Raw genomic sequence first — 57,671 nt, 5'->3', positions numbered from 1 at the left:
GCTACATTACACAATGGCGTGGCTGCTTTGTTGATGGCAAATATGGTGATGTTGTTGTATAAAACCCGAAAAACTGAATAAGATTAATTACGCATGAGTCAATTCAAACAATATTTAGAACTAACCAAACCCAAAGTGGTGTTGTTGATTTTATTCACCGCTTTGGTGGGCATGTTCTTATCCATGCGTAATTTTCCCACCTCGGAATGGATCTTGATTTTCTGGGGCATGGTAGGCATTGGCCTGTCTTCTGGAGCCGCCGCCGCGATCAATCACTGGGCAGACCAAAAAGCCGATGCCATTATGCTACGTACCCAGCACCGCCCACTGCCCAGCGGTGAGTTGAGTGCCACCAAGGTGCTTTTGTTTGCCGGTCTCTTGACGCTGATAGGTATGGGTGTTTTGGTTTATTTTGTCAATGTGTTGACCGCAGTACTGACCTTCTTATCATTGATTGGTTATGCTTTTATCTATACTTTTTATTTAAAACGTGCCACGCCACAGAACATTGTGATTGGTGGTGCAGCAGGTGCAACACCGCCGGTTTTGGGCTGGACTACCATGACTGGTCATGTCACGGCAGATGCTTTGATTTTATTTGGTATCATTTTTGCTTGGACCCCGCCGCATTTCTGGGCATTGGCGATTTATCGCAAAGAAGACTATGCCAAAGCAGACATCCCAATGTTACCCGTAACCCATGGTGTTGAGTTCACCCAACTTCACATCATTCTCTACACCATCATATTAATCATTGTCACCATCTTTCCTTTTTTGACCGGTATGAGTGGTCTGATATACTTCATCGCCGCCTTGTTGTTAGGTGGTAAGTTCTTGTGGATGACTTTGCAGTTAAAGAAAACCCAATCGCCCTTGTTGGCTTGGGAAACTTTTAAATACTCCATCTGGTACTTGATGTTGCTGTTTGCTTTCTTGCTTATTGATCACTATGTGCACTGGGGTGATGTGATGCCGCGCATGTTTGTTGATCCTATTATTTGAGTACCGTTCAATTGAGTGTACTAGTCGATTCACACATCCATCTTGATGACCAACGCTTCGATTTTGATCGCCAGGAATTAATCAAAATGGCACAGTTATCGGGTGTCGGTCGTTTCATTGTGCCAGCCGTGAGCGTCAATCGTTTTCCAGCCGTGTTGAAAGTGGCTGAAGATCACCCAACTGTCTCTTACACCTTGGGCTTACATCCCTATTACATCGATGAACATACCGCCACTGGTTTGGAATTTCTGGCAAAATCATTACAAGGTTCTGGTGCGGTGGGCGTGGGTGAATGTGGTTTGGATTATTATTTAAAAAACTTAGACCGTGACAAACAACAGAAAGTTTTTGAGGCACAAGTGATTTTGGCCAAGCATTTTGATTTACCTTTGGTTTTACATGTCAGGGGAGCGGTTGATGACGTCTTTAAAACTTTGAAAAAGCACGATTACTTCAAAGCCGTGATGCACAGTTTCAATGGCTCGGTTGAACAGGCCCAACAAATCACTGAAAAGGGCATATATTTGGGCTTTGGTCCAGCCGTCTGTAACCCCAAAGCCAACAAACTCCAACAATTGATAAAATCAGTGCCGGTTGAATTAATGATGTTGGAAACAGATGCACCCGACCAGCCTTTTTATGACCGTGCTGGTAAACGCAATTTACCGATTGATCTTTTACGCGTCAACTTGGAAATAGCAGCCATCAAAGGCGTTGAGCCAGATTTTTTGGCGGCACAAACCACTGCCAACGCCAACCATTTATTCAAGCTATGAAGGACCGATTTGGTGGCATAGAACGATTATTCGGTGATACTCAGTTTGCCCAATTACAACAATCTCATGTCGCCATAGTCGGTGTGGGTGGCGTGGGCTGTTGGGCAGCTGAAATGTTGGCCCGCAGCGGGGTGGGACAAATTACCTTGATAGATGCCGATGAACTCTGTGTGACTAACATCAATCGCCAAATTCATGCCTTAGACAGCACAGTGGGTAAATCAAAAGTACAAGTCATGGCAAAGCGCATCAATGACATCAACCCGGAGTGTCAGGTTAACTGTCATGAGGCTTTTTTTATGGCCGGACAGGCTGATGAGATGTTAATTGAATATGATTTTTTAATTGATGCCATTGACTCAATCAAGCACAAAGTGCTGTTGTTAGCGCAATGTGTGCAAAGAAACATACCCATTATCACCTGCGGTGGTGCTGGTGGTAAAACTAATCCAGCTCGCATTCAGACGGCTGATTTGGCTAAAACCAGCGGAGATCGCTTACTTAAGAAAGTTCGCTATGAATTGCGTAAACACCATGGTTTTAAGAACAAAAAGAAATTCAACATCCAAGCGGTCTTCTCAGACCAGCAAATGATTTTGCCTTTTTGTGATGTCGACGAGCAACAGTCCTTTAAACTGGATTGTGATTCCGGCTATGGCACCAGTCCGATGGTAATCAGCAGTTTTGGTGTTAGGGCGGCTGATGTGGTGATTAAGAAACTAATCAGTTAATAAGTTGTCGAATTTTTAGTCTTAAATTTAGTTTTAAAGATTAGAATCATGAAAATCACTACTTTGTTTGCTTTGCTACTTTTGACATATTTATCAAATGCACAAGAATTGTCTTTAGATAAGCTTTTATGCACGGCTGATGCAAGAAATGGTTTGGCAATTCAACAAATTGACAGTCAAGGTAATCCAGTTCCTTTTGATTGTGAAAATATCCATGTTTTAATACTGGGAAAAGATTATAGAAACGAGAAACTACCTGGTAGATATAAACATTGCCCAAATGAGATTTATCAAAGTTTTGATAGGAATGATTTGATCAGTTTGCCTGTTTCGGTTATGTCTGGAAATCCGGGCATTTACCAAGTAACAGTGAGGCGATTTGATGAAATCAGCGTTTTTAAGGATATACTTGTTGAGATTAAAGAGCCAAGTTGTCATGCAGTTGGACCAACCCTAGAGGTTCAATTTGATATGACCAAACGGGCAAAAAAATAGCCACTTGATTGTTTAACCAAGTGGCCATTCCACACCCTTAAAATATATTATTTATTTACTCAGGAATTCTCAATACTTGACCCGGGTAAATTTTATCTGGATCGGATAACATCGGTTTGTTGGCCTCAAATATTTTTGGGTATTCCATGGCATTGCCATAAAATTCCTTGGCTATCTTACCCAAAGTATCACCTGATTGAACGGTATAAGTTCTGGATTCCCAGGCTTCTTCGCCGGCTTTGTCAGCCTCAGCAGCGGCCACTTCGGCTTCGGCTTTTTCAGCTTCGGCTGCATCAGCAGGTGGCGTACCTAAAATCAAGTTGTCTTGAACCCGAGAAACACCGGCGATGTTTCCTGCTGTTAAAACGGCTTTTTCTTTTTGTTCTTGATTCGGTACGTAACCTGATAAAGTCACAACCCCCGCAGCGAACTTGGTTTTTAAATTGGCCACATCCACACCGCTGTTTTCAATGTGTTTAATCACAGGTAAAGTGACTTGTGGCTCTGGATCGTCCTTGCCAAATACTTTGGATCCTGCATCAGCTAAAAAATCAAAAAATCCCATATTTATATCCTCTTATGTTTGTTTTAATGTATAAAGCTTATCAACGAATTTCAATAAAATCAAACCGATGTCAGTGGTTTTAACATTCTGTTACATGAAAATAATTGTCACTCATCGCACAATACATAAACTTATGTTTGATATCGTTGTTGATCTGCCATTGAATCCGATGATTTCTTTGGTTTTATACCATTCAAATTATAAAATGATGATAATCTAATCATCGTGTGAAACTTTTTATAGGGGATTTATGAAAAAATTACTGTGTCTTTCTGTGTTGTTCTCTGCCGGTGTATCTGCCGGTGGTCCAGTTTGTTCACCCAATGCCAGTACCTCATTCCAAGATGTTGAAAACCAAGCATTCACCATCACATATGACGCATTGGGTCAAAACAGCCTCTATCGTCAATGTACCAACATGTCGAACCAAGTGTTGATTGATGTATTGGATACAGGCTCTTGCGGTGCATTACAAAACCCGATTGATGGTCTGGGACTGAGTCCAGTGGATAACTTTTTGTATGGCATGATGCCAACAGATGCCTTAGGTATTGGTGCTCACATCCAGTTCGATGTTTTTCCATTCCCATCACCTGGTGAACCAGGCGACATGATGAAGGCCGATCCTGTGGATGTGTACCGCATAGGCAATGATGGTGGTTATGAAAGAATAGGTCAAATTGACACGGCACCTGAAGACGCGGTGCTACCGGCACAAACCGAGCAGGTGATTCCCACTGTCCACACAGCTGCTTCATTCGATGCCACTGGGAATTTGTATTTATTGGGTTACAAAACCAATTATTCATCCAGTGCTGATGTGATGGCAGGTACGGGGGAAGTACTCTATCAAACGCCTCGCATCATGATTGGGCAGGTAGGAGCAGCTGCTTTGACAGCGGCTGCTGGTGGTGTGATTCCAGCGGTTTGGTCGGAAGCCGATACAACCACCGATGCGGTTTGTGCTGCCGTGATGAATCAATTCCGTGACCGTACCAATACTTTTTCGGAATGTGTGGTTGCCGATTATATTGCCCTTGGTGATCAAAACATGGCCTTAGAAAGTTGTTTGGCCTCGACTGCAGTATTAGACTATGGCATTCAAGATTTTGCTGTCAGTCCAACCAACGGTAACTACTATGCATTGGACTCAACTTCATTCGATACCACCGATGTCCTGATTGAGGTGGACAGCACCACCATGCAAGCCAGCTGTACCAATTTTGCTGATGCAGGCAGTAGCACCGGTGTTTTGACCAGTTTGATGTTCAGTGAACAAAATAAATTGGTGGCGGTATTTGCCGATGAAAATACCGGTCGATGGATAGATGTTAACACCGGGGTAATTACGACTTTAACTGATAATATTGACGCGTTTCCTTTTGGTGATGGCAGCAGTCTGCCTTTTGCACTGCCTCGCCGTGGAATCAATGCTTTGGCTGGTATCAATGATTTGATTTTTAGAAATGGCTTTGAAGATGAGTTTATTTTTGCCAATGGTTTTGAGGGCACCCCTCAACCACCTTTGTGTCCATCATTCTGATCATAATCGACACAGCAATAAAAAAGCCGGTCTCAGTACCGGTTTTTTTGATCTTGTCATAAATTTGCCACATTTCAGCAGAAAACAACATATTTAGACCACGCCTTTGTCATGGGGGCTTGATTTAATGGTCTCAAGTTAAATATTTGAGGACCACCATGAGCGTCAAAGAAGTACCCAATACAAATCCAAAAAGAAATTCGATACGCTGCCAACTTGAACAATTGGCCAACAAAAACAATGGTAAAACCACGCAACAGTCGAAGCAAAAAAAGTACCATAAGCTGGGTCTAAACTGGAAAGATGTGGTGATTTTTTCATTGGCCATGTTTTACACCACCTTATACCAAGTCAACGCCTACGCACAATCACCTCAGGAAGCGCAGTCGGTCAATTTCGATGACATCACCAGCGGCATGATGATGCAGTTCAATCAAAACACCGGTGAATACCATTCACTGCAACTGGTACAGACTGAATATGATGTGGATGTCTTTGGTTTACTGGCAACCATTAAACTCAAACAAACCTTCCTTAATGATAAAGATGACTGGATCACTGAGGGCGTCTATGCTTTTCCAATGGCAGATAAATCAGCTGTTTATGAATTAAAAATGACACTGGGTGAACGGGTGATTGAGGGCGAGATACATGAAAAAAAGCAGGCTGAATATATTTATGAACAAGCCAAAGCCGATGGTTTAACTGCCACCATGGTCAAGCAGTACCGCCCCAATATTTTTACCGCTGATATTGCCAACATCGGCCCCAAAGAAGCCATCAGTGTTGAAATCACTTACCAAATGAGTCTGAAGTATGAGCAGAACTTTTATGAACTCAGGCTGCCTATGGCCATCAAGCAGCGCTATGTTCCCGATAGCTACAATGCAGCATTACCCCAAACTTACGGTGTGCAGGATGCGATGTATCGTAGCATTGATGTGAATTTAGATGCTGGGTTTGAACTGGATGAAGTGCGTTCCTTAAATCACAATGTGGCCATCAAGCAGAATTTCAGCACACACCAAATTAACCTCAAAGATCAACAACTGTATGACCGCAATGATTTTGTGTTGCGCTGGCATCCGAGCCTTGAACAAACCCCTACTGCCGCATATTTTTCTGAACAGAAAGGAGGTTTTGAGTACTCACTGTTGATGGTGATGCCACCCAAGCAAGTTGAGAAAACCACCCAACCCAGAAACATGACCTACATCATGGACACCTCAGGTTCCATGCATGGTATGGCTTTAGATCAGGCCAAGGATGCCTTGTTATTTGCATTGTCTGAACTGGATGCTGAGACTTATTTTAATGTCATTGATTTTGATTCAACCGCCAAAGCTTTATTTTCAAGTGCAATGCCAGCAACGCCAGATAACATCGCCAAGGCATTGGATTTTGTTGATGGTTTTTCATCAGACGGTGGTACCAATATGGCACCGGCCTTACAGATTGCGATGCAGCGGGAGAACATCATTTCGGGTTACCTCAATCAAATCATCTTCATGACAGATGGATCTGTGGGCAACGAAGCACAAATATTTGATCAAATAGCGCAAGACATCGGTGATGCCCGTTTGTTTACCGTCGCCATTGGACCCGCGCCGAATAATTACTTCATGAGTAAAGCAGCCATGTTTGGACGTGGTACTTACACCCACATCGCTGCTTTGAATCAAGTCAATGAATCAATGAGTCAGCTGTTTGCGCAGTTACAGCACCCAGCTTTGACTGACGTAAAAGTGACCTGGAACACTGCAGATGTGGTGCAAAGCCCCAGTGTTATCTCAGATTTATACATGGGCCAGCCTTTAATCATTACCAGTAAAACCCCAGTCAATAAAAGTTTGGGAGCGCCGAGCTTCGTGGTCAGTGGTTTGTCGTCAGGTGACAGCCTAAAAAGCACTTGGTCTGAACAAATCACCCTCAATGACGACGATCGAACCACTGGCATTTCCAGATTGTGGGCGCGTAACAAAGTGGAAGAAATGACGGATGATTTGATGTTGGGTGGTGATTATGAATCACTCAAAGACGCTATCATTGATTTGGCTTTGAAACACCATTTAATCACAGAGTTCACAGCCATGGTGGCGGTGGATAGAAATCCAGATGCCAGCCGCATGGCCGAAGCAAGGGCTGCACAGCAAGCACCCTTCCCAGTCGGCTCTTTGGGCTGGCGCTGGAACCTGTTGGTTGGCATGTTGATGATCACGGCTGCACTGCTTGCGCGCCGTTTTAGTTGAATCAAGTTATATAAGACTGAACGCAAACATACAGGAGCAAATAATGATTTCTAACTCTCAATCACTGGCTTTCGGAGCCAAAGCCACCAAACACACATCAAGGAGTCGGATGTGGCTTAAATTCATTATTGCTGTTGTATTAACCGTGGGCAGCTGGCAAGTAGGTTCCTCCGTCTACTTGCTGGCGAAAGCCCAACTGGCACAATACTTGATTGCGGATGCTTGGCAAGCCACATTAAAGGACGGTGCTCAACATAAACCTTGGGATTGGGCCGACACCCACCCTGTCGCCAAGCTTTCATTCCCAAATTTGGATAAAACCAGTTATGTACTTGAAGGAGCAACGGGTCGTAACATGGCCTTCGGGCCCGCTCGCACATTAACCGGTGGCATGCCAGGTGATCAACTCTCCACCATCATCAGTGCTCATAACGATTCACATTTTAGTTTTTTAAAAGAAGTTGAGTTGGAGGAATTAATCCATGTTGAGACCACTTTGGGCAATTTCGTTTACCGCGTGACGGATTTAAAGGTCGTCGATTCATCCAAAGAGCAAGTACTCATCAAACAAAAAGATGAATTGGTGCTCACCACCTGTTACCCATTCGACGCGTTACAGACCGGTGGTAATCTGCGATATCAGATAACAGCCATTAGGTTATAATTATTAGACAGCGGTTAAAGTATGATGATGAATCCATCCAAAAACAAGCCAACAAACTCACTCATTAACACTTTGTTGTGGGTGGCTGTAATCTCAGCACTTTTGCTTTTGATCCCAGCTACTGCTATGCAATTCACCACTGAAGTCAACTGGCAATTGAATGATTTCATTGCCATGGGCGTGTTGTTATTTGTTGTTGGAAGTGCAGCTGTGTTGTTATGGCAAACACTCAAGCCTGCTCACAGGCTGCCCTCTGTGTTGGTTTTGATTGTTCTATTCATCTATATTTGGGCAGAACTGGCTGTGGGCTTGCTGCTTGATCTCGGCAGTTAGGCCTTACTCACATGGAATCGGTAACGTACGGGTATTGATGCGATAAATATTCGGTTCGCCTGAGGGTCCTTTTGCTTCAATTCTGTCACTGGCAAAGTACAGCCATTGATTGTCACTGCTTAAGTAAGGTGTGCCATCTCCAGCAGCAGAATTAGCGGCTGTCAGTGGTTCTGCCTCACTCCATTGGCCGTTGGTTTGACAGGCATAATACAAATCGGTATCGCGGCCGGTTTGACTGCGACCTTCAATCACTGCAGTGCGACCATCTGCCGACAACGTCAAATACCCCACAAAAGTAGCTTGCGATGGATCGGGAAAATCAATTTGTGCCGTGGGTTTTTCACCTGGTCTGCCTCGGTAATGGGAACCGGCGCGATTGGGTTGTCTGAAACTATAAAACAGCACCTCGCCAGAACGCGTCATTATGGGTCCAAACTCATCTCGACCAGCCACTGACTCACTTGGCTCATTGGCTGATAAAACAGCCAGTGGTTCAGGTTTGCCCCAACCTTGCTGTAGTCTTTTTACTTGCCATAAATTAATTGAATTTTTTGGTAGTCCGACAACAGGTCTTTTTGAGTCAAATAACAAAGTGCCACCGTCAGGTGAGAAGGAAGCACCACCATCTCGGTACGTACCGGAAAAGGGTAATACCTTGGGATCAGTCCATGCACCATCAATTAATTTAGATGTATATAGGGTGTAGTTAAACTGTCCCGGCGTACGTCGCATGAAAACCAGTTCGTTGCGAGTGGCATCAAATGTTGGCGAGTGTTCGCCTTGAGAAGTAGAAATCAAATCTGCTGCCACCAACTCTGCGCCAGCTAAGGCCGTTGCAGCAGAAACTAACAGCAAAACCAGGCACACTGACTTGAAGTATGACGTTCTTTGGGTGAGGTTATTTGTCGTTTCAATCATTTGTGCCTGTGGTCTCAATTGTTTGTATTAGTTCATATTCATTGTGCTGTATTGGCGGTGGATTGAACGTGATGATTCACCTCAATAGTGTTGAACTAATAATGTGCTTTTAATCAGCAAATGGTTTTGCTTGTCGCTTGAATTCCAACAAAATTTTAACAAAAGATATATATTTATTGACAACTACTAAGTACTTAGTACTATAATAAATGTACATACGATAAGTTTAGTATGTAAAACAAAACATAATAATAAAAACAGGAGAAACCTATGACAAAAAATAAACTTTCACACAACATAGCCATGGTACTTGCAGGCTGTGGTTTGTTATTTCATGTTCAAGCCCAGAATCCAAACACTGAAAATGAGCCGGAGGATGTAGATGAACAAACCACCATGAAAGTGATTGGTTCACGAATCAGTACGGCTGATTTAGAGGGGGTCTCTCCGGTGGTCACTATCAGCCGTGAGGAGCTGGAGCTCTCTGGTCATAACACCATTCAGGATTACGTCAGAACCTTAACCATTTCCTCAGCCAACATCGGTGATGACAACAATAACTCGTTTGCCAACGGTACCAGCAGCATCAATTTCAGAGGCTTAGGTCTGAATGCCACTTTGGTACTGATCAACGGCAGACGTGTGGCTGGTTATGGCCAAGCCCAGAACATCACCCAGTCTTTTGTTGATTTGAACTCCATCCCAATGGCCGCAATCGAACGCATTGAATTGTTAAAAGACGGTGCATCAGCCTTGTATGGTGCAGATGCTGTGGCTGGTGTCATGAATGTGGTTTTGCGCCAAGATTATGAAGGTGCTGAATATACAGTAGGTTATCAAACGGATACCGAAGGCGATTCTCCACAAAAAAGTTTCAATGCCATTTTTGGCGGTGGTAACAACAAAACCAGATTCACCACCACATTTAATTATTTAGATCGAGAGGCGTTGTTTTATCGCGACCGTGATTTTTCTGCAACTGCCGATCAACGTGCCCAAGGTGGTGTTGATCAACGCAGTTTATTTGGTTCACCACCGACTTTGATTTCGTTTGAAAATTTCACTGTTGATGCCGCGGATAATTGTACCTCCGTCATCAATGCTTTGGGTGGTACCGCATGTTCATTCAACTACAATGATTTCATTAACTTTTATCCTGACAGTGAACGTTTTGCAACATCATTGTTCCTCACTCATGATGTCAATGACAGCGTCCAACTGTATGTGGATGCTGCTTATAACAACAACCGTTCGGTAAACATCGCAGCGCCAGCCCCATGGACCAGTGTTTATAACGTCGCTGGGTCGAGTACAGTGAGTATTTTATCGCCAGAACAACAGGCCACACGTTCACTGTTGCCATTTTCGAATTTATTGGTTTATTTTCCAGCTGAAAACCCATACAACACCAGTGGTGAGGATTTGGGTTTGCTCTATCGTCCGGTTGATTTCGGGCCCAGAACCGGTGAAATCAATTCACAAGGTTACCGCTTCAATGTCGGTGCCAAAGGTTATTTATTCGACACCAGTTGGGATTATGATGTGGGTTTTGGTTATACCCGCAGCAACGTCTTGGTGGAAAACCGCAATGGCATCAATGGGGTTGCTTTACAACAATTGTTCTTGGGTCTTGCTGACCCCAGTGGCAGTGGTGAAGTGCTTTACTACAACCCTTTTGAGCCCAATGATGAGAATATTCTGAGTATTGCCAGAGTCACTTATGAAAATCGCAACGTGAGTTGGGAAAAAAGTGCAGTAGCCAATTTTTCAGGCCCTTTGTTTGAACTGCCAGCTGGCGATGTGAGCATGGCGGTTGGGGTTGAATTCCGCGAACAGTATTTCGCCAATGAATCCGATCCATTGCGCAACTCAGGTGGGTTGGTAGGTACAGGACGCGCCAATGACACTTTTGGCGACAGGGACATCACCTCTTTGTATGCCGAGGCCTTGATTCCCTTGCATGAAACTTTGGACCTGCAACTGGCAGCACGCTATGAAGATTATTCTGATTTCGGAACCACCACCAAGCCTAAGGTAGGTATCAAGTGGCAACCAATACCTGAACTGGCTTTGAGGGCTTCTTTTGGAGAATCATTCAGAGCACCTTCTTTGCCTGAGTTATTTGGTGGCGTAGTCAGTAGTTTTCCTTCTTTGGTTGATCCTGTGAGGTGCCCTGACCCAACGGGTGCTCAAGCAGGGATTAATGGTAATGCAGTGGATTTGACCCCAGCTGATTGTGGTAACGGGCAAACCCGAGTAGACAACTCAGGTAATCCCTTGTTGAACCCTGAAGAGTCTGAGTCCTACAATGTGGGTGTGGTATGGGAACCCAGATTTTTTAAGAATTTCGTGGTTTCTTTGGATTACTTTAATTTTGATCATGAAAACATCATCGTTCAGCTGCCTTTAAATACCCTCTTGGCATTAGATGATCCTAACCAAGTGATCAGACCCGGAGGTCTTGGCACGCCTATCGCTCGAGTAAACAGGTCTTTCAATAACGGCGCTTTTCAAACCGTCAATGGTTTTGATTTAAGTATGGCTTATAAATTTGAGTTAGGCCCTGGCGAGATGGGTTTTAAAAACACCAGTACTTATTATGACCAGTTTGATTTTGCGCCATTGGTATTGGATGCCAACAACAATCCAATAGTGGGTGCACCCATTGATGGCACCGGCAATGTGGTGCTGGGTGACTTTCCACAATTAAGAAATAACTTCTCAATGTCATATGCATGGGGAGCTCACAGTTTGAATGCAACGGCCAATTACCGCTCGGGTTTACGCACCACTCAGGTTAACAGTTTGACGGGTACAGCAGATACGCCTTCACACACCACTTTTGATTTGGCTTACACCCTGTTAATTGGTAATAATAAAAAACTGCAGTTGGGTTGCATTAACTGCACCGATAAAGACCCAGTTTTTGATCCAAACACCAATGAGGAAGCGGGGTATTTTAAAAGCACAGATGATCCGCGTGGTGCGGTGGTTTATGCCAGATTCACCCACAGTTTTTAATAACCGCGGCTGCAAAAATATTCAAAATAAGTAGCCGTAAATAACTCCTGTTGTTGAAATTGCATCTGTATAAACGGGGGATTGGTGTCAAAACACCACCAAATGGGGCCGGGATGGCCCTTTTTGGTGGTGTTTTGCTTGTTTCACAGGCCTAAACAGCTAAAATACCTTGCACATAAAGTTCGAAGTGAAAGTAATGAAATACGACCAAGTTTTTGATGTGATTGTTGTGGGTGGAGGGCATGCCGGTACCGAAGCCGCGCTTGCTGCTGCGCGCATGGGTGCCAAAACCCTGTTATTAACCCATAACATTGAAACCATTGGTCAAATGAGTTGTAATCCAGCCATTGGTGGCATTGGTAAAGGCCATTTGGTCAAAGAAATAGATGCTTTGGGTGGGGTTATGGCTGAGGCCACTGACCATGCCGGTATCCAATGGCGTACATTGAATTCACGCAAAGGTGCTGCCGTTCGAGCCACCCGCGCCCAATGCGATCGTGCCTTGTACCGTGCTTACATCCGATCAGTGGTGGAAAACCAAGAAAACCTATACATGTTCCAACAAGGTGTGGAAGATTTGATCATTGAAAATGATCAAGTCAAAGGCTGCGTCACTCAAATGGGCTTGGTTTATATGGCCCAAACCGTGGTGCTCACAGTGGGTACCTTTTTGGCCGGCAAAATACACATTGGTATGTCGAATTATTCAGGTGGTCGTGCGGGTGATCCACCGGCAACAGTGTTGGCGCAAAAATTACGAGCTTTGCCTTTTGAAGTGGCGCGTTTGAAAACCGGCACACCACCACGGATCGATGGTAAAACAGTTGATTTTTCAGTGATGGAAGAACAACCAGGTGATACCCCGAGGCCAGTTTTTTCGTACATGGGGTCACACGACCAACACCCAGAACAAGTCAGTTGCTACATCACCCACACCAACTTAAAAACCCATGATCATATCAGATCTGGCTTAGACCGTTCGCCGATGTATTCTGGTGAAATTGAAGGTAAAGGCCCACGGTATTGTCCATCGATTGAGGACAAAATCATGCGTTTTGCCGATAAAGATTCACACCAAATATTTGTTGAGCCGGAAGGCTTGGGCACCCATGAGTTGTACCCCAATGGTATATCTACATCGCTGCCTTTTGATGTCCAAATTAAACTGGTCAGATCGATCAAAGGCTTTGAGAATGCGCACATCACACGTCCGGGTTATGCCATAGAATATGATTTCTTCGATCCTCGAGGTTTGCAATCTTCTCTGGAAACCAAATACGTTGATGGCCTGTTTTTTGCTGGACAAATCAACGGCACAACCGGCTATGAAGAGGCTGGCGCGCAAGGTTTGATTGCGGGCATGAATGCCGCTCGGAAAGTGGCTGGCAAAGCCGCTTGGACACCAGCCAGGAATGAGGCTTATATGGGTGTTTTGATTGATGATCTAATTACCCAAGGCACCAACGAACCCTACCGCATGTTCACTTCTCGTGCTGAGTACCGTTTGATGTTGCGAGAAGACAATGCGGATTTTCGCTTGACCGAAAAAGGCCGCGATTTGGGTTTGGTCAATGATCAACGTTGGCAATCTTTTGCTGAAAAGCGCAAACATGTTGAGGGATCCTTGGAACACCTCAAAGCCGTCTGGATGGGGCCCAATAATTCTTTGGGTAAAAAGTTCATGACCCAAACAGGTATCGATTTGAGTAAAGAGACCACAGCCTATGATTTATTGCGACGACCTGAAGTGAATATCAGTATGCTGATGGATTTGGATGAAATTAAACTGCCATCAACGGCTGAAAAAGTGCTGGAACAGGTTGAGATACAAACCCAATACGCAGGTTATTTAGAACGTCAACAACAAGAAATTGACAAGGCCAGAAATCACGCCAATAAGCCCTTGCCTGTTGATTTTGACTACAGCGGCATCAACGGCTTAAGTGGTGAGCTTACCGAGAAACTCAATCAAATCAAACCCGAAACCATTGGCCAAGCCAGTCGCATTCAGGGCATGACACCAGCGGCAGTGTCCTTGTTGCTGGTTTATTTGAAGAAGGTGGGTTGAGCTTAGCTCGAAATTTTCCTGCAATCGCCATCCTCGGGCATGAACTGAGGAACCATTTTTTTGATTTGAACTAAAACGTCTGAAAATGAATTTGGAAAAGTTAATAAATAATTCTGGGAGTACATTTTTTTAAATCAGCTTGCGAACCTTTTAACAAATCAAAAGTAAACCAGAGAATTCAGATTGAAGGGACATCAATATAAAATGATTCAGGTGGTTTGAATAAACGCATACCTTGATTTCTGCGCTCGCTTCAGGCTCAGCTGAGGTGATGTAATTTTTAGTTGTTGATTAGAAATATACTCTTGGTATCATTCAGGTTGCCGTTGGCTGGTTCAGAATGACAGTCGCTGCTGTTTCATATAGAATGAAAGCATTGAAAACGCACAATATATCATGACCGAGCTCGTAACTTATAGCATCAATAACGGCATCGCTACCATCACCATGGATGATGGCAAGTCGAATGTCGCTTCGCCAGACTTTTTAGATCAGTTGAATGCTGCCTTGGATGCGGCTGAGAAAGCCAATGCCATCGTTATTTTAACTGGCCGAGCCGAAGTGTTTTGTGCGGGATTTGATTTGCGGGTGTTGCGCACTGGGGTTAACAATGCTTTCAAAATGTTGATGGGTGGTTTTTGGTTGGTGCATCGCATGATGTCCTATCCACGACCGGTGATTATCGCCTGTAACGGCCATGCCATAGCCCTTGGGGTTTTCATTCTACTCACGGGTGATTATCGTGTGGGTGCTGAGGGTGATTACAAGTTGGTGGCCAATGAGGTTCAAAATGGCTTGACCATGCCGCATTGTGCACTGGCCTTGTGTCAACATCGGGTCAACCCATCACACCTGAGTCGTGCCATGCTGTTGTCTGAAGTATTCACACCACAAGCGGCGATTGAAGCCGGTTTTCTGGATTTAACAGTCAGCCATGATCAGGTCATGCCCACGGCACAAAAACTGGCTGAAAAGTATGCTCAGTTAGATGATACTGCGCATCAAGAAAGTAAGTTGCGTATGCGTCGAAGCTTTTTGCGTCAGTTAAAACGTGCCATTAAGGCCGATCGCCGTGGTTTTGTGCTGCAGGGCGTTAAACGAATGTTTGCCAGTAAAAAATAAAGAGTCGGTTCATTTTTGCAGATTCATTGCGCTTGAATTCACTGCATATCGGCTATAATTGAGCCATAACCTATTAATATAAAGCTATGTTCCTGTTATTTGTTTATGTCTTTTTGGCGTTGTTGTTCTCTTTCTTATGCTCAATTGCTGAAGCGGTGTTGCTGAGCATCACGCCTTCTTATATTGAAAAACTAAAGAAAACCAATCCGCAAAAAGCCGCTCGAGTTAAACGTTTACGTTTTGAAAATGTTGATCGTTCATTGGCTGCCATTCTGACATTGAATACCATTGCACACACGGTGGGTGCAATTGTTGCTGGTGCCAAAGCAACTCATGTTTTTGGTGATGCTTGGATTGGTGTGTTTTCTGGTGTTATAACCATCTTGATCTTGGTGTTCTCTGAAATCATTCCAAAAACCATCGGTGCGGTGTACTGGAAATCTTTGACTGGTTCAGTTGTGACTTTTGTCGATTGGTTGATAAAAGGTTTGTATCCACTGATCTTATTGTCTGAAATGATTACCAAGATGATTTCTAAAGGCAAAAGCCATCATATGTTTAATCGTGATGAGTTCATCGCCATGGCAGGCTTGGGACAGCGCTCAGGTATGATTGATGAGCAGGAATCTCGCATCATCAATAACTTATTCAAATTGAGTTCGGTGAAGGCCAAAGACATCATGACCCCCCGCAGTGTGGTGACCTCATTACCGCAGGATTTACCGGTAGAAGGGGCGCTAGAACTGTTAAAAACAGCCCGTTTTTCGCGCATACCCGTTTACCAAGACAGCATGGATGACAGCGATGGGTTTGTGCTTAAGTCTGATGTGTTGTTGGCACATGCCAATGGCGATGATGTGACATTGAAGGAACTCAAACGTGAAATCAGTGTGGTTATCGAAGAATTGAATTTGACTCAGTTGATGGAGTCCTTGATGGATGATGCCCAGCACATTGCATTGGTGGTCACCGAATATGGCGACATCAGTGGATTGGTGACTTTGGAAGATGTGATTGAAACCTTGATAGGTTTGGAAATTGTAGACGAATTGGATCAAGTCCAAGACATGCAAGCCTATGCCCGCAAACAATGGCTCAAACGTGCCGCCAGTCGTGGCATGGTGGTTGATGAAAATTTACAATCTGATAAGTGACTAAGAAAATTGCTTGCTGATCTGTAATAAGCCTTGTTGACAGCTCTGCCAGTAACTGGAGCCAAATAAATTATAATGATTCAGTTGGTGGTATAAATTAAAAATGGTTCTTTTCACTGCATAATTTTTGCTCTTGGGCTTGGTCGCGAAGTAGGCATCATAAAAAGCGGGCGCGAGGCCACCAAATAACTCTGTCATCGCCAAGTCAGCATCGGCATCGCCACAATACACCGCAGGATCAATCAACCACACATTAGAATAATCAAATAACACGTTTCCAGCCCACAAATCACCGTGTAATAAGCTCGGATAGTCGCAATTTTCATTGAGAAATTGAGCCAGTTGGGCAGAGGTAGAATTGTATTCGTGCAAAAAAACCGTTCTTTTTGAACTTGATTGGATGCGTTGGATTTGAAATAACAAACGGTGCTGACAGAAAAACTGACCCCAGTTATCACAGATTTCGTTAGGTTGTGGACTCAAGCCGATGTAGTTGTCTTCATTATGGCCATGGTGTGGCTGTTGAATTAGGTGCAGTTGTGCCAGCGCCTGACCCAATTGATACCACTGCGACGGGGCTGCTGTAGATTGTTGGATTTTTTGTAACGTCAATGCTTGTTCATTGACTTGCAAAACCTGCGGTATTTTCAGCTTGATGTTGTGTTTTTTTAGCTCGTTTTTGAGCAATGCCAAACCATTAGCTTCCTTTATTAAGGCATCGTCAAATGTTGTGTTGTTGTGTTTGGTGAATGTCATGTTTTAATTGGCTTGTCCATTCATTAGGCATCATACGCTGTTGGCTTTCACTGGGGTTTTAATATTTTAACAAAGCAAAACGAGATTCAGTGGGGTTTCTGTTCTTGAGGTCGTTAGTATTTACGCCTGCGGAAGCTTAAAATGATTTAACGGCTTGATTAAATCATATTCATAACCATTTAATTACTTATCCACCGAAATAAACCACAATATACTATGCGCGATTACATTAATTTCTATATAGATGGCCAATGGGTCACACCTCAAGATCGAGAAAAACTTGAGGTAATCAACCCGGCAACTGAACAAGTGGCTGGTCAAATATCAATGGGTACAGCTGCCGATGTTGATGCGGCTGTGGCCGCGGCCAAACAGGCATTCATCAGTTTCTCGCAATTCACGCAACAAGAACGTTTGGAATTATTAGAGGCCATTTGCGCCGCCTACAAAAGTAAATCCGCAGACATCGCGGCGGCCATCACTGAAGAAATGGGCGCACCAAAGTGGCTCAGTGAGTCCAACCAAGCCGCATCGGGTTACATGCATTTTAAGTCAGCCATGCAAGTACTGAAAGACTACGAGTTTGAGTTCAAACAAGACAGCACCACGATTCGCAAAGAACCAGTTGGAGTATGTGGTTTTATCACACCATGGAATTGGCCAGTGAATCAAATTGGTTGTAAGTTGGCACCGGCTTTAGCAACTGGTTGTACTGTGGTCTGGAAGCCATCTGAAGTGGCGCCACTTTCAGCCTATCTTTTGATGCAGGTATTGCATGAGGCGGGTGTGCCGCCTGGGGTGGTCAATATGATCAATGGTGATGGTCCTGCAGTGGGCTCAGCCATCTCCGCACACCCAGACATACAAATGGTCTCATTCACCGGTTCGACCCGGGCAGGTACAGCAGTGGCTCAAGATGCTGCGCCCACAATAAAACGTGTGACACAAGAATTAGGCGGCAAGTCACCAAACATTATATTAGCCGATTTGTCTGCGGAGGCATTCGCTAAGGCTGTGAGTGGTGGGGTCAAAACCATGTGTGTGAATTCTGGTCAAAATTGTAACGCACCCTCGCGCATGTTGGTGCCTGAAGAGCGCCTGGCTGAAGCAGAGGAGGTCATTAAAAATACTTTAAGTAAAGTATCGGTTGGTGCGCCCAACGATGAAGGTGTTTTTGCCGGTCCGGTTGTTTCAGAGGTCCAGTGGCAAAAAATCCAAGACCTGATCCAAGCGGGTATTGATGAGGGCGCTGAATTGTTAGTTGGTGGTGTAGGCAAACCTGAAGGACTAGAGCAAGGCTATTACGTTAAGCCAACGGTCTTCTCGCGAGTTAATAATGACATGAAAATAGCCAGAGAAGAGATTTTTGGACCGGTGTTGTGCTTGTTGAGTTACCAAGATGAGGCTGAAGCCATCGCCATCGCCAATGACACTGATTATGGTTTGTCTGGCTATGTTTCAGGTGCAGACGCACAACATGTTAATGCTGTTGCTAAACAAATCAGAGCTGGCATGATACACATCAACGGCGCCCAAATGGACCGCACTGCACCTTTTGGAGGTTACAAACATTCTGGCAATGGTCGCGAAAGGGGGCCGCAGGGTTTTGATGAGTTCTTAGAAACCAAAGCCATGTTGGGTATGCAATGAAATTAGCCCAAATAATCCTCAGCAACATGCCGAATAAGGCCAATCCTTTGAGTTGGATACCGTTTATTTTGGTTTTGATCATCATCATTCCGATTTTGATCATCTTACTGTTGCTGTTGCCTGTTATTTTAATCATCAACATGTTGAAGTTAAAATTTTTCCCGAATAAGAATCCAAAGACATTCATCACGCCATTTGGCTTTGCTGCCTATTCACAAGTTAACAGGACCGTAATGAATTACCCTTGGCACGACATAGAAAAAGTCGAAGTGTGGTCTGAGCAAGGTGAGGAGGTCCCAGTGGTGGTGATGAAATCAGGTGAAACAGTTAAACTCAAAGACGTTTCAATTGAGCAAATCAAAGCACTTTGTCAACAACACCAAGTGACCTTTTATCCAGAGGTGGTTATTGTTCAAGACGTTTGATTCGACATGCAAAGGGTTTGCCGCAGAAATTTTGAAATTCAGACAAGTAAATTTCATCGTTTTTTCATATTTTTTTCAGGATAAAAAACATCGCATGGGACACAATTGATGACTTTTTAGGTAATCAAAAATGTCTGAAAATAAAGAGGTGATACATGTTGTTGCTGGAGAGAAAGTTGAAATTTACTGTCGCAGGTTCAGTGGTTTGCCCTTAACGATTGAGTTTGGCGCATCAGCCAAAAACTGCAACAAATCCTACGGTCACATTGAAATCGAAAGTTTTGGGTTGATGTTGAACCAACCCAACAGAACCATAGCACTTGATGCATACAATTCAATCAAGGTGGGTTTTTGGGACACCTTCTTCAGGGTGCTTGTCAAAGCCGAATGTGACCTTGAAGTGACCCTTCCCCAACCACAAAGAGCCGCGGGTATGAATAAATTTATGGTTTTGGCTTTTTCTGTGGTTGTTTTCTCAGCGATCATTTTTGTCATGATTTGACGGTGGCCGATTTATGTGAATTAAGAGTCAATGCGGCCTGAGCGCCCAAAGTCGACTGACAACTTGTTACAGTTGGATATGATTTGTGGTTGAATAGAAACAGTTGGGCTTGATTTATGTCCAATAATGTACCTTTTTTAATCAAACCTTTGAAAACACTTGGCAGCTTTTGCATCTGAAGTTAGCATGATACCTAACTACTCATTGACCCACATAAAGAAATGATACTTGTTCGCACCATGCCGTTATTAATGCTTGTTTTTGTCTTGATGGGCTCAACCAATATGGCGTTTGGATCAGACCAAGGCAGTGTTTCATTTGAACGTGAACAATGCACCGCATTAGAGGATGATAAGCCTGCTGATGCCATAGCTTTGGCACAACAACAACTGGAATCACTGGATCAGCGTATCAAGCCAATAGATTATGCCCATTTTCTCGGTTGTATGGGTTGGGCTTACGCCGCCACTGATTCAATTCAAGCTGCCAAAAAGACAGCGTTCGATTTATTCACCCTGATCAGTCAACAACCAAAATCAACAGAAAGCATCAAATTAACCAGACGAGCGGGTGCCATCTATCACCGCATCGGTGAAAGAATCAGTGCGGTAGAAATCTACCAAGAAGCCATGAATCAAGCCACCGCCCTCGATATCGTTCCAGAACAAATTCCTTTGTTGATTAATTTAGGGGTGTTGAACTCAGAGATAGAAAATCATGAAACAGCGATTGATAATTATTACACCGCGCTGGATTTGATGGAAGCGAATGATGACTTCAGATACCAACCGCCGGTTTTATTTAATTTAGCCAACACCTTACGTGGTCAGAATCGTCACAGTGAAGCTTTGAAGATATACAGCATGACCGAAGCTTTGATCACTGAACAATGGCCAAAAAGTCGGGCGGCTCAAATTTATTTCGGCATTGGTGCATCATATCAGGAAGTTGAAAATTATGAAAAAGCCATCGAATACGTAGATAAAGCGATTGAGTTAATTGAGCCTGAAACCGATGAATCGGTGTTCAACTATGTGATTCAAATCACTGAAGCCAATTTAGATTTAAGTGTCAATCCGGATGCGAATTACATTGATTTGGCCGACCAAGCATACGCTTTTTTCAATCAAGCTGAAAACAGCAAAGCGCTGTTGGGTGTCAATCATCCACTGGGTTCATTGGCCATGTTGTACGAAAGGTTAAATCAGCCAGAGAAAGCTCTGGCCGTTTATAAGAAACACCGTACACTGTTGAATGAATTTCAAAAAACATTCAATAAAGATTACATGGCGCAAATGCAGAATCAACTCAGCGACAGTCAAAAACGTGAACAGTTGGCTCTGCAAAACAGTGCGCAAATAAAAAACCAACTGGCCATCGAAGCGAGCGAAAATCAACGCCTCATTACAATACTGGTGGTTTCATTTATCATGCTGTTGCTGGTGTTGTTCGTACTCTGGCAGTACATCACCAATCGCAAACTCAAGCAAATGGCAATGACCGATACTTTAACCCAGCTCGGTAACCGCCGTGCTTTGCAAGGGTGGCATATTGAACATAAATTACCAGCGCCTCCGGCGAAACGTTATCTATGGCTGATTGATTTGGATAATTTCAAAACCGTCAATGATGATTATGACCATGATGTTGGTGATACCGCTTTGATAAAAATTGCTGCCTGTTTGGAACAATTTCTGACTCCTGAACGTTATGTCTGTCGCTGGGGCGGCGAGGAGTTTCTGTTGTTAACTGATGACATACCGCCGGAAAAAATAAACCAGTATGCACAATTATTGCTCAATGCCATTGCCAATGTTGAAATCAGTACTGGCATGAATACTTTCTCTTTAACCGCATCAATTGGGATCAGTGAAATTATTGACCTACAAAGACCCACATGGCGCCGTGCGCTTTACAGTGCTGATAAGGCGCTTTACACCGCAAAAGACCGCGGTCGCAATTGTGTGGTTATGGCAACATCACAAAGCTGATGTTACACTGCAAGTTTTTGCTGACTTGCATAGATGTCTGATTACCCTCACCGAGAAATCTCCCAGGCAGAGTTGATTATTTTATTGGCTTTGATGACTTCATTGGGTGCTTTGACCATTGACTTGCAGTTACCTGCCATGCCCATGATAGCCAGTGATTTTGGTTTGGCCCCTGGGAATGAACAACAATGGATGATCACTGCCTACATGTTAGGGTTTGCTGTGGCGCAATTGTTTTACGGGCCTGTGTCAGACAGTGTTGGACGAAAACCGGTGTTGTTGTTCGGCTTGGCCGTTTATATCATCGCCTCGGTGGCTTGTTTGTTGGCTGACTCATTCAGTCTGTTTTTGGCTGCACGAGCCGTGCAAGGGGTTGGAGCAGCGGCGGCCAGAATCATGGTCAATGCCATCACTCGGGATCATTTTGCTGGCAATGAGATGGCAAGAGTGACTTCATTGGTGATGATGATTTTCATCATGGTGCCTGTATTTGCCCCCAGTTTAGGTGCGCTGTTATTGCATTTTGGTCCTTGGCAATTCATTATCTATACCTACCTTGGCTTTGGTTTGTTATTAGCGGTTTGGGTGATGGTTAGATTGCCAGAATCATTGGCCAGCGGTCAACGCAGACCATTCAGGATCAATCACATATGGGCCAGCTTTAAAGCGGTTTTGGCCGAGCCTGTTTCCATGGTATTTGCGGTCATCAGTGGACTGGTCTTCAGTGGCTTCATGGCTTATCTGAATGGTTCGGAACAAATATTCAGTCAAATGTATGATGCCAAAGATAAGTTCCCCCAAATATTTGGTGGCATTGCTCTGTTTTTTGGCTTGGCGGCATTTATCAATGCCAAAATAGTGATGCGTTTTGGCGTCTATCAGGTGACTTTTTGGGCCATGTCATTGTTGTTGCTAGGCAACATAATGGGTTTGATACTGGCCGGATATTTTGCTGGGTTACCACCGTTCTTTGCGCTGGTCATATACCTGGGGTTCATTAATGTTTGTATTGGGCTTATTTATGGCAACTTAATTGCCATAGCGATGTTACCCCTTGGTAATCATGCAGGCATGGGCGCTTCAGTCATTGGCGTCGTATCGGCATTGATAGCGGCGATTTTAGGTATAGTGATTTCGCAGCAAATCAGTACCACATTGTATGCCATCGTTCTGGGCTTTTTAGGTTCGTCTTTTTGTGCTTTTTTATTGTTATACATTTGGCGCAAAAGGGTAATCGAAGCCATCAACTGATTTTTTTGGTTTTTTTTAAACCACACTCCACCTATAAATTTGTCAGCCAGGTGCTTCATTGAACATGGCCTTAACCATTGATTTTTTACTCATGGTCAGCATTTTAATGGCTTCTTTTTCAGCCAATGGATGACTTAAGTAAAAGCCTTGGAAACCATCAACTTTCAGTTCTTCAAGCTGGTTAAATTGGGTTTGATTTTCAATCCCTTCGATCACCACTTTTTTATTCAGGTCATGACACAGTGGAATCAAAGCCTGGAGAATTTTGTGATTGAGGTGATGGTTACTCTGATCAGAAACAAAAGTGCGGTCAAATTTAATCACATCAGCTGGAAACGAGCGCAAGTAATTTAATGATGAGTAACCAGTACCAAAATCATCAATAGCTATCTCCATACCTAATTCACGCAACTCATTCAATGTGTTGGTACCAATGGCTATGTTTTGCATCAAAGTGTTTTCGGTGATTTCAACGGTGATGTGCTGTGGTGTTAATTGGTGGCGCAGGGAACATTGCTTGATGTGTTCAGTGATGCTGCCATCCTGAATGGTTTCTGCCGAAAGGTTGATGTTTATTTTCGCCGCATCGGTATTTACTTTGCGCCAAGCTTTGGCTTGTTTGAAAGCTTCGTCAACAACCCAATAATCCAACTGAATCATCATTCTCATTTGTTGTAACATGGATAAAAACGCCCCAGGTAACAACAGGCCTCTGCTGGGGTGTTGCCACCTGATCAGTGCTTCGAAACACATGATTCGATTCTTGCTTGACCAAATCGGTTGATAATACAGTTCAAACTGATTATTTTTAAAAGCGCTCCTTAAATCATTCTCAAAATTGATGTTGCTGTTTTGCGGAGACTTCATTTCTGAATTGAATGCCAAAGATTGCTTGCCGCCTCTTTGTTTGGCAAACATCAAGGCCAAGTTGGCTTGGTTGAATGCCTGCTCATGATCAGAGGTGTTACTAAGTTCAGTGACGCCTGCACTCACTTCTAAGTGAAAGGTTTGACCGCTTAATTTAAAAGGACGAGAAAGTTTTTGTCGTATTTTTTCTGCCTTTTTAATTTCGTTTTTTTCATTTCCATTCATCATCAGTACGAACACATCACCATAAATACGACCGTAAAATGGTTTCCCTCGGCACAACATATCAATTCTTTTGGCCAAAGCGATCAACAGTTGATCGCCTTTTTTAAATCCTTCACCATCATTGAACCTGGCCATTTTGTCAACACCAAAAAGTACCAGTGTCATGGGTTCATTCGATTGTGCTACCAGCGACCATTGTTGCAAAAATTGTTGTAATGCTGGTTGATTAGGTAAGCCGGTCAGCGCATCAGACAGATTCAGGTGTTTCAGTTGGTCTGCAGTTTTTTTGCTTTTGATTCGTTCAACTTCCAATAACCAAACAACTAAGCCAACGCCAATGATGGGGTATAAGATTAATTCGAATAAGCCGTGGTAGGGAATCAGGTATAGCAGTAAATCACTGCCATTGAAAAAATAGTTTTCAAAAGTCAGCCAACCCAGAAAAGTCATTTCAAAACCATACACAAAAAAGCCAATGGTGACAATCTTCTTGCCTATGATGGGATTGGGGTCGTTACGCAAGATGTAAATTGCGGTACCCAGACATGCCAAACCTGCGGTGAAATAGCGCAAGCCAATCCTGGTCAAATACCGCAAATCTGCACCGGAGGCATCCCAGTTTTTGAACACAGTGATACAAAATGCGATGAACAAACAGATCATCAGAATTCTGATAAAAGTGAATTTGTTGATGGAGGTGCCTTTTACCAGTGAAATGGTGCCAATGACTAAAAATGCAATTTGCATATAGCCCGCTGTGGTGATTACAAACAAGTTAATCAATCGCCAAGGAGATGAGGGCCCAAAGTCGTTGTCAACCAGCCACAATCCCAAACTTGAACCCAATAGGAAGATGGCTAAACTGAAGAAGCTGTAAGACCAATAAAACAGGTATTTTCGGTGATAAATATGGGCGTAATGCAGTAACAACCAGCCAATCAGCACTGCACTGAATGATTGAAACAGTAGGGTTGCGGTCATTGAATGTTGGCCTGGGTCAGTTGAAGCATGAGTAGATGATATTTAAACGCAGTCAATGCAGATATGTCAACACGGGTTTTTAAATGGCGCAATATATATTCAACCATTGATTAATCTGTTTTTAAGGCATGCATGTGAACGGGTAAATCAACATCAAATGCGGCGGCAGCACAAGCTGCGGTTTTCAAAGGGAAACGACCTTGGCGAAGCATGGACTGCGCGCCTTTTTTTCCACGTATTTCATCCAATGCAGCAAAATGAGTTTGTTGAAAAACTGCTGGTACACCTGCCTGGTTATTGTATGAGGTGGCAATGATGTGATTGGGATTTTTCACCGCCAGCTGGATTAACTTGTGGTAATGACTTTGGGGGATTTTGGGTTGATCACACAGTGCCACCAATACGGCATCAGCTTGATCTTTAGCTTGTTGCATACCCAGTCTCAATGATGAAGCCATACCTTGCTGCCAATTTTCGTTCAACAGCGGCGTTGCTTGTTTTAAAGCTTTGGCAATGTATTCATGTTGGCTGCCTAATACCACAAATAGACCATCAACCATTGGCCACAGGGTCCGCTCAATCCTTTGTAACAAAGTCTGGTTCTCATACATCACCAGTTGTTTCGGTTGGCCCAGCCGGCTGGAGTTGCCAGCAGCAAGGATGAGGCCGTTGATCCTCATGGCTTTAAAAAATATTGTTGTAGTTGCGCAATGATTGAAACAGCAATCTGCTCAGGCATGTGACCACCAATGTCCAAGCCAACCGGTGCCTTGAGGCGATGATTGATTTCATGCAGCGATAAGTTGGCTGCTTTCAATACTTTATCTCTCCGCTGTTGTGGTCCCAGCAAGCCAATCCAAGGCACCTCAGATGCAGCAAAATAATGCATGTATTTGGCATCAAAATCCAAGTTATGGGTCATGATGATGGCGGCATCAAATCTGAGTGGTTTGAGGCTTGTGGTTAATTCCGCTAACGGCACTACAAGGGTGGCGGCCTCATTGAGTGGTGCCAACTGTAGACGCGCCGGACGGTGATCAAGCACCGTGACGTGCCAGAAAAGTTGTTTGGCCATCATGACCAGAGGATAGACGTCAATGCCAGCACCACAAATGACAATGCGCGGTGCTGGTAAGTAATTAAGTGCCTTGGTATGCTGGAGATGTTGGTGAATGTTCGGGTGAGATTCGATCAAACCATCGTTCTGCTTGATGCTGAAGGCCCCGATGGGAAAATGTGCGCTTTTGATGCTGTTGATGGTCAGTGACAGCGGTCTGTCTTGCTCATTTAATGGATTCAAGGCACTGAATGGTAAATAGTCATCTTTGAGTAACTGTAAAACGATTTTCAAATGACCATCACAACCCGCACCCAGGCCGAAAATGGAATCATCGCTCATGTCATAATCAAGTAGCACCGCATTACCATTTGCAAACACGCCCTTGCTGTGCATCGCCACATCAGCTTCCAAACAGCCGCCGCTGATTAAACCATGGGTGCTGCCATCGGCCTCAATTAACATCATGGCACCTGCTTTTTTATAGCTTGAACCGGAGGTGTTGACCAGCGTGGCCAAAACCAATGGTTTTCCAGTCTGTTTTACTCTCGTAAAAATGGGCCACAAGGGTGTGATTTGTTCAAGCATAATGATTCCAACAGAATCAGATGATTATAAAGCGAGATACGATTTCATCGCAATTGATCTGACTGATTGATTAACCCTCAAAGTGACGGTTATTCATCCTTTATCAGGCCTGGCATAGGGGAATGAATCCAAGTGACTCAGTTTATAATAACTGTTGAGTCCGGAAAGGCCGGCGGTTTGGGCTTGTTCTAGATTGATATAACCCTCATCTGACACCAGCTCGTCGGCCAGCGACATCAATTTAATCTCACCAATGACCAATTGCGTACCGTTGCGTTCAATGGGTATGATTTCAGCCAACTGCATACCGATTTTAATCGCAGCTTGTTTGACAAAAGGGGCACTGAAGTCATTGATGTGGTGTGCATCGAAACCACAGCGTTCAAATTCTGAAATGTCTTTCTTGTATTTGGCGGAGGTTTGGTGGGCCTGTTCAACCATGTCCGTGGGTACGTGGTTGATGGTATAAAAATCGGTCTCTAGGATGTTCTCTAGCGTGTGTCTGGGAACCTCGCCAGCTGGTCTGGTGATGAACCCAAGTAAGGCCGGGTTGCTGCCCAAATGCACCACTGAGCTGAAAATGGCCAGGTTTTTATTGCCTTGCTGATCTTGTGTGCCAATCAGGTTCGCTGGTTTGACACCAGTGATTGAATTAACCATATTCAGGCGCACGATGCGGTCCATGTCTTTCAAGTCTTGTTGGGTAATCAGCATAACGACAGTTTGAAACAGAAAATAATATGCTAACCACTGTGGTGTCGTTATGTTGTGGAATTAAGGGTTGAATCTGTATATGCGGTGAAAACACCCTATTCGGATATAAAATCTCAGGAAATTTGGGGTTAAATTTCCTGAGATTTTGAACTGACAGTTTTTGCAGGTTTGATAATTCTCTTCATATGTACAAATAATCCAAAAAGCCGCTGATCAAGACGTGGACTTTGGCCGCGGCTTTGGGGGCGTATTCCAGGGTTTGTTCGTGGCTCAGGCGCACGTCTTCCATGCCAGCGCCGTAGTTGGTGATGATGGAAAGGGCGGCGACTTTCATGTCGTGGTACCGGGCCAATATGGTTTCAGGTACGGTGGACATGCCCACCGCATCGGCGCCCATCATGCGGATGGCGCGAATTTCAGCCGGGGTTTCAAACTGCGGTCCGACCATCCAGGCATAAACCCCTTGGGCCAGATGGATGTTATTTTTTTCAGCCACTTGACGCAGTTGGTAGCGGTATTGGGCATCGTAGGCTTTGCTCATGCTGACAAAGCGGTTGTTGTCGGCCACTCCAAACAGCGGTGACTGGCCAGTGAAATTGATGTAGTCTTTTATCATCATCACCGAACCAGGTGCGGCGTTGAGCAGAGAACCGGCGGCATTGGTCAGAATCAGGGTTTCAACACCCAGTCCTTTGAGGGTCGCAATCACCGGTGCCATGGCACTGGCATCACCTTGTTCGTAAAAGTGAATGCGACCATTGAGGATAATCAGCGGATGACCATTCATTAGCGTCAGCAACACTGAACCGGAATGGCCTGCCACACCGGTTTCAGGAAAGCCGGGGATGTCGCTGTATGAAATTTCAGCCAAAACCTCAGCTTGTTCAGTGACTGTGCCCAAACCTGAACCCAAAATCATGGCCACTTTGGCTGTAAAAGGCTTGGGCAATAAACTTTGAATGCCTTTGATGAAATCAACGGATTTTTGTACCGTGCTTGGCTCGTTCATATTATTCGCCATAAGGAGTCCAAATGTTTTTGACTTGAGTGGCTTGGCGCAGGAAGTTTTGGCCTTGGCCTTGTTTCATCCAGTCCCTGACAGTGGTTTCGGTCCAAGTGCGTTTCAGATTGGTGGCCGATTCGTGTTCAACGGTTTCAGCCAGATCGCCAAAGTGCCACACCGCATCAACATTCATGTGACCGGCCAAAGGTTTGACCAGTTCAGCTTGCTCGCCACTGATTATGTTGACGGTGCCAGCTGGTACGTCTGAAGTGTTCAAAACTTGGTAAAAATCCAAGGCCGGTAATGGATAGGTTTCCGAGGCCGTCATCACCACGCGATTACCCATGGCCATGGCCGGCGCCAGCAATGAAATGAAACTGAGTAAGGGCGCGTCATCTGGACATTGGATACCAATGACACCAATCGGTTCATGCATGGCCATGGCCACGCCGCGCATCGGCACACCATGGACTTGGCCATCGTATTTATCACACCAAGCGGCATAATAATTGATGCGCTGGATGCTGCTCTCTACTTCAAGTTCTGCCTGTTTCTTGCTGTGTCCAAAAGCCTGTAATCGCGCGCTGAACTCTGCGGCGCGGTAGGACAAGTTCTCAGCCATGAAGTACATCACCTGCTGCCTTTGGTAGGCATTCATTTGCGACCAAGCCTTACTGCTCGCAGCGGCCTCAACGGCATTTCTGATGTCTTTGCGGTTTCCCAGACCCACATGGGTGATGATGTCACCGCGATGATCATGCACCGGATAAGTGTAGCCACCATCCGGACGGGTTTGTTTGCCACCTATGTACATTTTAGGGGTTTTATCCATACCCTCAACGGGTGTGAGCTTGGCTTTTGTTTTCGCCTTAGTGGTCATTTTTTTGCTGTTGGCTGTTTTGTCTTGTAAGTATTCATACAAGCCTTCTTTACCGCCTTCACGACCAAAGCCGGATTCTTTGACGCCACCAAAGCCAGCGGCAGCATCGAATTGATTGGTGCAATTGATCCACACCACACCAGCTTGTACCAATGGTGCCAAGTGCATCGCCATGTTGATGTTTTCACTCCAAATACTGGCAGCCAAGCCATAGCGACTGTTGTTTGCCAGAGCCACTGCCTCATCAGGTGTGCGGAAGGTCATTGATACCAGTACAGGGCCAAAGATTTCATCTTGGACCACCTGATCAGAAGGTGATACGTCAGTTAATAAGGTGGGCGGATAAAAGCAGCCGTTTTTCGGTAGTTTTGCATCAGACTGATTCAAGCAAGCGCCGGCATCAACGCCAGCTTGCACTAAGGTAGCGATTTTTTGTTGTTGTCTGGGGTCGATGATGGCGCCCATATCAATAGACTTATCCAACGGGTCCCCGATGCGTAATTTGTGCATGCGAGCTATGAGCTTTTTATGAAAGCGATCAGCCACGGCTTCCTGCACCAAGAGGCGAGAACCGGCACAACAAACCTGCCCTTGGTTGAACCAAATGGCATCGACCACACCTTCTACCGCGGCATCCAAATCGGCATCATTACAGACAATAAAGGCTGATTTACCACCCAGTTCCAGAGACAGTTTTTTACCGCTGCCGGCGGTGGCTTGTCTGATCCAGCGGCCCACAGCAGTGGAACCAGTGAAAGCAATTTTCTTAATACCTGGGTGTTCAACAATCAACTGACCGGTTTTACCGTCACCAGTGACCACATTGACCACGCCTTTTGGCAGGCCTGCTTGTTGGCAAATTTCCGCAAACAACAACGCCGTTAGTGAGGTGAATTCAGCCGGTTTGATCACCACGGTGTTGCCAGTGGCTATGGCTGGGGCAATTTTCCAGGCCAACATCAACAGCGGGAAATTCCATGGAATCACTTGTCCCACCACTCCAATAGCTTGGTGATCTGGCATTTCAGTATCCAGCAGTTGGGCCCAGCCCGCATGGTGGTAAAAATGACGCACTGCCAAAGGCACATCAATATCGCGGGACTCACGGATGGGTTTGCCGTTATCCAGCGTCTCTAACACCGCAAACAAGCGTGCGTTTTTTTGCAGTAAACGCGCGATGGCATACAAGTACTGCGCGCGCTCATGGCCAGAGGTGGCTTGCCATTTGGATTGCGCCTCAGCCGCCGCTTGCACCGCTTTATCCACAGTTTTTTTGTCGGCTTGGGCGACTTTGGCCAGCGCCTTGCCGGTGGCCGGGTTGTTGCTGTCAAAATGACCACCTTTGCGACTTGGGCCTTTGACCCATTCACCACCGATAAAATGGCCGAACTTGTTGTTGTGCTGAGCCAGCCAATCAAGAGCTGTATCAGGTGATTCAGGTGCTTTGCCGTAGTCCATGTTATTGAATATGTCTTTGATGTTCATGATAGTTAACCCATTGCGTGGCGATGAGCCGCTGAATAATGTCCACTGACCTGGTGTTCTAATTGGCGTTCAATGTCACCCAGTAAACTGGATGCACCAAAACGAAACAAGTCGGGTTGAAGCCAATCATTGCCTAATTCTTCTTTCATCATAGATAAATACACCAGGGCTTCTTTGGCTTTACTGATGCCGCCAGCCGGTTTGTAGCCGATTTGATAGCCAGTGCGTTCATGGTATTCGCGTATTTGTCTGATCATGGTGAGTGAAACGGGCAGGGTGGCGTTGACTGATTCTTTACCGGTGGAGGTCTTGATGAAATCAGCGCCGGCCATCATGCACACCATGGAGGCCTTGGCTACATTTCGCAGGGTGCTGATTTCACCGGTGGCTAAAATGGTTTTCATGTGCGCCTCACCACAAGCTTCGCGGTAGGCTTTGACTTCGTCATAAAGGGCTTGCCAGTTCTCCGCAAAGACATGTTTGCGGGTGATGACGATGTCTATTTCGTCGGCACCTGCTTTGACTGACTCCTTGATTTCTTGCACCTTCAAGTGCAAGGGAGATAAGCCGGCAGGGAAACCAGTTGATACCGCGGCCAAATGTATGCCTGTGCCCGCCAGTTCTTTAGCAGCTGTTGCTAACATGTCATGATAGACACAAATTGCACCCGTGGTGATGTGCATGTCAGCGATGCCCAATGCATCAATCAAATCATGGCGCAATGGATGCTTGCCTTTGGCACACAATCGTTTCACCCGCTGTTCGGTGTCATCACCAGCCAGGGTGGTCAGATCAATCAAGGTGATGGCTTTGAGTAACCAAGCCACCTGGTTTTGTTTTTTGACACTGCGTCGCGTACCTAAGGTTGCCGCGCGCCGTTCAATGGCACTTTTATTGAGCTGAATCGATTCAATCCAATCTAAATTCAGCGCCATGCCTGGATTTCTTTTGATAGTCATGTTGGGTATTTTAACCTAATTTATGCAGTTCAATGAATTAAGGGTTTTTGCTGAGTGATTTGATCAGTGTCTGTTGTTCAGGACACAACTCAAAAAGCTGACTTTCCTGTGCTATTTCAAAATCGGCGAACTCGAAGCCCGGCGCCACGGTACAGCCAACCAGCGCAAAACCATTGCTTTCATTGACACTGGCAGCGAACCAATCACCGGCCTTAACCATTTGTTGAAACGCTTGATTCGTTGAGGGTTCATTGCCCAATTGTAAATTATGGTAGTTACCTGCTTGACTGATAACATGGATGGTCAACGCACTGTTACCGGTGTAAAAATGCCACAGTTCATCTTGTTTGATGCGATGGAAAGCGGAAAAGTCAGGCGCTTCGAGTAAGTAATAAATGGCGGTTGAAAAACAGTGGTCTTGCGTGAAGCGTTCAGGTAAATTGCCAGCTGTCATAGATTCTTGACAGCGGTAAGTTTCATTGAAGTAGCCACCCTCTGGGTGTGGCTGCAGCTTAAGCTGCTTGATCCAATACTGGGCAGACTTCATGACAACTGTTCCAGACTCCATCTGGGATAGGCTTTGATTAAGTTGTGGGGTTTGATGTCTTTGTGTTGAAACCGCATGGCCCCAGCCACCGCAATCATGGCGCCGTTGTCGGTGCAGTATTTCATCGATGGAAAAAATGATTTAAAGTGGTGTACTTCACCCATTTGAGCCAAAGTTTCTCGCAACGAAGTGTTGGCGCTGACACCGCCGGAAACCACCAGTTGCTGGTGGCCAGTTTGTTCGATGGCACGCAGGCATTTTTTTGCTAAGGTTTCAATCACTGCCGCTTGAAAGCTGGCAGCCACATCGGCTTGTAGTTGATTTTTTTCAGCATCATTGCTGCACGTAACAATATGTTTTTCCCAAGTCATGCGTGTGGCAGTTTTTAAGCCAGAAAAACTGAAATCCAAACCGGGACGATTGAGCATGGGTCTTGGGAATTTAAAACGTTTTTCATCACCTTGTTCAGCCAGTGCTGCGATGTAACGACCGCCTGGGTAAGGCAAACCCAATAATTTGGCGGTTTTGTCAAAGGCTTCGCCTGCTGCATCATCCAATGTATCGCCGAGGATTTTATAGCTGCCCAGTGCTTGTACATCAACCAACAGCGTGTGCCCACCTGATACCAATAGACATAAAAAAGGGAATTCGGGTTTGTCGTCCTCTAACAAGGGTGCCAATAGATGGCCTTCCATATGGTGTACCTCTACAGCTGGTTTATCCAATGCCCAAGCAATGGATTTACCGACACATGCACCCACCAAAAGTGCACCCACCAAGCCCGGTCCTGCGGTGTAGGCCACAGCATCAAGGTCTTTTAAAGTCAATCCAGCCTCGTCACAGGTTTGTTGAATCAAGGGCACAATTTTACGCACATGATCACGTGAAGCCAGTTCTGGTACCACACCACCATATTGGGCGTGTAGTTCAATTTGACTGTATAGTTGGTCGGCAATTAAGCCAGCTTTGGTGTCATAAATGGCAATGCCAGTTTCATCACAAGAAGATTCTATGCCAAGTATTTTCAAGACTTTTCCCAGTAAGTCACCACTTCATCCAGTTCTGGACGCTGGCGATCAGCTGGTTTTTCATCGCAGCTACCGATGTATAAGTATCCTGCAATGAACTCATCATCGGACAAACCAACTGCTTTCAATGCTGCTTTATCCAGGCATGACCAGCCAGTGACCCATTGGCTGACATAGCCCAGTGATGCAGCGGCGATGTTGATGTTTTGGCACACCGCACCAGCAGATAAGATTTGTTCTTCTATTGGAGTTTTGTGTTCAACTGGAGAGGCCACCACCGCAATCACCAAAGGTGCGCGCATAAAGCATTGTTTTTCAATGTCGACCTGAATTTCCTTCATGGCCTCTTTCTGCGCTTTTACTTGGGCCAATGTTTCACCAAAGACTCGGCGTGCATCGCCTTGTAATACCAACAAGCGCCAAGGTTTTAGTTTGCGGTGGTCAGGTACCCGCGTAGCGATGGTAAGGATGGTTTCAAGGTCATCGGATGAGGGACCGGGTTCGGTCATATTTTTGATCAGCACCGAACGGCGATTGAGCATAAATTGAGTGATGGCGTGGTTATTTTCTTGGGTCATGAGATAAACGATGTTCTATAAGCAGTTGTTTGCAGGTATTATAAGGTATGAGGCTGATGCGATGAAACCCATCGTTTGAAAGCCAACAGCAAAATAATTTGAAAGCAAATACCATGAAAACAAAAACTAGTAGCTGCCAATGTGGCCATGTTCAATTTGACGTCAATACAAAGCCCAGATTGAGAATGCTTTGTCACTGCACCATCTGCCAAAAATTCAATCAAGCCAGTCATGCGGATGTTTTGGTGTTCAATACCCGTGATATCACCACTCCCAGCAGTGATTATGTGGTTTTTAAAACATACAAAGCACCGCCTAATGTCAAGCGCGGCAGTTGCGTTAAATGTGGCCAGGCAGCCATTGAGACATTCAGTTTTCCTTTGCTGCCAAAATTAACCATGGTGCCTGCAGCCATGTTTGCAGCCGATGCTGATTTACCAGATCCTGATGCACATATGTTTTATGACAAACGAGTGGCTGATGTTGATGATGAGCTGCCCAAGCACCAGGGGTTTATTAAAAGTCAGTTGGCCTTTTTTAAACACCTGTGGTTTTAAACGAGTTGATTTAATCAGTATTTAGTTTTATCAATTTTATCAGCCCATGCTTGAAACACAGCAATGGCCTCATTTTGGGCGATTTGTTGAAACGGAATGGTTCTTGCATGTATGGGTGCATCGATTTCATCGTAAATGAATTGATCATCAAAGGCGATGGCCGCTGCATCGACTTTGTCACAGCCATAGTAAACGGCTTCAGGGCGGGCCCAATAAATCGCGCCCAAGCACATTGGGCAGGGTTCACAAGAGGTGTAAATCACACAGCCCTCAAGTTGGAATGAACCGAGTTGTTCACAGGCAATTCGAATGGCGGTCACTTCGGCATGCGCGGTTGGGTCGTTGGTTGAAGTGACTTTGTTCCAACCCTCTGCAATGATTTCGTTGTCTTTGACAATCACACAACCAAAAGGTCCACCGGCGCCGCTTTCCATGCCGCTGCGAGCCAGATCTATGGCTCGCTGCATGTATGTTTCGTGTTTGTTATCCATGCTGGCTATTGTAAAACAAAAACCAGTTTTAGCTGCTTATTTGTTGTTGTTCTCTGGCCAAATTCTTCGCCACTGTTTCAGGTGAACTGGTGTTTCGGGCCAATAAGCTGTAGGCAACAGGTACGATAAATAGAGTGAATAGGGTGGCGGCCACCACGCCAAAGAGAATCACCGTACCGATAACCACACGGGTTTCAGCGCCAGCACCACTGGCTATCAGCAGTGGAATCGAGCCGGCGATGGTGGTCAAGCCAGTCATCACGATGGGTCTGAATCTGACTTTTGATGCCATCAAAGTGGCGCGGTTAAAGTTGTATCCCATGTCGCGGATTTGGTTGGCAAATTCAACAATCAAAATACCATTTTTGGTGGCCAGACCAATTAATATGATCAGGCCAATTTGCGAATAAATATTAATCGAGCCACCCATTAAAAATAGGCCCAGTAAACCGCCGCCCATGGCCAAAGGCACAGTGAACATGATGACGAAGGGGTGCACATAACTTTCGAATTGAGCCGCCAATACCAAGAATACCACCAACAAGCCCAAGGCAAATACGAAAATGATTGAATTGCCTGATTCGATGAAATCTCGGGTTTGGCCTTTGTAATCGGTGATGGCATAGTCAGGTAAATGGTCATCTACCAACTGTTCTAAGTGTTGCAAGGCATCACCCAAAGCCAAATCATCGGTTAAGTTGGCCTCTAGGGTGATGGAGCGTACGCGGTTGTAACGGGTGAGGTTATCCGCTGCACCGTACTCTTTGATGCTGATAAAACTGGACAGTGGAATCAATTCACCAGAGCGTTGTGAGCGCACATAAATGTTTTCAATGTCACTGAAGTTGTTTTGTTGTTCACGTTCACCTTCCATGATCACATCGTACTCTTCACCATTTTCAATGTAGGTGGTGACGTTGCGTCCTGAGAGCATGGTTTGTAGGGTGCGGCCTATTTCATTGATGCGCACGCCTAGATCGGCGGCGGCATCGTAATCTACATCGAAATCAATTTGTGGTCTGGTTTCTTTGTAGCCACTGTCCAGGCCGGTGAAGCCGGGGTTGTTTTGATTAATCTTGTCAAAGATGATGTCACGCCATTCTGCCAACTCGGCATAATCGGCTCCGCCCAAAACAAATTGAATGGGTTTGCCGGTGCCGCCGCCCAAGCCCTGACGCATGATGGGGAAGGCCCGCACGCCGGGTAAATCAGACAGGCCTTCGCGCACTTCATTCATCACAGTAAAGGCCGAACGCCTTTCATCCCATGGGTTCATGATGGCGATGATGATGCCTGAGTTAAAGGATGAAATGTTACCAAAAGAACGTGGTGATCGCACCAACAGCCGCCTGAGTTCGCCATTGTCGATGTACTTCATCATGCGACCTTCGATTTCGGTCATGTACTCTTCCATGTACTCGTAAGTGGCACCCTCAGGTCCATTGACGCTGACAAAGAATGCACCACGATCTTCTTTGGGGGTGAACTCTTGGTTGATTTTAGGGTATAAAAACGCCGTGCCAGCAATCAACACAAAGAAAAGGATGACAGTGGTTATCGGTTTGCGCATGGCCTTAACCAGTAACTTGACGTATTTATCGCGGGTTGATTTGATGATGCTGTTGGTGGCTTTGAGGATTTTACCTGGGTTGTTATTGGGTTTGAGTAATTTCGAGGCCAGCATGGGTGACAGCGTCAGTGCCACCAGCGATGAAAAAGTTACGGCTGCAGCTATCGTCAGTGAGAACTCTGTAAACAACCTACCAATGTCGCCTTGTAGGAAAGTAATGGGGACGAACACTGCCACCAGCACCAAAGTGGTTGCAACCACGGCAAAACCCACTTGTCTGGCACCGCGATAAGCAGCCACCAGCGGCGTTTCACCTTTTTCTTGCATGCGCCTGACAATGTTTTCTAACATCACAATGGCATCATCGACCACCAAACCGATGGCCAACACCAGGGCCAGTAGGGTCAATAAGTTGATCGAAAATCCCAAAGCATTAATAACAATGAATGTAGCAATGATTGAAACTGGCACCGTCACCGCTGGAATCAGCATGGCGCGCCAGTTACCTAAAAACATGAAGATGACAAAAACCACAAACCCGATGGCCACAAACAAAGTAAAGTAGACTTCTTTGATGGCCTCTTCTATGAAAATGGATGCATCATAACTTTGTTCAATCGACATACCTTCAGGTAGGTTTTGATTGAGCTTGGCGGTTAAAGCTTTGACCGCGCGGGCCACTTCAATGCTGTTGGCGGTGGATTGTTTCACCACCCCAATGCCCACCATGGGAACGCCATTACCGCGGAATAGAGTGCGGTCTTCAACCAAGCCCAGCTCGACCCGAGCCACATCGCCTAACCTGACCAAATAGCCGTTGTCGCCCTCAGCCAATACCAAGCTGGTAAAATCCTCTGGGGTATTGAAATTACGGCTGATACGCGCTTTGAACAGACGTTGGTCGGATTCAATACTACCAGCCGGTAGTTCGATGTTTTCTGCGCGTAAGGCCTGCTCTACATCGGCCACACTCAAATTTCTGGCGGCCAATGACATGCGGTCTAACCAAATTCGCATGGCATAACTTAATCCGCCACCGACCCTGACCCGCGCCACGCCATCTAAAGTTGAATATTGATCAACCAAATAGCGATCGGCATAGTCAGTGATTTCAGGCACTGACAATTCGCTGCTGGCCAAGTTTTGCCAAATAACAATGTCATTGCTGCTGTCAACTTTTTGTACTTCTGGTGGCTCGGCTTCCTCTGGCAAGTTGTCTTGCACACCAGCGATGCGGTCTCGTACGTCATTGGCAGCGGCATCGATGTCACGATTGATTGAAAACTCGATGGTGACATTGGATTCACCATCACTGGATGAAGACTCGATGAATTCAATGCCCTCGATGCCTGAAATGCGTTCTTCAATGATTTCAGTCACCCGGGTTTCAACCACATTGGCTGGGGCGCCGGGGTAGTTGACTTCGACAGTCACCACCGGTGGGTCGATGTCTGGGTACTCACGCAGTGATAAGCGTTCAAAAGCCACCAAACCAAATGCAATCAGCAGCAATGAAATGACTGAAGCGAATACCGGCCGCTTAACCGAAACATCAGAAATGATCATGGTTTATGTGTCTTTTTCGGTGCGATTTGATCTTTGGGCCAACAATTCCGATAATGTTTCATTGCCTTTTTTCTGCGCAATGACTTCAACAGCGCTGCCGTTTTGTATCCTCAATGTGCCATGGATAATCACTTCGTCACCTGCTGATATGCCGCTGAGTACTTCAATTTTGCCGTTGTAACGGTTGCCCGGTTTGATTGGGGTTTGTCTGACAATGCTTTTACCATTGGTGTGATCCACCACAAACACAGTTTGAGTGGTACCAGCTGAGGTCACAGCTTCTTCTGGAATCAGCAATGACTGGCGTGGTTGGGTCAATAATTTAATTCGCATCAATTGGCCTGGTTTTAAAAGGTCATCATCATTGGGTACGATGGCGCGAACTTGAACTGATCGTGTGTTGGGGTTGATGCGGCTGTCAATGTGGGCAATTTCACCAATAAACTCGCGATCCGGATAAGCTTGAGTGCTGGCATCGATTTTGATGCCTTTTTGCAGGGCTGCTAAGTGACGTTCTGGTACTGAAAAATCCATTTTCATGATTTGGGTGTCATCCAAGGTAGCTAACACAGTGCCGGGTTGTGCCAAGGTGCCCACACTGATGTCTAATAACCCCATCACGCCATCAAATGGTGCGGTGATGCGCCGTTTATCGATTTGTGATTGGATGCCTTTTATTCTGGCCTCAGAAACACTGACAATGCTTTTTTGATTATCCAGGGCACTTTTAGAGGTGGCATTCTGTGCTGCCAGTGGTTGCAGACGCTTAACTTGTCTTTTCGCTTCGCCTAATCGGGCTTGTTCTTCTTGTAACAGTGCATCCTCGTCAGAGGTATCCATTGAAATCAGTAAATCACCTTTTTCGACGGTTTGACCGTCGGAAAAATGCACTTCGGTTACCAGTTCAGTGACTGTTGGGGTGATGGAGATGCTGTCGTTGGCTTTTAGTGTACCCAAAGCTTCGACAACATTGGCAAAATCTTCAAGCCCTGCCGATGCGGTAATCACTGGTACCAAGTTATCTGAATTGTTTTGTGCTGTTGACAGTCCTGAGCTGAGCAAGACCCACACCATGCCAATTATTTTCAATGCTTTCATGTTTTATCAACTGTCTGAGATTCACGAAGTGTAGTTACAGGGATGTGGTTAAGAGGTGAATAATCACAAATAGTTTGATTGTTTTTATGAAATGTTTTATTCGGAAAAATTGAAACAACAAAACCTTAACGTTTTGGCTATAATAATGAATGATTAAAAAGAGTGGGATTATATGACAATAACAATTGGCTTTTTAAAAGAGCGCAATGACGATGAAAAGCGGGTGGCATTGGTGCCAGAAACCGCAGAAAAAATTCTCAAATTGGGTTGGCAGATTTTGTTTGAACCTGATGCAGGTGAATCAGCTGGATTCCCTAACGAAGCTTATCCTGAGATGTGTCAAATGGCCAAAAAACGCAGCGATGTGCTTAACGCGGCAGATATTCTGGTGGGTGTAGATGCGTTATCAAACGAGGACATGGAAGATTTAAAAAATAATTCTGTGGTTGTTGGAATGGTTTCCCCCTACCAAGATCAAGCACGTTTTACACAGGCCGCTGAAAAAGATGTCACAGTGTTCTCGATGGAACTGATTCCCAGAACCACCCGTGCTCAAGCGATGGATGTATTATCGTCTCAAGCTTCAGTGGCGGGCTATAAAGCAGTTCTGTTAGCGGCATCTGAAGCCCCCCGATTTTTCCCCATGCTGACCACCGCAGCAGGTACCATTAGGCCCGCTTCGGTGTTGGTGATTGGTGCAGGTGTTGCGGGCTTACAAGCGATGGCAACAGCCAGACGATTGGGTGCCAATGTCACAGGTTACGATGTCAGGCCAGAAACAGTAGAACAAGTTAAGTCGCTGGGTGCTAAATTTTTAGATTTGGGTGTGGAGGCCGTTGGTGAGGGAGGCTATGCCCGTGCCCTGACTGATGAAGAAAAACAAACCCAACAACAAAACTTGGCAAAACACCTAACTTCAGTGGATGTGTTAATTACCACGGCAGCTGTACCTGGTAGGCCCGCCCCACGCATCATCACTGCTCAGATGGTCAATGACATGAAGCCAGGCAGTGTGATTGTTGATTTGGGCGCTGAAGGGGGTGGTAACTGCGAACCCACTGAAGCAGGTGTGACCAAGGTGGTTAACAACGTCAAAGTAATTGGACCCAAGAATTTATCTGCTACAGTGCCCTTACATGCCAGTGAGATGTATTCACGCAATGTGTGGAACTTATTGTCATTGATGCATGCTGAGGGTGAATTTAAATTAGACTGGGAAGATGATATTTTAGCAGGCTGCGTGGTCACTAAAGGTGGTGAAGTGGTTCATCCAGCAGTGGTTGGAGAAAAAGGTGGAGAACAATCATGATTGACGGTTTTATAGCTTTGTATATATTCGCTCTGGCAGCGATTTTGGGGTTTGAAATCATTTCAAAAGTACCGGTGGTATTACATACGCCTCTGATGTCTGGATCAAACTTCATTCACGGCATTGTTCTGGTGGGAGCGATGATTGCTTTGGGCCATGCCGACACCACTTTGGAAAAAGTCTTCGGTTTCATTGCGGTATTCTTAGGTGCTGGTAATGCAGCTGGTGGTTATGTGGTCACCGAACGGATGCTTGAGATGTTCAAACCCAGAGTGAAGAAGCAGGCTGATGAGGGAGATAAATAATGGAATTCATCAATGAATATTTACCTTATGTCATTAAAAGCTCATATTTCTTAGCTGCCATCTTATTCATCACTGGTTTGCGACGCATGAGTGCGCCAGGGACTGCTCGGGGCGGTATTGTTTGGGCTGGTTGGGGCATGTTGATAGCGACAATTGCCACCTTCCTGTTACCTGATATGCACAACATGGTGTTGATCATTGCGGCACTGGTATCATCCACGGTACTGGCTTGGATCAGTGGCAAAAAAGTAGCCATGACCGATATGCCGCAAATGGTGGCACTTTATAACGGTATGGGTGGTGGCTCTGCTGCCTTCATTGGTGCCATGGCCTTATTCAATGCCGTTGATCATTTGGGTGGCTGTCAGGCAGGAATCATTGTCGATACCCCGACCACACATGATTGTCTGGCTGGTGTCAGTATGATATTTGCCATAGTGGGTGTCTACATTGGTGCCATATCTTTAAGTGGTTCCTTGGTGGCATTTGCAAAACTGCAAGGTTGGCTTGATCGAAGGTTCACCTTCCCAGGGCAAAACTTTTTCAACGGCATAGTGGGTATTGGTACCTTATTATTGGGCCTTTACCTGACGCAAGATTTGAATCCAAACTACATCTGGATTTTCTTTGGCTTGTCTTTGCTACTTGGCCTATTAATGACGTTACCCATTGGTGGTGCCGACATGCCAGTGGTGATTTCTTTGTACAACGCATTCACCGGCTTGGCGGTTTCATTCGAGGGCTTTGTGCTACAAAACGAAGCGATGATCATCGCCGGTATGTTGGTCGGTGCGGCGGGTACCATGCTTACCCAACACATGGCCAAAGCGATGAATCGCTCCTTGGGTTCAGTGTTGTTCGGTTCCATGGGTGGTTCTGGTGGCGCAGCGATTGATGGTGAGATGAAGGAGATTGAGGCCCAAGATGCAGCCATTCAAATGGCCTTCGCCGATCGTGTCATCGTGATCCCAGGTTACGGTTTGGCCGTGGCGCAAGCCCAGCACAAGTTGTGGGAAATGACTCAACTGTTGTTAGACCGTGGTGTTGATGTGAAATTTGCCATACACCCTGTAGCAGGGCGCATGCCCGGTCACATGAACGTGCTGCTGGCTGAGGCCGGTGTACCTTATGACTTGATTGAGGACATGGAGGACATCAATTCTCAGTTCCCACAAACCGATGTGGCCTTGGTGATTGGCGCCAATGATGTGGTCAATCCAGTGGCCAAGACCGATCCGGAAAGTCCGATTTATGGCATGCCTGTTTTAAATGTCGATGAAGCGAAAAACTCCATCGTAATCAAACGCGGTAAAGGCACCGGTTTTGCGGGTATTCAAAACGCTTTGTTTTTCGCTGAGAACAATAAAATGCTGTATGGAGATGCCCAAGATGCGATTGCCAAGTTGGTTTCTGGCTTGAAGGCTCTGTAGGCTGAACCGAACCAGTCACTGAAAAGCCCTGCATGTCGGGGCTTTTTTATGTGAAGTGGCATAATTTTTTAATGCAAGTTTTAACTACAACCAATCAGCTTGGTTCATCCCAAATTAAACTCTATCCTGAAAACATGTTGGTTGTTGAGGTGCAGGTAATCTAAGGTGGCGTGGTTGTCGTGACACAGTTGTCGACAAATGTGTAAGCCCAGTCCGGTGCCGCGGTTGTGGGTGGTGAAAAAGGGCTCAAATAAATTTTTGATTTTCTTGGCATCAAATGCTTCACCATTGTTGCGGAATTCAATAGTTTGTTCTCTGACAATGATTTGGAGTTCGTTATCAATGCCGTGCTTGATGGCATTCGAGGCCAGATTCCAAACCACTTGTTTGAAATGATCTGGATCAAATTCGATGGTTTTATTATTGGCGCCAATCAATTGTATTTGTTGGCTGTTGGCCAAGCCTTGGTCGATGAGTTGCTTTTTGGTCAGTGACAGGTAGTCTGCAATGTCCAATGTTTCAGGTTCTGCTGTGCGGCGTTTAGACATTTCCAGTATGTCTTCGATGATGTGGTTGGCACGGCGTGTTTGGTTAACAATGATTTCACTGATTTGTTTGTCTTGGTCTTTTAAGTCAGGCGATTCAACCAACAATTCTGCTGCGGTACTGATGGCCGCCAGCGGGTTTCTTATTTCATGCGCGATGGAACTGGATAATTTACCCAGGGATGCCAAGTTCAGTTGTTGGGCCGCCTTTTTTAAATAACTAGAATCTTCAATAAACAACACCCCAAAGTTCTTCTCTTCAGACACCGAAGCTTTCCTTAAGTATAAATCGGAGCCATTGTCTGAGGTGTAAACCGCGCCGTCTTTGTTACTTTCCAAAAAGTCGAGTATCTCTGGAGGAAAGAAAATGATGTCGTCATTATCGAGCAGTTTTTTGGCCGATTGATTGGCATGCAAAATCACGTGGTCGTTTTGGTAAATGATGACGCCATTGGTCAACTTTTCGATAATCACCTGGTTCATGTTTTCCAAACCAGAAATGGTCTTGCGCTGGCTTTTATACAAACTGAGCGTGCTGGTGTAGGATATGGACTGTCTGATACCCAACAGGGCAATGACAAAATAACCCAGAGCATGTAACCATTTACTCGAGTCGGTTACCACTTCTTGATTTGAAAAATCAAGCACCTCAGGCAGTAACCACAATAAAATAGTGGCCAGAGTGGGAGCTAACAATATATTAAATGGGCGCCGATACAACATCGCTGCAGAGCCAATGGCCAGCACCGGAAGGATGGCGACACCTTGTGAAAAGCCATTGGTGGCAAAAGCCAAAAAGATCAAGACCACCAAATCCAAAAACAAAGTCAGTTTGCTGACCCTGATCACCCGTTCTTGTTGGCTGACGTAGGTGATGATCATGATGCTGATGGACAGCATCAAATAGATGTCAATGACGTCGGAAGTGGCTGGATGAAACTCGCTGGAAGGATAAAAATTAGCCACCCAATCATTGTTTAATAAAGCAAAGAAGAACAAACCCGCAAAAAGCCGGAATAAATTCAAATACCTGAGGTTTTTCTTCTCAAGCTGGAATAGTTTTTCTTGATCGTCGTTTCTGATCATCTTTTATCGGTTTTTATTCAGGCACTTGTGAATAACTCAGCACACTGCTTTTAATTTGTTTGGTCCAATACTGTTGTCCTTCGCTGCCTATGACTTCGATTCTTAAACTGCGGTCAGTTCTTGGGCCTGAGAAAGAGAATTTGCAGTAGTTGTGTTTATTAACCAATGAGCCTTTAACCAACCTGGGGTTGTCAAAATCACCACCGGATTTGCTGGAATGGGTGCCGGCTGTCAGCGGTGAACAGGTCATTTCGTAAAGCGGGTATGCGCCGGGTCTGTCTGCTCTGAGCATTTCGCTGTGGTGTTTGTCACCACTTAAAAACATCACACCTGTTATCTTAGCCTCATCCAACCACTCAATGAAAGGGTCGCGTTCATGGCGGTATTTATCCCAACCCTCGTAGGCATGATGATCATTGAGCATCTGGCCACCGCCGACAATGATTTTAAAGGGCGCATAAGAACTGAGTAAACTGTCCTTCAACCAATTCAATTGGGCTTGACCGTAATAAACCTTGTCTGGTCCATCTGGTGCGTTTTCGTGGGACTTGTTGTAGCGGTTATCCAACATGAAAAATTCGATGTCATTGTAACTGACACGGGTGAAAACGCCTTCTTGCTCTGGCATGCCATAACTGGGATTGGCCCAGTAGTTTTTAAATATTTCTAGGGCTTTTTCCTTGTATATAAATTCTGCACCGGAATTGTTAGGGCCAAAGTCGTGGTCATCCCAAGTCGCATAGTTGGCAAATTTTTGGTAGATGGGCTGAAGAAAAGACTGGCTTCTGTCACGCATGATGCGGTGTAAGAGGTTTTGTTCGGCATCAAAATCCACCTCACGGTAATACCAATTATCACCAATCCATAACATCGCATCGGCATCTTCACTGGCGATTTGGCTGAACATCGCCTCATGGCCACTGCCGTAGGGCCTGCCAGGTCGGTCATAGGCTGCTTCGTTGATGAAGTTACAGGAGCCAGCCATGACCGAAAAATCCGGTGGGTCAAAACGCCACTGCCACAACACTTGGGTGGTGAATTCAAAAGGTTCTTTGCGTTTGATTTTTTTACCGTTGATCTCGAAACTGTATTTGTAAGTGGTGCCGGGTTCCAGGTTGGTCAATTTGAATGTGTGAATGTTGCCAAGTGCTTCGTTGACTTTGGCGCTGAATGAGGATTTTTGTTTCGGTTGGCCTTGTTGCCAGTAGGTGATAGCCAGCTCACCTGATTCAGGTGATTGAGCCCAAATATTGGCGCCGCGGATGGCGACATGACCCAGCATCGGGCCAGCCGTTAATTGTTTTGCTGTGGAGATTTGAGATATGAATATCAGGGTTATAAGTAGTGTGGTTCTCATTTTTTTATCTCACTGAGTTAATTGAAAGAATTTCGGTAATCACTGATTGTTTGAATAAGATTATACATATTAAACAGGTGAGAAAGAATACCAATAATTATAGGGTTACTTATTTTAAGGGCATTAAAATGCATGGAAACGCATTGTGTATCTGATTGCATGTGCAAAACTGAGTATTAAAAACAAAGTCAGCCAATTCCTTGTGATTTTTTTGTATCAACCTGGCGTTAATGTTACGGTTTTTAACGGAATCTTCACAAAACCCTTTTACCATACGCCCACATGTGAGAAAATACGCACAGGATTTTTTCAGAGAGGCTTTAAAAGCGCCATTTTTTTCAAACGTTCGTTTAGTTCGGTTGTTCGATTGCGTGTATCAAAGCCATTACAAATTTTTATATAGGTTTTTAGCAATGAGAAATATGAAGCAAGTGAAATGGGTAATTGCGATTTTAATGATCGCGGTATTGCCATTGGGTGTTGCATTGGCTCAGGAAACGTCATCATCTATCAACGGTACGATTGTTGATTCTGATGGTAATGCGATTTCTGGTGCGACTGTGATCGTGACACATGAGCCAACTGGCCAAGTGAAAACATTGACCACCAATGATGAAGGTCGTTACTCAGCGCGTGGTTTGAGAACGGGCGGACCTTACAACATTGAAGTCAGAAACAGCGGTTATTCAGATGCTGAAGAAGGTAATATTTTCATCAAACTGGGTGAAGACCGCGCCATTGATGCTGTGTTGGTTGCTGATGCCATCAGTTTAGACACAGTGACTGCAGTGGGTGTGGCTGCACAGTCGTTGACCTTCAATCCTGATAACATGGGCGCTGGCACCAGTGTTTCACAAGAGCAAATCACCAACTTACCAACAGTTGATCGCGACATTCAAGATTTCGTCCGTTTGGATTCACGTGTCAACCTGAGAAGTTTTGGTAATGGTATATCTGTTTCTGGTGTGAACAACCGCTTCAACAACATCTCTATTGATGGTGTTGGTATTGGTGATCCATTTGGTTTAGAAGCAGGTGGTTCACCTGGTTTGTCACAGCCTTTCTCTTTGGATACCATCGAAGAATTAAACGTACAGCTGTCTCCTTATGACGTGACACTGTCAAACTTCACTGGCGCCAACATTAACGCGATAACCAAATCAGGTACCAATGAATTTTCTGGTCGTGCGGCGATGTACTATTCAAGTGAAGACTTACAACGTGATGACAGTGATTTCACACGTGAAGTATATTCAATCAGTGCAGGTGGCCCAATCATTAAAGACAAGTTGTTCTTTTTCTTAGCTTATGAAAATGAAGAACAAACGCGCTTAGCCAATACTTCATCAGTTGATGTTGCACTGGCTCAACAAGTGGCTGCAATTGCCGCCAACACCTATGGTGTGGATGTTGGTAACTTGAATGCACCAACTGATTTGGTAACTGAAGAAGAGTCAATTGTGGTTAAATTAGATTGGAACATCAACGAATTCCACCGTGCCTCTTTCAAATACCAAAACAACGAAGATGCACAACCTACATTTGCAAATAATGGTGGCGGTGAGATTTCATTGAGTTCACATTGGTACACCAACTCTTTTGAAAACAAATCATATAATTTGAACTTATACAGTGATTGGACAGCTAATTTCTCGACTGAATTGCGTGTTTCTAACTCTGAGTTTGATAAAGTTCCACAGCTGAATTCAATTTTGCCACACGTAGAAGTTGAAGTGGGTGATGGTGATTCAGTGTTCTTCGGCACAGAAGAATTCAGACACGCCAACGAGTTGAATGTTGTGACTGACAATATTTACTTAGAAGGTAACTACTTCATGGGCGACCACAACCTGACTTTTGGTGTGGATTGGCGTGAACAAGATATTCGCAACTTATTCATCTCACAAGCGTTGGGTTACTACGAATTTGCTAGTATTGATGACTTTGCCAATGGCATTCACTCGCGCTATGAATACAATCGTGGTACCAACGAACCTAGGCCTGAAGCCAATTGGTCATGGGAAAACTTGGGCCTGTTCATTCAAGATAACTGGGCAGTTAACGACCGTTTGACGGTTCAATATGGCCTCAGATGGGATAAGCCTAATGCAGGTGATAAGCCAAGATTTAACCAAGACTTCTTTGACTTCTATGGTTTTGCCAACAACAATGTAGTTGACGAAGGCACATTCCAACCTCGTATAGGTTTCAACTATGACATGTCTGATGAGCGCTACATGCAATTACGTGGTGGTGTTGGTGTCTTCACTGGTGGCACGCCTAACGTTTGGTTGTCAAACTCATTCACCAACACCGGTGGTGATTTAACCTTCTACAGTTCAAATGGCGTTGATCAAGATGGCGTGATTTTCACATTGGACCCTAATAACCAACCTATTTTAGATGGTTCATCTAGACAGAACGTGGATGTGTTAGATCCAGATTTCAAGATTCCTACGGTATTGAAATCAAACTTGGCTGTTGATGCAGAATTACCGTGGTTTGGTTTAGTTGGTTCGGTTGAGCTGGAATACATCAAAGCGCAAGATGCAATTGATTACCAACACTTGAACTTGGGTGACCCGACAGGTACTTTGCCTGATGGTCGTTTGGCTTATTGGAGCGATATTGAGAATCTTTCAGGTCGTCGTGGCAATGCCAACCCAGATTTTAATGATGTGATTTACTTAACCAATACATCTAAAGGTGAAACCAAGCGTGCTACTGTGAGCTTAGAGTTACCACAAACTGAACATTGGTATGCCAAAGCTTCATACACTTTTACTGATGCAACTGAAACATCAGCGGGTACATCTTCACGTGCCATTTCAAATTGGAACAACACACCTGCCTTCAACCCCAACCAAGCATTGGCTGCCACGTCAGCTTATGAAGTTGAGAATGCATTTGTGTTCACCACCACATACCAAAATATGTTCTTCGGTGATAATTACACAAACATTGGTTTGGTTTGGATTTCGCAAGATGGCGAACCGTTCTCACACACTTACAGTAATGACGTGAATGGCGATGGCATCCGTGATAATGATTTGGTTTATGTGCCATTACCTGGTGAATATGTGTTGTCTGATCCAAGCGAAGCAGCTGAGTTTGAGACTTTCTTGCGTACTTCAGGTTTGGCGCAGTATCGTGGCCGAGTGGCTCCACGTAATGCTTTCAAAGCGCCGCGCATCAATACCGTTGATTTGAACGTCTCACAAGAGCTTCCAGCTTGGGGCCCAGTCAGAGCAACCTTGTTTTTCAACATCAAGAACTTGGGTAACATGATAGACAGCGATTGGGGTCAAATCATTACTGCTGGCTTCGATGGTAATGATGTTTATCGATTGAACTCTATAGAAGATGGTATCTATGAACTAGATTGGAACGGCCCAACCCGTTTCAGTACCAACCGCACAGCTTCACAATGGCGTGCTCAAGTTGGTTTCCGTTTGGATTGGTAATACCAGCTAAAGACATCAGTCTTTTAAAGGGTGGCTTTTCAGTCACCCTTTTTTTATGCAATGAATAAAAGAGATGAAATGAAATCACGACAATCAAAAATTGTTCTGTAAAACTATTGCTTTGAGGCAGGCGTTGGTTGGCTGTTATGGCCAGATAAATAATAGATGTTGTGGGTTTTTACCCAGATACAAAAGACAGTTATTTGTTATTATGTTCTGTGCTCAAGTGCTTGATCAAAAAGAAACAAAGCAAGCGTTATAAAAGGTTGCAAAATAGAAATATTATAGTAGAATAGCCCCTCTTGATGATGCGGGGTGGAGCAGTCTGGCAGCTCGTCGGGCTCATAACCCGAAGGTCGTAGGTTCAAATCCTGCCCCCGCAACCAATTGATTGAACGTATTGTCAGGCTCCTAGTGGAGCCTTTTTTGTTGCTGAAATTTATTGATTGGTGAGGCGACAAATTCCCTTGCCCAAAATTAACTCATCTCAGCAGCTACGAACTGAATTTTATTTTTTATAGATGAAAGAAAAGCTGTTAACACAACTGATTCAACCAGTGATTGAAGATTTAGGTTTTGTTTTGTGGGGTGTTGAATATTTACCGCAAAAAAACAACGCCATCCTGCGGGTTTACATTGACCATGAAAATGGCGTTGGTGTGGATGACTGCGCGCGCTGTAGCCATGAAATCTCAGGATTACTCGAAGTTGAAGACCCGATAAAAAGCGCTTATGTGCTTGAAGTTTCATCTCCAGGTATGGATCGGGTATTGTTCAGTTCCGAACAATTTGCTGATTATGTCGGTGAACATGTACAAGTGAAACTGGCTCAGCCAGTAGATGGTGCTCGTAATATCAAGGGCACCATAAAATCCGTCAGTGATGAAATGATTGTGGTCGCCAATGAAGTCACAGAATATGGCTTTGAAATGACCAACGTGATGAAAGCAAGGTTGAAACCCCAAGTGAATAATGCCAAGTTTGGTGGAGTGAAAAAATGAGTAGAGAAATTCTTTATGTTGCAGAGGCCCTTTCGAATGAAAAAGGCGTCAGTCGTGATGTGATTTTTGAGGCCATTGAATTGGCTTTGGCATCTGCCACTCGCAAAAAACACATGAAAGATATGGATGTCAGGGTCGATATTGATCGTACCACAGGCACCTATGACAGTTTTCGACGTTGGACGGTGGTTGAAGATGAGGAGTTTGAATCAGAGGATCGCGAATTAACGCTTGAACAAGCCAAAAAAGAAGATCCTGATTTGGAAATCGGTGATGTGATCGAGGAAGAAATGGAGTCAGTTGAGTTTGGTCGAATTGCTGCTCAGACTGCCAAACAGGTTATTTTGCAAAAAGTCCGTGAAGCAGAACGTGAACAAGTGGTCGAAATGTTTGAAGACCGCATTGGTGAAGTGCTTTCAGGTATCGTTAAAAGGGTTGAACGTGGACATGTTTTCATTGATGTCGGCAGTGGGATTGAAGCCATTGTGCCTCGTGAGCACGGCATACCGAGAGAAAAAGTCAAACGTGGTGATCGTCTGAAAGGATTATTGATTGAGGTCAACCGTTTGAACCGTGGCCCGATTTTAACTTTATCGCGAAAAAGCCCAGAATTTATGATTGAGCTATTCAAAGTTGAAGTGCCAGAAATTTCGCAAGGTTTCCTAGAGATCAAAGGTGCAGCACGTGATCCTGGTCACCGTGCCAAGATTGCAGTTTTCTCGCATGACAGAAAACTGGATCCAATTGGTGCCTGTGTCGGCATGCGTGGCTCACGTGTGATGTCAGTGGCCAATGAATTAGGTGGTGAACGCATCGACATTATTTTATGGGATGAAAATACCGCACAATTTATGATCAATGCCATGTCACCGGCTGAAATTGAATCCATTGTGGTTGATGAAGAGAAAAACACCATCGATGTGGCAGTGAATGAAGCACAACTGTCTCAGGCCATTGGTCGTGGTGGACAGAACGTCCGCCTGGCCAGTGAATTAACCGGCTGGGAAATCAATGTACTGACCACAGCTCAAGCTGAAGAGAAAAACGAGGCTGAAGCGATGGAGTTCGTAAAGGAGTACGAAGAGAAGCTGGATGTTGATGAAGACATGGCCATCATGTTGGTACAAGAAGGCTTTTCATCGATCGAAGAGATTGCGTATGTGGATGAATCTGAACTGTTGAACATCGATGGTTTTGATGAAGACTTGGTAGAAGAGCTACGTGGCAGAGCGCGTGATGCCCTGTTAACCCAGATGATTGCCAAAGAAGAAAAATTAGAAGATAAGAAGCCTGCAGATGACATGTTAGGCTTAGATTTAATGAATGATAAATTGGCCTATATCTTGGCAGATAAAGGCATCAGAACCAGAGATGATTTGGCCGATTTGGCCACCGATGAATTATTAGAGTTGGTTGACATGGAAGAGTCAGAGGCTTCAGATTTAATCATGGAAGCCAGAAAACATTGGTTCGAGTAATAAACAACAGGAGGCAAATATGTCTGATGTAACAGTAAAACAATTAGCAAGTGTGCTCGGTATTTCCGCAGATAAACTGATGGAACAATTGGCCAGCGCCGGCATACCAGCGAAGTCTGAAGACGACACCATCAGCAATGAGTCAAAGGTCAAATTGCTGGAGTTTCTGCGTGGTTCGCACGGTAAAGAGAAGAAGAGTTTGTCGCCACGTAAAAAAGTTGTTTTGAAAAGAAAATCAAAAGAAGTTTTACGCGTTGCCAGTGGTGGTAGTGGTGTATCTAAGACCAAAAGCATTAACATTGAAGTTAAAAAGAAAAAGCTGAGCACCGGTCCCAGTCAGTCTGAAATGGAAGAGATTGAAAAAGAGCGGCGAGACGCACAAGCGGCTCTGGCTGAGCGCAAAGAACAATTAGCAGCTGAAGACAAGGCCAAGCAAGCGGCTGAAGAAGCGCGTTTGGCAGCTGAAAAGGCTGAGCAAGAGCGAATCGATGCAGAAGCCAAAGCCCAAGCTGAAAAAGAACGCTTGGCATTAGAGAAAGAACAAGAAGAAATGCGCAAGGATGATGAAGCGCAAAGTAAATTTGAAGCTGAAGTGGCTAAAACCACAAAGGCTGAAGAGACTGAAGCTGAGGTCAGTGAGCCAGAAGAGGTTAAAGAGCCAGTTGACGAGGAAGCTGAAAGGAAAAAACGTCACGATGAACTGGTTAACCAACAAGTTCAGAAGGCCATCACCGATCGTGCCAATCGCAAGAAAAAAGAACAAGCGGGTGCTGCAGCCAACAATGCCGGACCAAAAGGCAAACAAGACAACCGCAACAACACCCGTTACGGGCGCAAACAGTTGCATGTTCAGGGTGGTAAATCATACGGTCGTCAAGAACGCAAAGCCGTGCGTCCAGCATCTAATGTCAGCGGTGATCATGGTTTCCAAAAACCAGCAGCTCCGGTGGTTAAGACTGTTGCCATTCCAGAAAATATCACGGTTTCAGACTTAGCCAAAGAACTTTCTATCAAAGCATCTGACATCATCAAAGTTTTGATGAAAATGGGTATGATGGTCACCATCAATCAGCCATTGGATCAAGACACAGCCATATTAGTGGTTGAAGAGTTGGGCCATGTGGCTGAAGAAGCGGTGGTTCAAAGTAAGGCCGAAATTCTGAAAGAAGAATCAGAAAAAGAAATTGATGAGGAAAATGCTGAAATCAGACCACCAGTGGTGACTGTTATGGGTCATGTAGACCACGGTAAAACCTCATTATTGGATTACATCAGAAACACCAAAGTAACAGACAAAGAAGCGGGTGGAATCACCCAGCACATTGGTGCATACCATGTGACCACAGATAAAGGTGTTATTTCATTCATTGATACCCCAGGTCACGCAGCGTTTACCGCCATGCGAGCGCGTGGTGCACAAGTCACTGACATCGTTATTTTGGTGGTTGCTGCCAATGACGGTGTGATGCCACAAACCGAAGAAGGTATTCAGCACGCCAAAGCAGCCGGTGTACCAGTGATTGTTGCGGTCAATAAAATAGACTTACCTGAAGCCAATGTAGATAAAGTCAAACAAGATCTGGCATCGCATGAAGTGGTTCCTGAGGATTGGGGCGGCGATGTGCAGTTCATCGAAGTCTCAGCACACACAGGTCAAGGCATCGACGAATTGTTAGATGCGATTTCATTGCAAGCCGAAGTGATGGAATTGAAAGCCGTGTCGGATTCAACAGCTTCAGGTATCGTGGTTGAGTCATCATTGGATAAAGGCCGCGGCCCGGTAGCCACTGTTTTGGTTAAAAACGGTACTTTGAAAAAAGGCGACATGATTCTCTGCGGTGAACAATTTGGCCGCATCAGAAGTTTAATTGATGAGAATGGCAAAGAAATCAAATCAGCCGGCCCATCAATCCCTGCTGTGGTGTTGGGTTTGTCAGGTGTGCCGATTGCTGGTGATGAATTCTTGGTGGTTAAGAACAAGAAACATGCCCGTGAAGCAGCCCAAGAACACCGCGAACAAGAGCGTGAAACTCGCTTGAAACGCCAACAAGCCGCCAAACTTGAAAACCTCATGTCACAAATGGGTAAAGAAGAAAAACTCAACGTGAATCTATTGGTTAAGGCCGATGTGCAAGGTTCAGTTGAAGCTTTGCGTGAATCATTGGAGAGTATTTCAAATGATGATGTTGATGTGAAAGTCATCTCATCAGGTGTAGGTGGTATCACCAACGCCGATGCACAGTTGGCAGCAGCATCCAGTGCCATCATCATTGGTTTTAACGTCCGAGCTGATAAAGCAGCACGAGAATTCATCAAAGAAAGTGATCTGGACTTACATTATTTCAGCATCATTTATGAAGCCATCGACCAAGTGAAGCAGTCAGTAACTGGTATTTTGGGTACTGAGATCAAAGAAGAAATCATTGGTATTGCTGATGTGCGCGACGTCTTCCGATCATCTAAATTTGGTACCATCGCTGGTTGTTTGGTGTCAGAAGGTGTGGTGCGTCGAGACAACCCAATCCGCGTATTGCGTGACAACGTGGTTATATTCGAAGGTGAACTGGAATCATTGCGTCGCCACAAAGACGATGTCAAAGAGGTCAAATCAGGTACAGAATGCGGTATTGGTGTAAAACAATACAAAGACGTTCAACCGGGTGATCAAATTGAATGTTATGAGCGCACTGAGGTCCAAAGGACTTTAGACTAAAGCAAAACTGATTAGGAAAAATCATGGGACACAGAGATTTTAAAAGAAGTGATCGGGTGGCAGCACATTTGCGTCGCACCTTGGCCACAGCCATTCATCAAAATTTACCTGATGAGGACACTTCTTTCATCACCATTTCTGATGTCGAAGTGACCCGTGATTTATCAGTCGCTACGGTGTACATTAACACCTTGGACCCATCTCAAGAAAAGTTGGCGATCCAAACCCTCAGTTTGAACGCCAAGCAATTGCGCAAAGTCATGGCGCAAGAACTGAATACCCGCAAGGTGCCAGAATTGCGTTTTAAATACGATGCATCATTGGAGTATGGTCGCAAACTTGAGCACCTGATTCAAAAAGCACGTGCCACTGACCCGAACCTGACTGAAGAAGACAGTTAAGGTCAAACCAGATGGCGAATCACACGTCAGCAAAACGCAAATATCCTGATGTACATGGCATCATTTTATTGAACAAGCCCAAAGGCATTTCCTCCAATCTGGCGCTACAAAAACTCAGGCACCTGATCAAAGCCAAAAAAGCTGGGCACACTGGAAATCTAGACCCGATGGCTACGGGCCTGTTACCTTGTTGCTTCGGTGATGCCACAAAAGTGGCTCATTTACTGATTAATTCCGATAAAACTTATCTTGCCAGATGTGTCTTAGGCAGCCAAACCGATACTGGTGACGCCACAGGTCAAGTGGTACAGACGGCTGAAAAGCAGAGGGCATCTGACACTGAAATCAAACAAGCTTGCCAATCATTAACCGGTGAAATTGAACAAATCCCGCCGATGTATTCAGCCCTGCACCACAACGGACAAAGGCTGTATGATTTGGCCAGACAAGGCAAAACGGTAGAGCGACCAGCCCGCAAAGTCACCATCCATGAATTTTCATTGGTGGAAAATACGCCGGAACACATAGACTTTGAGATCAAGGTTTCTAAAGGAACTTACATCAGAACCTTATTGGAAGATTTCGCCAAGGCCATGGGCACAGTCGCTCACATGTCAGCCCTACACCGTACCCAAACCGGTATATTCAGTGGTGATGATATGCTCACTCTTGAGGCAATCGGTCAATTGGATGATTTCAATTCGGTGTTGATGCCGATGCAAGATGCCTTGATTGAATACCCCAGGTTGGACTTAAGCCAACAACAAACCCAAGACCTCATCCACGGCAAAACAGTCCAATACACTGCCGAACAAGATACCTATTGTTTGTATGACCACCATAATAAATTCCTCGGTTTGGGCGTGATCAAAGAACCTGGTATCTTAAAAGTACAAAAATTGTTCTTAAAGTCCTACAGTGCTTAAACACCTAATGAAATTGGATTGATTTTCTGCTATAAATTAGTGCTTTGAACCAAACCAGAAATTAAGATGATAATAGGAATTGATTTAGGGACGACCAACTCCGTATGCGCGATATATAATGACCATAAAGTGACAGTTATCCCAAATAGCTTTGATGAGCTACTGACGCCATCATGCATCAGCTTTGAAAAAAATGGAACGATTCATGTGGGCAAATCAGCCCGAACCAGAGCAGCACTTCACCCCAAGGAGACAGTGGCTCAATTCAAACGATTTATGGGTTCAGAAAAGACCTATAAAATCTACGGAAAGAAATACACACCGGTTGAATTGTCATCAATAATTTTACAAAAAATGGTTGCTGATGCTGAGGCATTTACTCAGCAAAAAGTAACCGAGGCTGTGATATCAGTTCCAGCCTATTTCAATGGCATACAAAGAAAATCCACCATACAAGCGGCAGCTATGATTGACCTTAAAGTGGAAAAGCTGATCAATGAACCCACAGCAGCAGCCATCGCTTATGGTTTGCAGAATAAACCTGAATACACTGATTTCATGATTATCGATTTAGGCGGTGGAACATTTGATGTGTCAATCATGGAATATTTTGATGATATTTTAGAAGTCAAAGCCTCCGGTGGTGACAATCACCTGGGCGGTGAAGATTTTTTGCAGATTCTGGTTGAGTTGTACTGTCAAAAAGCTGGGATTAAAGTAAACAATCTATCTGCTGAAGACAAGCAAGCTGTTTACTCGAGGATGGAGTTGTTTAAAAAAGAAATAAACAAACAATCTGTCATTGAACCTTTTATTAAAAAAGTAAAAGTGCCTATCAGCATCACGGGTGAAACATTTGAAAATGCTTGCCGTCCTTTGGTGAAGAAGATCATAAAATCAATTGAGTTGTGCCTTAAAGATGCACAGCTCACTCCTCAAGAAATCGAAGAAGTCATCTTGGTTGGTGGCTCCAGCCGACTGCCTTTCTTAAAAACCCTGGTAACACGGATATTTAAAAAAATTCCAAGAACTGATATTAATCCAGATTTAACCATTGCTCATGGGGCAGCTATCCAAGCTGCCTTGAAAGGCAAAAATAAAGACTTGTCAGACGTGGTTTTGACTGATGTTTGTCCTTACACATTGGGCACCGGTGTGGTTGGAAACAGTGTTTATGATCAATCGTTGATTTTTTCACCCATCATTGAACGCAATACGGTTGTTCCTGCCAGTCGCGTGCAGAGCTATGTCACCGTTCAAGATAACCAAACTAAATTAAAAATGGCCATTTACCAAGGCGAAAGTAGGTTGGTTAAAAATAACATCAAGCTGGGCGAGTTTGAGGTTAAAGTGCCAAAAGCTAAGGCTGGTGAAGAAATGATTAGTTTACGGATCAGTTATGACATCAATGGAATTTTAGAGGTAGATGCCTTGGTTGAATCTACCGGTGATACTGCCAGCTTATTGATCAACAATTCGCCACAAGAGCTTACCGAAGAACAAATTGCCCAGTCGAAACAGAAACTGTCACTATTGAAAGTTCATCCAAGAGACAATGAGGCAGTTAAAGAAGTCATGTGGCGAGCTGAATCCATATACGAGAATAGCCTGGATGAAGAACGAGAAGCTTTAAATGAATTAATTATGCAGTTCCAAGTAATTATCGATTCCCAAGACCCAAAAAGGATCGCACAGGCAGTGAGTGAACTGTCCTCGGCATTGGAATCATTTGAGGCCAACAGGTGGCTTTGATGTATCCATGGGATGTGTTGGGCATTGATGAAACAGGTGATAAAAAAACCATAAAAAAAGCTTATGCGAAGTTACTGAGAAAGTACCGACCAGATGAGCATCCGGATAAATTTCAAGAGATTAACCAGGCTTATCAATTTGCCTTGACCTTAATCAATGAGCAATTGACGGATGAAGCCATTTCCCAAGAGTCACCAACGTCCTTATCCGCAGTTGGAGTTGAGGCAGTCGATTCTGTTTCAATTGATAAGAAAAACAACAGTGAAAACGCAGGAGAAGATGACCCCGATACCAATTTCTCAGTCGACACCATTGATAATGACGTTGAACATGAATTGTTTGTTGCCAACGGAGAGGCTGATTTAGTTGAAGAAATTTTGGCACAGTTTCACCAAATGGCTTTTGCTAAGTACAACATCAAAAAAGATCCCTCTAACTGGCAGTTTTTGGAACAATTTCATTCAATTCAAGACTTACAGCTCCGTGATGAGTTG

At 44.8% G+C, this 57,671-nt stretch carries 48 protein-coding genes and 1 tRNA gene (2 of these 49 only partly in view); 31 read left to right on the top strand and 18 right to left on the bottom strand.

Annotation, left to right across the window (positions count from 1 at the left end):
• The 5 genes in view from QNI24_RS06500 to QNI24_RS06480 are tightly spaced (at most 48 nt apart) and all read left to right on the top strand, a layout consistent with a single transcriptional unit that may run on beyond the window.
• Positions 1-81: the end of a COX15/CtaA family protein gene (locus QNI24_RS06500; RefSeq protein ID WP_267175282.1), read on the top strand. It extends 894 nt beyond the left edge of the window; the window shows 81 of its 975 coding nt (coding positions 895-975); its start codon lies off the left edge, out of view; it ends in the stop codon at positions 79-81.
• Between the two features lie 12 nt (positions 82-93).
• A complete protein-coding gene (cyoE, locus tag QNI24_RS06495; protein ID WP_267175283.1) occupies positions 94-1,002 on the top strand; it encodes a heme o synthase in 909 nt (302 codons plus the stop codon).
• A gap of 11 nt (positions 1,003-1,013) precedes the next feature.
• Positions 1,014-1,778 carry a TatD family hydrolase gene (locus QNI24_RS06490; protein ID WP_283708582.1) on the top strand — a complete coding sequence of 255 codons (765 nt, stop codon included), beginning with the start codon at positions 1,014-1,016 and terminating at the stop codon, positions 1,776-1,778.
• A complete protein-coding gene (locus QNI24_RS06485) occupies positions 1,775-2,509 on the top strand; it encodes a tRNA threonylcarbamoyladenosine dehydratase (protein ID WP_267175285.1) in 735 nt (244 codons plus the stop codon). The genes QNI24_RS06490 and QNI24_RS06485 overlap by 4 nt, the downstream gene beginning before the upstream one ends.
• A 48-nt stretch (positions 2,510-2,557) precedes the next feature.
• Entirely contained in the window at positions 2,558-3,004 is a 447-nt protein-coding gene (locus tag QNI24_RS06480) for a hypothetical protein (RefSeq protein ID WP_267175286.1), read from the top strand.
• A 55-nt stretch (positions 3,005-3,059) separates the two neighbouring features.
• Here the strand turns inward: QNI24_RS06480 and lysM are convergent, their stop codons facing one another.
• Positions 3,060-3,569: a peptidoglycan-binding protein LysM gene (gene lysM, locus QNI24_RS06475; RefSeq protein WP_267175287.1), complete on the bottom strand. Its 510-nt coding sequence runs from the start codon at positions 3,567-3,569 to the stop codon at positions 3,060-3,062.
• Positions 3,570-3,819: 250 nt separating this feature from the next.
• On the opposite strand from lysM, the gene QNI24_RS06470 reads away from it, so the two are divergent.
• The 4 genes from QNI24_RS06470 (at position 3,820) to QNI24_RS06455 (ending at position 8,358) form a co-directional block, all read left to right on the top strand.
• Positions 3,820-5,112, top strand: a complete 1,293-nt coding sequence (locus QNI24_RS06470; RefSeq protein WP_267175288.1) for a hypothetical protein — start codon at positions 3,820-3,822, stop codon at positions 5,110-5,112.
• A 158-nt stretch (positions 5,113-5,270) separates the two neighbouring features.
• Positions 5,271-7,361, top strand: a complete 2,091-nt coding sequence (locus tag QNI24_RS06465) for a VIT domain-containing protein (protein ID WP_267175289.1) — start codon at positions 5,271-5,273, stop codon at positions 7,359-7,361.
• 43 nt (positions 7,362-7,404) lie between these two features.
• Entirely contained in the window at positions 7,405-8,025 is a 621-nt protein-coding gene (locus QNI24_RS06460; RefSeq protein WP_267175290.1) for a class GN sortase, read from the top strand.
• A 126-nt stretch (positions 8,026-8,151) separates the two neighbouring features.
• Positions 8,152-8,358 carry a hypothetical protein gene (locus QNI24_RS06455; RefSeq protein WP_267175291.1) on the top strand — a complete coding sequence of 69 codons (207 nt, stop codon included), beginning with the start codon at positions 8,152-8,154 and terminating at the stop codon, positions 8,356-8,358.
• Between the two features lie 3 nt (positions 8,359-8,361).
• Here the strand turns inward: QNI24_RS06455 and QNI24_RS06450 are convergent, their stop codons facing one another.
• Positions 8,362-9,276 (bottom strand): TolB-like translocation protein, encoded by a 915-nt coding sequence (locus QNI24_RS06450; protein WP_267175292.1) that lies wholly within the window; start codon positions 9,274-9,276, stop codon positions 8,362-8,364.
• A gap of 270 nt (positions 9,277-9,546) precedes the next feature.
• Here QNI24_RS06450 and QNI24_RS06445 point away from each other — a divergent pair, with 270 nt between their 5' ends.
• The 4 genes from QNI24_RS06445 to QNI24_RS06430 all read left to right on the top strand — a co-directional run bounded on the left by QNI24_RS06445 (position 9,547) and on the right by QNI24_RS06430 (position 16,641).
• Complete coding sequence (locus QNI24_RS06445) at positions 9,547-12,297, top strand: TonB-dependent receptor domain-containing protein (RefSeq protein WP_267175293.1); 2,751 nt, start codon at positions 9,547-9,549, stop codon at positions 12,295-12,297.
• Positions 12,298-12,493: 196 nt separating this feature from the next.
• Positions 12,494-14,365 carry a tRNA uridine-5-carboxymethylaminomethyl(34) synthesis enzyme MnmG gene (mnmG, locus tag QNI24_RS06440; RefSeq protein ID WP_267175294.1) on the top strand — a complete coding sequence of 624 codons (1,872 nt, stop codon included), beginning with the start codon at positions 12,494-12,496 and terminating at the stop codon, positions 14,363-14,365.
• Between the two features lie 396 nt (positions 14,366-14,761).
• Positions 14,762-15,487, top strand: a complete 726-nt coding sequence (locus QNI24_RS06435) for a crotonase/enoyl-CoA hydratase family protein (protein ID WP_267175295.1) — start codon at positions 14,762-14,764, stop codon at positions 15,485-15,487.
• Positions 15,488-15,573: 86 nt separating this feature from the next.
• Complete coding sequence (locus tag QNI24_RS06430; RefSeq protein ID WP_267175296.1) at positions 15,574-16,641, top strand: hemolysin family protein; 1,068 nt, start codon at positions 15,574-15,576, stop codon at positions 16,639-16,641.
• Here QNI24_RS06430 and QNI24_RS06425 read toward each other — a convergent pair whose 3' ends face one another.
• Positions 16,642-17,397, bottom strand: coding sequence for a fructosamine kinase family protein (locus QNI24_RS06425; protein WP_267175297.1), 756 nt, complete (start codon positions 17,395-17,397; stop codon positions 16,642-16,644). It abuts the gene before it with no gap.
• 216 nt (positions 17,398-17,613) lie between these two features.
• Between QNI24_RS06425 and QNI24_RS06420 the strand changes: the two genes are divergently transcribed.
• The 5 genes from QNI24_RS06420 to QNI24_RS06400 all read left to right on the top strand — a co-directional run bounded on the left by QNI24_RS06420 (position 17,614) and on the right by QNI24_RS06400 (position 23,216).
• On the top strand, positions 17,614-19,047 hold the full coding sequence (locus QNI24_RS06420; protein WP_267175298.1) for an aldehyde dehydrogenase family protein: 1,434 nt from the start codon (positions 17,614-17,616) through the stop codon (positions 19,045-19,047).
• Complete coding sequence (locus QNI24_RS06415; RefSeq protein ID WP_267175299.1) at positions 19,044-19,472, top strand: hypothetical protein; 429 nt, start codon at positions 19,044-19,046, stop codon at positions 19,470-19,472. The genes QNI24_RS06420 and QNI24_RS06415 overlap by 4 nt, the downstream gene beginning before the upstream one ends.
• A 130-nt stretch (positions 19,473-19,602) precedes the next feature.
• The gene (locus QNI24_RS06410; RefSeq protein WP_267175300.1) at positions 19,603-19,974 is read left to right on the top strand and encodes a hypothetical protein; all 372 of its coding nucleotides are present in this window, start codon (positions 19,603-19,605) and stop codon (positions 19,972-19,974) included.
• 251 nt (positions 19,975-20,225) lie between these two features.
• Positions 20,226-21,965: a tetratricopeptide repeat-containing diguanylate cyclase gene (locus QNI24_RS06405; RefSeq protein ID WP_283708581.1), complete on the top strand. Its 1,740-nt coding sequence runs from the start codon at positions 20,226-20,228 to the stop codon at positions 21,963-21,965.
• Between the two features lie 33 nt (positions 21,966-21,998).
• Complete coding sequence (locus QNI24_RS06400) at positions 21,999-23,216, top strand: multidrug effflux MFS transporter (protein ID WP_267175302.1); 1,218 nt, start codon at positions 21,999-22,001, stop codon at positions 23,214-23,216.
• A gap of 42 nt (positions 23,217-23,258) precedes the next feature.
• On the opposite strand, the gene QNI24_RS06395 is transcribed toward QNI24_RS06400, so the two are convergent.
• The 10 genes from QNI24_RS06395 to QNI24_RS06350 form a co-directional block, all read right to left on the bottom strand.
• Positions 23,259-25,289, bottom strand: coding sequence for a putative bifunctional diguanylate cyclase/phosphodiesterase (locus QNI24_RS06395; protein ID WP_267175303.1), 2,031 nt, complete (start codon positions 25,287-25,289; stop codon positions 23,259-23,261).
• A 110-nt stretch (positions 25,290-25,399) separates the two neighbouring features.
• Positions 25,400-25,969, bottom strand: a complete 570-nt coding sequence (locus QNI24_RS06390) for a nucleotidyltransferase family protein (protein ID WP_267175304.1) — start codon at positions 25,967-25,969, stop codon at positions 25,400-25,402.
• The gene (locus tag QNI24_RS06385; RefSeq protein WP_267175305.1) at positions 25,966-26,934 is read right to left on the bottom strand and encodes an XdhC family protein; all 969 of its coding nucleotides are present in this window, start codon (positions 26,932-26,934) and stop codon (positions 25,966-25,968) included. The genes QNI24_RS06390 and QNI24_RS06385 overlap by 4 nt, the downstream gene beginning before the upstream one ends.
• A gap of 93 nt (positions 26,935-27,027) precedes the next feature.
• On the bottom strand, positions 27,028-27,648 hold the full coding sequence (locus tag QNI24_RS06380) for a flavin reductase family protein (protein ID WP_267175306.1): 621 nt from the start codon (positions 27,646-27,648) through the stop codon (positions 27,028-27,030).
• Positions 27,649-27,829: 181 nt separating this feature from the next.
• Positions 27,830-28,669, bottom strand: a complete 840-nt coding sequence (locus tag QNI24_RS06375; RefSeq protein ID WP_283708580.1) for a purine-nucleoside phosphorylase — start codon at positions 28,667-28,669, stop codon at positions 27,830-27,832.
• Positions 28,659-31,016: an aldehyde dehydrogenase family protein gene (locus QNI24_RS06370; RefSeq protein WP_267175308.1), complete on the bottom strand. Its 2,358-nt coding sequence runs from the start codon at positions 31,014-31,016 to the stop codon at positions 28,659-28,661. Before QNI24_RS06370 ends, QNI24_RS06375 begins: the two co-directional genes overlap by 11 nt.
• A 5-nt stretch (positions 31,017-31,021) precedes the next feature.
• Positions 31,022-31,975, bottom strand: a complete 954-nt coding sequence (gene deoC / locus QNI24_RS06365) for a deoxyribose-phosphate aldolase (protein WP_267175309.1) — start codon at positions 31,973-31,975, stop codon at positions 31,022-31,024.
• Positions 31,976-32,012: 37 nt separating this feature from the next.
• Positions 32,013-32,522 carry a cupin domain-containing protein gene (locus QNI24_RS06360; protein WP_267175310.1) on the bottom strand — a complete coding sequence of 170 codons (510 nt, stop codon included), beginning with the start codon at positions 32,520-32,522 and terminating at the stop codon, positions 32,013-32,015.
• Complete coding sequence (tsaD, locus tag QNI24_RS06355; protein ID WP_267175311.1) at positions 32,519-33,550, bottom strand: tRNA (adenosine(37)-N6)-threonylcarbamoyltransferase complex transferase subunit TsaD; 1,032 nt, start codon at positions 33,548-33,550, stop codon at positions 32,519-32,521. The genes QNI24_RS06360 and tsaD overlap by 4 nt, the downstream gene beginning before the upstream one ends.
• Positions 33,547-34,128, bottom strand: coding sequence for a nitroreductase family protein (locus QNI24_RS06350; protein ID WP_267175312.1), 582 nt, complete (start codon positions 34,126-34,128; stop codon positions 33,547-33,549). Before QNI24_RS06350 ends, tsaD begins: the two co-directional genes overlap by 4 nt.
• A gap of 113 nt (positions 34,129-34,241) precedes the next feature.
• Here QNI24_RS06350 and QNI24_RS06345 point away from each other — a divergent pair, with 113 nt between their 5' ends.
• Positions 34,242-34,685: a GFA family protein gene (locus QNI24_RS06345; RefSeq protein WP_267175313.1), complete on the top strand. Its 444-nt coding sequence runs from the start codon at positions 34,242-34,244 to the stop codon at positions 34,683-34,685.
• 14 nt (positions 34,686-34,699) lie between these two features.
• Here QNI24_RS06345 and QNI24_RS06340 read toward each other — a convergent pair whose 3' ends face one another.
• Genes QNI24_RS06340 through QNI24_RS06330 form a run of 3 tightly spaced genes read right to left on the bottom strand, consistent with a single transcriptional unit; the run spans position 34,700 to position 39,410 of the window.
• The gene (locus QNI24_RS06340; RefSeq protein WP_267175314.1) at positions 34,700-35,176 is read right to left on the bottom strand and encodes a nucleoside deaminase; all 477 of its coding nucleotides are present in this window, start codon (positions 35,174-35,176) and stop codon (positions 34,700-34,702) included.
• 28 nt (positions 35,177-35,204) lie between these two features.
• Positions 35,205-38,312: an efflux RND transporter permease subunit gene (locus tag QNI24_RS06335; RefSeq protein WP_267175315.1), complete on the bottom strand. Its 3,108-nt coding sequence runs from the start codon at positions 38,310-38,312 to the stop codon at positions 35,205-35,207.
• A 3-nt stretch (positions 38,313-38,315) separates the two neighbouring features.
• Entirely contained in the window at positions 38,316-39,410 is a 1,095-nt protein-coding gene (locus QNI24_RS06330; protein ID WP_267175316.1) for an efflux RND transporter periplasmic adaptor subunit, read from the bottom strand.
• 172 nt (positions 39,411-39,582) lie between these two features.
• On the opposite strand from QNI24_RS06330, the gene QNI24_RS06325 reads away from it, so the two are divergent.
• From QNI24_RS06325 to QNI24_RS06315, 3 genes are read left to right on the top strand one after another with little or no spacing between them, the layout of a single operon-like run.
• The gene (locus QNI24_RS06325; RefSeq protein WP_267175317.1) at positions 39,583-40,719 is read left to right on the top strand and encodes a Re/Si-specific NAD(P)(+) transhydrogenase subunit alpha; all 1,137 of its coding nucleotides are present in this window, start codon (positions 39,583-39,585) and stop codon (positions 40,717-40,719) included.
• Positions 40,716-41,024, top strand: coding sequence for an NAD(P) transhydrogenase subunit alpha part 2 (locus tag QNI24_RS06320; RefSeq protein ID WP_267175318.1), 309 nt, complete (start codon positions 40,716-40,718; stop codon positions 41,022-41,024). The genes QNI24_RS06325 and QNI24_RS06320 overlap by 4 nt, the downstream gene beginning before the upstream one ends.
• The gene (locus QNI24_RS06315; RefSeq protein WP_267175319.1) at positions 41,024-42,454 is read left to right on the top strand and encodes an NAD(P)(+) transhydrogenase (Re/Si-specific) subunit beta; all 1,431 of its coding nucleotides are present in this window, start codon (positions 41,024-41,026) and stop codon (positions 42,452-42,454) included. Before QNI24_RS06320 ends, QNI24_RS06315 begins: the two co-directional genes overlap by 1 nt.
• A gap of 104 nt (positions 42,455-42,558) precedes the next feature.
• Here QNI24_RS06315 and QNI24_RS06310 read toward each other — a convergent pair whose 3' ends face one another.
• A complete protein-coding gene (locus tag QNI24_RS06310; protein ID WP_267175320.1) occupies positions 42,559-44,085 on the bottom strand; it encodes a sensor histidine kinase in 1,527 nt (508 codons plus the stop codon).
• 13 nt (positions 44,086-44,098) lie between these two features.
• A complete protein-coding gene (locus QNI24_RS06305; protein ID WP_267175321.1) occupies positions 44,099-45,442 on the bottom strand; it encodes an alkaline phosphatase D family protein in 1,344 nt (447 codons plus the stop codon).
• Positions 45,443-45,864: 422 nt separating this feature from the next.
• On the opposite strand from QNI24_RS06305, the gene QNI24_RS06300 reads away from it, so the two are divergent.
• From QNI24_RS06300 to QNI24_RS06260, 9 genes are all read left to right on the top strand, one after another.
• The gene (locus QNI24_RS06300; protein WP_267175322.1) at positions 45,865-48,906 is read left to right on the top strand and encodes a TonB-dependent receptor; all 3,042 of its coding nucleotides are present in this window, start codon (positions 45,865-45,867) and stop codon (positions 48,904-48,906) included.
• A gap of 309 nt (positions 48,907-49,215) precedes the next feature.
• A tRNA-Met gene (locus tag QNI24_RS06295) sits at positions 49,216-49,292 on the top strand.
• Between the two features lie 135 nt (positions 49,293-49,427).
• Positions 49,428-49,907 carry a ribosome maturation factor RimP gene (gene rimP / locus QNI24_RS06290; protein ID WP_267175323.1) on the top strand — a complete coding sequence of 160 codons (480 nt, stop codon included), beginning with the start codon at positions 49,428-49,430 and terminating at the stop codon, positions 49,905-49,907.
• Positions 49,904-51,385, top strand: a complete 1,482-nt coding sequence (nusA, locus tag QNI24_RS06285; protein ID WP_267175324.1) for a transcription termination factor NusA — start codon at positions 49,904-49,906, stop codon at positions 51,383-51,385. The genes rimP and nusA overlap by 4 nt, the downstream gene beginning before the upstream one ends.
• Positions 51,386-51,404: 19 nt before the next feature.
• A complete protein-coding gene (gene infB / locus QNI24_RS06280) occupies positions 51,405-54,098 on the top strand; it encodes a translation initiation factor IF-2 (protein WP_267175325.1) in 2,694 nt (897 codons plus the stop codon).
• A gap of 23 nt (positions 54,099-54,121) precedes the next feature.
• Positions 54,122-54,499 carry a 30S ribosome-binding factor RbfA gene (gene rbfA, locus QNI24_RS06275; protein ID WP_267175326.1) on the top strand — a complete coding sequence of 126 codons (378 nt, stop codon included), beginning with the start codon at positions 54,122-54,124 and terminating at the stop codon, positions 54,497-54,499.
• Positions 54,500-54,510: 11 nt separating this feature from the next.
• On the top strand, positions 54,511-55,425 hold the full coding sequence (truB, locus tag QNI24_RS06270; protein WP_267175327.1) for a tRNA pseudouridine(55) synthase TruB: 915 nt from the start codon (positions 54,511-54,513) through the stop codon (positions 55,423-55,425).
• A gap of 66 nt (positions 55,426-55,491) precedes the next feature.
• A complete protein-coding gene (locus QNI24_RS06265; RefSeq protein WP_267175328.1) occupies positions 55,492-57,177 on the top strand; it encodes an Hsp70 family protein in 1,686 nt (561 codons plus the stop codon).
• A protein-coding gene (locus QNI24_RS06260; protein ID WP_267175329.1) for a J domain-containing protein crosses the window boundary here: on the top strand, positions 57,177-57,671 show its 5' end (the start). Its footprint extends 642 nt past the window's final position; the window shows 495 of its 1,137 coding nt (coding positions 1-495); its start codon is at positions 57,177-57,179; the stop codon falls past the right edge of the window. Before QNI24_RS06265 ends, QNI24_RS06260 begins: the two co-directional genes overlap by 1 nt.

Source organism: Marinicella marina (genome assembly GCF_030065545.1).
Classification (GTDB): Bacteria; Pseudomonadota; Gammaproteobacteria; order Xanthomonadales; family Marinicellaceae; genus Marinicella; species Marinicella marina.
This window is presented reverse-complemented; position numbering and strand designations above follow the sequence as displayed.

Excerpts from the sequence above, each read along its gene's own strand:
- mnmG (WP_267175294.1), top strand. The coding sequence starts at position 12,494 with ATGAAATACGACCAAGTTTTTGATGTGATTGTTGTGGGTGGAGGGCAT.
- QNI24_RS06385 (WP_267175305.1), bottom strand. The coding sequence starts at position 26,934 with ATGCTTGAACAAATCACACCCTTGTGGCCCATTTTTACGAGAGTAAAA.
- QNI24_RS06415 (WP_267175299.1), top strand. The coding sequence starts at position 19,044 with ATGAAATTAGCCCAAATAATCCTCAGCAACATGCCGAATAAGGCCAAT.
- QNI24_RS06310 (WP_267175320.1), bottom strand. The coding sequence starts at position 44,085 with ATGATCAGAAACGACGATCAAGAAAAACTATTCCAGCTTGAGAAGAAA.
- QNI24_RS06405 (WP_283708581.1), top strand. The coding sequence starts at position 20,226 with ATGCTTGTTTTTGTCTTGATGGGCTCAACCAATATGGCGTTTGGATCA.
- QNI24_RS06330 (WP_267175316.1), bottom strand. The coding sequence starts at position 39,410 with ATGAAAGCATTGAAAATAATTGGCATGGTGTGGGTCTTGCTCAGCTCA.
- QNI24_RS06395 (WP_267175303.1), bottom strand. The coding sequence starts at position 25,289 with ATGACCGCAACCCTACTGTTTCAATCATTCAGTGCAGTGCTGATTGGC.
- QNI24_RS06445 (WP_267175293.1), top strand. The coding sequence starts at position 9,547 with ATGACAAAAAATAAACTTTCACACAACATAGCCATGGTACTTGCAGGC.
- QNI24_RS06470 (WP_267175288.1), top strand. The coding sequence starts at position 3,820 with ATGAAAAAATTACTGTGTCTTTCTGTGTTGTTCTCTGCCGGTGTATCT.
- QNI24_RS06370 (WP_267175308.1), bottom strand. The coding sequence starts at position 31,016 with ATGAACATCAAAGACATATTCAATAACATGGACTACGGCAAAGCACCT.
- QNI24_RS06455 (WP_267175291.1), top strand. The coding sequence starts at position 8,152 with ATGCAATTCACCACTGAAGTCAACTGGCAATTGAATGATTTCATTGCC.
- QNI24_RS06305 (WP_267175321.1), bottom strand. The coding sequence starts at position 45,442 with ATGAGAACCACACTACTTATAACCCTGATATTCATATCTCAAATCTCC.
- QNI24_RS06345 (WP_267175313.1), top strand. The coding sequence starts at position 34,242 with ATGAAAACAAAAACTAGTAGCTGCCAATGTGGCCATGTTCAATTTGAC.
- QNI24_RS06375 (WP_283708580.1), bottom strand. The coding sequence starts at position 28,669 with ATGGCGAATAATATGAACGAGCCAAGCACGGTACAAAAATCCGTTGAT.
- deoC (WP_267175309.1), bottom strand. The coding sequence starts at position 31,975 with ATGACTATCAAAAGAAATCCAGGCATGGCGCTGAATTTAGATTGGATT.
- QNI24_RS06435 (WP_267175295.1), top strand. The coding sequence starts at position 14,762 with ATGACCGAGCTCGTAACTTATAGCATCAATAACGGCATCGCTACCATC.
- QNI24_RS06380 (WP_267175306.1), bottom strand. The coding sequence starts at position 27,648 with ATGCTGATTACCCAACAAGACTTGAAAGACATGGACCGCATCGTGCGC.
- QNI24_RS06400 (WP_267175302.1), top strand. The coding sequence starts at position 21,999 with ATGTCTGATTACCCTCACCGAGAAATCTCCCAGGCAGAGTTGATTATT.
- QNI24_RS06325 (WP_267175317.1), top strand. The coding sequence starts at position 39,583 with ATGACAATAACAATTGGCTTTTTAAAAGAGCGCAATGACGATGAAAAG.
- QNI24_RS06410 (WP_267175300.1), top strand. The coding sequence starts at position 19,603 with ATGTCTGAAAATAAAGAGGTGATACATGTTGTTGCTGGAGAGAAAGTT.
- lysM (WP_267175287.1), bottom strand. The coding sequence starts at position 3,569 with ATGGGATTTTTTGATTTTTTAGCTGATGCAGGATCCAAAGTATTTGGC.
- QNI24_RS06465 (WP_267175289.1), top strand. The coding sequence starts at position 5,271 with ATGAGCGTCAAAGAAGTACCCAATACAAATCCAAAAAGAAATTCGATA.
- truB (WP_267175327.1), top strand. The coding sequence starts at position 54,511 with ATGGCGAATCACACGTCAGCAAAACGCAAATATCCTGATGTACATGGC.
- rbfA (WP_267175326.1), top strand. The coding sequence starts at position 54,122 with ATGGGACACAGAGATTTTAAAAGAAGTGATCGGGTGGCAGCACATTTG.
- QNI24_RS06340 (WP_267175314.1), bottom strand. The coding sequence starts at position 35,176 with ATGGATAACAAACACGAAACATACATGCAGCGAGCCATAGATCTGGCT.
- QNI24_RS06485 (WP_267175285.1), top strand. The coding sequence starts at position 1,775 with ATGAAGGACCGATTTGGTGGCATAGAACGATTATTCGGTGATACTCAG.
- QNI24_RS06460 (WP_267175290.1), top strand. The coding sequence starts at position 7,405 with ATGATTTCTAACTCTCAATCACTGGCTTTCGGAGCCAAAGCCACCAAA.
- QNI24_RS06320 (WP_267175318.1), top strand. The coding sequence starts at position 40,716 with ATGATTGACGGTTTTATAGCTTTGTATATATTCGCTCTGGCAGCGATT.
- QNI24_RS06480 (WP_267175286.1), top strand. The coding sequence starts at position 2,558 with ATGAAAATCACTACTTTGTTTGCTTTGCTACTTTTGACATATTTATCA.
- QNI24_RS06360 (WP_267175310.1), bottom strand. The coding sequence starts at position 32,522 with ATGAAGTCTGCCCAGTATTGGATCAAGCAGCTTAAGCTGCAGCCACAC.
- infB (WP_267175325.1), top strand. The coding sequence starts at position 51,405 with ATGTCTGATGTAACAGTAAAACAATTAGCAAGTGTGCTCGGTATTTCC.
- QNI24_RS06315 (WP_267175319.1), top strand. The coding sequence starts at position 41,024 with ATGGAATTCATCAATGAATATTTACCTTATGTCATTAAAAGCTCATAT.
- cyoE (WP_267175283.1), top strand. The coding sequence starts at position 94 with ATGAGTCAATTCAAACAATATTTAGAACTAACCAAACCCAAAGTGGTG.
- QNI24_RS06265 (WP_267175328.1), top strand. The coding sequence starts at position 55,492 with ATGATAATAGGAATTGATTTAGGGACGACCAACTCCGTATGCGCGATA.
- QNI24_RS06390 (WP_267175304.1), bottom strand. The coding sequence starts at position 25,969 with ATGAGGATCAACGGCCTCATCCTTGCTGCTGGCAACTCCAGCCGGCTG.
- QNI24_RS06430 (WP_267175296.1), top strand. The coding sequence starts at position 15,574 with ATGTTCCTGTTATTTGTTTATGTCTTTTTGGCGTTGTTGTTCTCTTTC.
- QNI24_RS06350 (WP_267175312.1), bottom strand. The coding sequence starts at position 34,128 with ATGACCCAAGAAAATAACCACGCCATCACTCAATTTATGCTCAATCGC.
- QNI24_RS06450 (WP_267175292.1), bottom strand. The coding sequence starts at position 9,276 with ATGATTGAAACGACAAATAACCTCACCCAAAGAACGTCATACTTCAAG.
- QNI24_RS06300 (WP_267175322.1), top strand. The coding sequence starts at position 45,865 with ATGAAGCAAGTGAAATGGGTAATTGCGATTTTAATGATCGCGGTATTG.
- QNI24_RS06335 (WP_267175315.1), bottom strand. The coding sequence starts at position 38,312 with ATGATCATTTCTGATGTTTCGGTTAAGCGGCCGGTATTCGCTTCAGTC.
- QNI24_RS06425 (WP_267175297.1), bottom strand. The coding sequence starts at position 17,397 with ATGACATTCACCAAACACAACAACACAACATTTGACGATGCCTTAATA.
- nusA (WP_267175324.1), top strand. The coding sequence starts at position 49,904 with ATGAGTAGAGAAATTCTTTATGTTGCAGAGGCCCTTTCGAATGAAAAA.
- rimP (WP_267175323.1), top strand. The coding sequence starts at position 49,428 with ATGAAAGAAAAGCTGTTAACACAACTGATTCAACCAGTGATTGAAGAT.
- QNI24_RS06420 (WP_267175298.1), top strand. The coding sequence starts at position 17,614 with ATGCGCGATTACATTAATTTCTATATAGATGGCCAATGGGTCACACCT.